43 protein-coding genes (1 of these 43 running past the window's edge) are annotated in these 57671 nt (G+C 69.8%); 21 read left to right on the top strand and 22 right to left on the bottom strand.

Features of this window, described 5'->3' with window-relative positions; translation table 11 throughout:
- Nucleotides 1–258: 258 nt before the first annotated feature.
- On the bottom strand, nucleotides 259–1683 hold the full coding sequence (locus tag ACYVD1_RS14395) for an HNH endonuclease signature motif containing protein (RefSeq protein ID WP_460772283.1): 1425 nt from the start codon (nucleotides 1681–1683) through the stop codon (nucleotides 259–261).
- An 804-nt stretch (nucleotides 1684–2487) separates the two neighbouring features.
- Between ACYVD1_RS14395 and ACYVD1_RS14400 the strand changes: the two genes are divergently transcribed.
- The 5 genes from ACYVD1_RS14400 to ACYVD1_RS14420 all read left to right on the top strand — a co-directional run bounded on the left by ACYVD1_RS14400 (nucleotide 2488) and on the right by ACYVD1_RS14420 (nucleotide 9041).
- A complete protein-coding gene (locus ACYVD1_RS14400; protein ID WP_460772285.1) occupies nucleotides 2488–3147 on the top strand; it encodes a pyridoxine/pyridoxamine 5'-phosphate oxidase in 660 nt (219 codons plus the stop codon).
- 79 nt (nucleotides 3148–3226) lie between these two features.
- A complete protein-coding gene (locus ACYVD1_RS14405; RefSeq protein ID WP_460772287.1) occupies nucleotides 3227–4858 on the top strand; it encodes an acyl-CoA dehydrogenase family protein in 1632 nt (543 codons plus the stop codon).
- Nucleotides 4859–5025: 167 nt separating this feature from the next.
- Nucleotides 5026–7185 (top strand): glycogen debranching protein GlgX, encoded by a 2160-nt coding sequence (glgX, locus tag ACYVD1_RS14410; protein WP_460772290.1) that lies wholly within the window; start codon nucleotides 5026–5028, stop codon nucleotides 7183–7185.
- Nucleotides 7186–7262: 77 nt separating this feature from the next.
- Nucleotides 7263–8111, top strand: coding sequence for a pyrimidine reductase family protein (locus ACYVD1_RS14415; protein WP_460772293.1), 849 nt, complete (start codon nucleotides 7263–7265; stop codon nucleotides 8109–8111).
- A 141-nt stretch (nucleotides 8112–8252) separates the two neighbouring features.
- Nucleotides 8253–9041: a GntR family transcriptional regulator gene (locus ACYVD1_RS14420; RefSeq protein WP_460772296.1), complete on the top strand. Its 789-nt coding sequence runs from the start codon at nucleotides 8253–8255 to the stop codon at nucleotides 9039–9041.
- Nucleotides 9042–9121: 80 nt separating this feature from the next.
- Here ACYVD1_RS14420 and ACYVD1_RS14425 read toward each other — a convergent pair whose 3' ends face one another.
- Nucleotides 9122–9538, bottom strand: a complete 417-nt coding sequence (locus tag ACYVD1_RS14425; RefSeq protein WP_460772453.1) for a hypothetical protein — start codon at nucleotides 9536–9538, stop codon at nucleotides 9122–9124.
- 251 nt (nucleotides 9539–9789) lie between these two features.
- Here ACYVD1_RS14425 and msrB point away from each other — a divergent pair, with 251 nt between their 5' ends.
- From msrB to ACYVD1_RS14440, 3 genes are all read left to right on the top strand, one after another.
- On the top strand, nucleotides 9790–10236 hold the full coding sequence (gene msrB / locus ACYVD1_RS14430; RefSeq protein WP_460772300.1) for a peptide-methionine (R)-S-oxide reductase MsrB: 447 nt from the start codon (nucleotides 9790–9792) through the stop codon (nucleotides 10234–10236).
- A gap of 263 nt (nucleotides 10237–10499) precedes the next feature.
- Nucleotides 10500–11168, top strand: coding sequence for a phosphatidylserine decarboxylase (locus ACYVD1_RS14435; RefSeq protein ID WP_460772302.1), 669 nt, complete (start codon nucleotides 10500–10502; stop codon nucleotides 11166–11168).
- On the top strand, nucleotides 11155–11961 hold the full coding sequence (locus ACYVD1_RS14440) for a CDP-alcohol phosphatidyltransferase family protein (RefSeq protein WP_460772304.1): 807 nt from the start codon (nucleotides 11155–11157) through the stop codon (nucleotides 11959–11961). Before ACYVD1_RS14435 ends, ACYVD1_RS14440 begins: the two co-directional genes overlap by 14 nt.
- 79 nt (nucleotides 11962–12040) lie before the next feature.
- Here ACYVD1_RS14440 and hemQ read toward each other — a convergent pair whose 3' ends face one another.
- Entirely contained in the window at nucleotides 12041–12751 is a 711-nt protein-coding gene (hemQ, locus tag ACYVD1_RS14445) for a hydrogen peroxide-dependent heme synthase (protein ID WP_460772306.1), read from the bottom strand.
- Nucleotides 12748–14217, bottom strand: coding sequence for a protoporphyrinogen oxidase (gene hemG / locus ACYVD1_RS14450; RefSeq protein WP_460772309.1), 1470 nt, complete (start codon nucleotides 14215–14217; stop codon nucleotides 12748–12750). Before hemG ends, hemQ begins: the two co-directional genes overlap by 4 nt.
- A 169-nt stretch (nucleotides 14218–14386) precedes the next feature.
- Here hemG and ACYVD1_RS14455 point away from each other — a divergent pair, with 169 nt between their 5' ends.
- Nucleotides 14387–15352 (top strand): DUF4349 domain-containing protein, encoded by a 966-nt coding sequence (locus ACYVD1_RS14455; protein WP_460772312.1) that lies wholly within the window; start codon nucleotides 14387–14389, stop codon nucleotides 15350–15352.
- Nucleotides 15353–15431: 79 nt separating this feature from the next.
- Here ACYVD1_RS14455 and hemE read toward each other — a convergent pair whose 3' ends face one another.
- On the bottom strand, nucleotides 15432–16400 hold the full coding sequence (hemE, locus tag ACYVD1_RS14460; protein WP_460760796.1) for a uroporphyrinogen decarboxylase: 969 nt from the start codon (nucleotides 16398–16400) through the stop codon (nucleotides 15432–15434).
- Between the two features lie 337 nt (nucleotides 16401–16737).
- Here hemE and ACYVD1_RS14465 point away from each other — a divergent pair, with 337 nt between their 5' ends.
- The 4 genes from ACYVD1_RS14465 to ACYVD1_RS14480 all read left to right on the top strand — a co-directional run bounded on the left by ACYVD1_RS14465 (nucleotide 16738) and on the right by ACYVD1_RS14480 (nucleotide 20555).
- Entirely contained in the window at nucleotides 16738–17313 is a 576-nt protein-coding gene (locus tag ACYVD1_RS14465; protein ID WP_460772315.1) for a DUF3000 domain-containing protein, read from the top strand.
- Nucleotides 17314–17410: 97 nt separating this feature from the next.
- Complete coding sequence (locus ACYVD1_RS14470; RefSeq protein WP_460772318.1) at nucleotides 17411–18670, top strand: ribonuclease D; 1260 nt, start codon at nucleotides 17411–17413, stop codon at nucleotides 18668–18670.
- 205 nt (nucleotides 18671–18875) lie between these two features.
- The gene (locus ACYVD1_RS14475) at nucleotides 18876–19877 is read left to right on the top strand and encodes a tetratricopeptide repeat protein (RefSeq protein WP_460772322.1); all 1002 of its coding nucleotides are present in this window, start codon (nucleotides 18876–18878) and stop codon (nucleotides 19875–19877) included.
- Nucleotides 19878–20048: 171 nt separating this feature from the next.
- Nucleotides 20049–20555, top strand: coding sequence for an FBP domain-containing protein (locus tag ACYVD1_RS14480; RefSeq protein ID WP_460772326.1), 507 nt, complete (start codon nucleotides 20049–20051; stop codon nucleotides 20553–20555).
- Between the two features lie 42 nt (nucleotides 20556–20597).
- Here ACYVD1_RS14480 and ACYVD1_RS14485 read toward each other — a convergent pair whose 3' ends face one another.
- Nucleotides 20598–22448: an ABC transporter ATP-binding protein gene (locus ACYVD1_RS14485; RefSeq protein WP_460772329.1), complete on the bottom strand. Its 1851-nt coding sequence runs from the start codon at nucleotides 22446–22448 to the stop codon at nucleotides 20598–20600.
- 196 nt (nucleotides 22449–22644) lie between these two features.
- Between ACYVD1_RS14485 and ACYVD1_RS14490 the strand changes: the two genes are divergently transcribed.
- Nucleotides 22645–23844: a thiolase family protein gene (locus tag ACYVD1_RS14490; RefSeq protein ID WP_460772332.1), complete on the top strand. Its 1200-nt coding sequence runs from the start codon at nucleotides 22645–22647 to the stop codon at nucleotides 23842–23844.
- 57 nt (nucleotides 23845–23901) lie between these two features.
- Complete coding sequence (locus ACYVD1_RS14495; RefSeq protein WP_460772335.1) at nucleotides 23902–25989, top strand: 3-hydroxyacyl-CoA dehydrogenase NAD-binding domain-containing protein; 2088 nt, start codon at nucleotides 23902–23904, stop codon at nucleotides 25987–25989.
- 132 nt (nucleotides 25990–26121) lie between these two features.
- Here the strand turns inward: ACYVD1_RS14495 and ACYVD1_RS14500 are convergent, their stop codons facing one another.
- Complete coding sequence (locus ACYVD1_RS14500) at nucleotides 26122–27207, bottom strand: zinc-binding dehydrogenase (protein ID WP_460772339.1); 1086 nt, start codon at nucleotides 27205–27207, stop codon at nucleotides 26122–26124.
- 214 nt (nucleotides 27208–27421) lie between these two features.
- Here ACYVD1_RS14500 and ACYVD1_RS14505 point away from each other — a divergent pair, with 214 nt between their 5' ends.
- Both ACYVD1_RS14505 and ACYVD1_RS14510 read left to right on the top strand, forming a co-directional pair.
- Entirely contained in the window at nucleotides 27422–28336 is a 915-nt protein-coding gene (locus tag ACYVD1_RS14505; RefSeq protein ID WP_460772341.1) for a hypothetical protein, read from the top strand.
- Nucleotides 28337–28378: 42 nt separating this feature from the next.
- Entirely contained in the window at nucleotides 28379–28840 is a 462-nt protein-coding gene (locus ACYVD1_RS14510; RefSeq protein WP_460772343.1) for a MarR family winged helix-turn-helix transcriptional regulator, read from the top strand.
- Nucleotide 28841: 1 nt separating this feature from the next.
- Here the strand turns inward: ACYVD1_RS14510 and ACYVD1_RS14515 are convergent, their stop codons facing one another.
- Together ACYVD1_RS14515 and ACYVD1_RS14520 are read right to left on the bottom strand one after the other, a co-directional pair.
- The gene (locus ACYVD1_RS14515; protein WP_460772345.1) at nucleotides 28842–31058 is read right to left on the bottom strand and encodes an MMPL family transporter; all 2217 of its coding nucleotides are present in this window, start codon (nucleotides 31056–31058) and stop codon (nucleotides 28842–28844) included.
- A 187-nt stretch (nucleotides 31059–31245) separates the two neighbouring features.
- Nucleotides 31246–33486: an MMPL family transporter gene (locus ACYVD1_RS14520; RefSeq protein WP_460772348.1), complete on the bottom strand. Its 2241-nt coding sequence runs from the start codon at nucleotides 33484–33486 to the stop codon at nucleotides 31246–31248.
- Between the two features lie 151 nt (nucleotides 33487–33637).
- Between ACYVD1_RS14520 and ACYVD1_RS14525 the strand changes: the two genes are divergently transcribed.
- Nucleotides 33638–34411, top strand: a complete 774-nt coding sequence (locus ACYVD1_RS14525) for a TetR/AcrR family transcriptional regulator (RefSeq protein ID WP_460772350.1) — start codon at nucleotides 33638–33640, stop codon at nucleotides 34409–34411.
- A gap of 543 nt (nucleotides 34412–34954) precedes the next feature.
- Nucleotides 34955–35761 carry a neutral zinc metallopeptidase gene (locus ACYVD1_RS14530; RefSeq protein WP_460772352.1) on the top strand — a complete coding sequence of 269 codons (807 nt, stop codon included), beginning with the start codon at nucleotides 34955–34957 and terminating at the stop codon, nucleotides 35759–35761.
- A gap of 40 nt (nucleotides 35762–35801) precedes the next feature.
- Here ACYVD1_RS14530 and ACYVD1_RS14535 read toward each other — a convergent pair whose 3' ends face one another.
- The 8 genes from ACYVD1_RS14535 to ACYVD1_RS14570 all read right to left on the bottom strand — a co-directional run bounded on the left by ACYVD1_RS14535 (nucleotide 35802) and on the right by ACYVD1_RS14570 (nucleotide 46809).
- Nucleotides 35802–37220: an FAD-dependent oxidoreductase gene (locus ACYVD1_RS14535; RefSeq protein WP_460772354.1), complete on the bottom strand. Its 1419-nt coding sequence runs from the start codon at nucleotides 37218–37220 to the stop codon at nucleotides 35802–35804.
- 94 nt (nucleotides 37221–37314) lie between these two features.
- Nucleotides 37315–39243, bottom strand: a complete 1929-nt coding sequence (gene dxs / locus ACYVD1_RS14540) for a 1-deoxy-D-xylulose-5-phosphate synthase (RefSeq protein WP_460772357.1) — start codon at nucleotides 39241–39243, stop codon at nucleotides 37315–37317.
- A gap of 284 nt (nucleotides 39244–39527) precedes the next feature.
- Nucleotides 39528–40298: a sulfite exporter TauE/SafE family protein gene (locus ACYVD1_RS14545; protein WP_460772361.1), complete on the bottom strand. Its 771-nt coding sequence runs from the start codon at nucleotides 40296–40298 to the stop codon at nucleotides 39528–39530.
- Between the two features lie 39 nt (nucleotides 40299–40337).
- Nucleotides 40338–41603: a styrene monooxygenase/indole monooxygenase family protein gene (locus ACYVD1_RS14550; RefSeq protein WP_460772364.1), complete on the bottom strand. Its 1266-nt coding sequence runs from the start codon at nucleotides 41601–41603 to the stop codon at nucleotides 40338–40340.
- Between the two features lie 486 nt (nucleotides 41604–42089).
- Nucleotides 42090–43373, bottom strand: coding sequence for a sugar ABC transporter permease (locus ACYVD1_RS14555; RefSeq protein ID WP_460772366.1), 1284 nt, complete (start codon nucleotides 43371–43373; stop codon nucleotides 42090–42092).
- On the bottom strand, nucleotides 43370–44170 hold the full coding sequence (locus ACYVD1_RS14560) for an ATP-binding cassette domain-containing protein (RefSeq protein WP_460772369.1): 801 nt from the start codon (nucleotides 44168–44170) through the stop codon (nucleotides 43370–43372). The genes ACYVD1_RS14555 and ACYVD1_RS14560 overlap by 4 nt, the downstream gene beginning before the upstream one ends.
- A 92-nt stretch (nucleotides 44171–44262) precedes the next feature.
- Entirely contained in the window at nucleotides 44263–45405 is a 1143-nt protein-coding gene (locus ACYVD1_RS14565; protein WP_460772373.1) for a substrate-binding domain-containing protein, read from the bottom strand.
- Nucleotides 45406–45627: 222 nt separating this feature from the next.
- Nucleotides 45628–46809 (bottom strand): ROK family transcriptional regulator, encoded by a 1182-nt coding sequence (locus ACYVD1_RS14570; RefSeq protein ID WP_460772375.1) that lies wholly within the window; start codon nucleotides 46807–46809, stop codon nucleotides 45628–45630.
- 122 nt (nucleotides 46810–46931) lie between these two features.
- Between ACYVD1_RS14570 and ACYVD1_RS14575 the strand changes: the two genes are divergently transcribed.
- Nucleotides 46932–47537 carry a uridine kinase family protein gene (locus ACYVD1_RS14575; protein WP_460772377.1) on the top strand — a complete coding sequence of 202 codons (606 nt, stop codon included), beginning with the start codon at nucleotides 46932–46934 and terminating at the stop codon, nucleotides 47535–47537.
- Nucleotides 47538–47683: 146 nt separating this feature from the next.
- On the opposite strand, the gene ACYVD1_RS14580 is transcribed toward ACYVD1_RS14575, so the two are convergent.
- Nucleotides 47684–48556: an alpha/beta hydrolase gene (locus tag ACYVD1_RS14580; protein ID WP_460772381.1), complete on the bottom strand. Its 873-nt coding sequence runs from the start codon at nucleotides 48554–48556 to the stop codon at nucleotides 47684–47686.
- 163 nt (nucleotides 48557–48719) lie between these two features.
- On the opposite strand from ACYVD1_RS14580, the gene ACYVD1_RS14585 reads away from it, so the two are divergent.
- Nucleotides 48720–49391 carry a TetR/AcrR family transcriptional regulator gene (locus ACYVD1_RS14585; protein ID WP_460772384.1) on the top strand — a complete coding sequence of 224 codons (672 nt, stop codon included), beginning with the start codon at nucleotides 48720–48722 and terminating at the stop codon, nucleotides 49389–49391.
- 640 nt (nucleotides 49392–50031) lie between these two features.
- Here the strand turns inward: ACYVD1_RS14585 and ACYVD1_RS14590 are convergent.
- From ACYVD1_RS14590 to acnA, 4 genes are all read right to left on the bottom strand, one after another.
- Complete coding sequence (locus tag ACYVD1_RS14590) at nucleotides 50032–52332, bottom strand: serine/threonine protein kinase (RefSeq protein WP_460772387.1); 2301 nt, start codon at nucleotides 52330–52332, stop codon at nucleotides 50032–50034.
- Between the two features lie 132 nt (nucleotides 52333–52464).
- Nucleotides 52465–53796, bottom strand: a complete 1332-nt coding sequence (locus ACYVD1_RS14595; RefSeq protein WP_460772389.1) for a hypothetical protein — start codon at nucleotides 53794–53796, stop codon at nucleotides 52465–52467.
- The gene (locus ACYVD1_RS14600; protein WP_460772390.1) at nucleotides 53786–55852 is read right to left on the bottom strand and encodes a hypothetical protein; all 2067 of its coding nucleotides are present in this window, start codon (nucleotides 55850–55852) and stop codon (nucleotides 53786–53788) included. The genes ACYVD1_RS14595 and ACYVD1_RS14600 overlap by 11 nt, the downstream gene beginning before the upstream one ends.
- A 166-nt stretch (nucleotides 55853–56018) precedes the next feature.
- A protein-coding gene (gene acnA, locus ACYVD1_RS14605) for an aconitate hydratase AcnA (RefSeq protein ID WP_460772393.1) crosses the window boundary here: on the bottom strand, nucleotides 56019–57671 show its 3' portion. The gene runs 1074 nt beyond the window's last position; the window shows 1653 of its 2727 coding nt (coding positions 1075–2727); its start codon lies off the right edge, out of view; the stop codon is at nucleotides 56019–56021.

A 57671-nucleotide genomic window follows, 5' to 3' on the forward strand; every position in this document is an offset into this window, starting at 1 on the left:
CCCCTCGGCCTGGCGGCCGATGCCTACCCCTACGCCGGAGCGTTGACGCCTGGCGGTGTCGCGGCCGGTCATTCTCTGCTGCGGACCCCGAACCTCGAACCCCGAACAGCACGGCCTGCGGCCGGTGGGCCCCTGCGCCGGAGCGTTGGCGGGTCGGGTGTCGCGGCCGGTCACGGTGTGCGGCGACCCCCGGAAGGGTGCCAGAGCCCCAGGGCATCGGGGCGTGGGGGCGTGGGGCGGTAGGGCCTTGACGGGCGGTCACCGCTCCTCGGATGTGGGGGTGGGAGCGGGGGCTGGGTCGGGGTCTGCGGGCGAGTCCTTACCCCCACCCTGGTCCTTGTTTCCCCGGTTGCGGTGGGAGGGACGACCCTGCCACGTCGAGGCCTCCGGGTTGGTCTCCCGGCGATACTTCAACCGGTTGTGGTCCGAGCACAGCGGCTGAATATTGTCCGCACTCGTGGACCCACCGGCCGAGAAGCTGATCTTGTGGTCGGCCTCCGACCCACTGGCCGGGAAGTTGCACCCCTGGTACCAGGCGCAGGTGGTGTGACCGAACATCCCCGCGTCCCGAAGGGCACCCGTGGCATCGCGCTGGGTGCGGCCCACGTCCAGCACCCGGTCACCCTTGGGGGAGGTGACCATCCGGCGCAGCACACTGTTGGGGGCCAGGGCACGGATCGCGGCCATGGAGACCACCTGCCCGTCCTGCGTCACCGCAGGCCCCGCACCCTCACCCCCGGCCTGGTTCTGGAGGCCCAGGAAGGTAGGCAGGGGCACCATGATGTTGATCATCGCCACCGCAGCACGCTTCCGACCCTTCCCCTTGCCCTTGCCGTCTTCGGCCTGCCCCTCGGCACCCCCGGCACTCTCGGTGGGGTGGGAGGCGGACCGGACCAGGTTCATGAACGCGTCATACATCCGCTCGGAGGACGACACGTGCAGTCTCTCGGGGGCATAGTCCGACTCGTGGGCCTTGAGCACGCACTGGAGCTCCTCGGCGTGCTCACCCGGACCCCAGAGCTCGAACATGAACGTGGCATCAAAGGTGCGCACCAAACGCGCACCACGGGCGTCGAAGGCGGCCTGGTACTGCTCCTCCACCACCGCCGGGTTGTACTGGGCCAGCAGCTCCCGGCCCAGCCGGGCGATGTCGGAGGTCGACATCGCCGGCTCCCTGGCCTTGGAAGCCAAAATCCCGGCCTCCACCATCCGCCGGAAGAGGCCAGCATCCGGGCAGTCCTTAGTGTTGCGTGCCTTGACCGCCTTATCAGCGGCCTTGCACACCGCCACCGCCTCACCGATCGACAACAACCCAGAGTCCAAACCTTCGCGGGTCGCGGGCAACTCCTGAGCAAAGAGCCTGCGGGCCAGCTGGGCGCGCCCGTTGGCCTCAACGGGGGCCATACCCACCGAGTGGATCAGCCAGTTCTGCACCGACCGCTGCCCACCCGCCTCCAACAGGGTCCCGGCCGCCTCCAGCTGCGCCAGCCGCAGCAGCATCGAAAGCTGGGCCCGGTCGAAGTCCTCGAACACCTGAGAAATCACATCCAGGACCTCACCGGCCGCACCCGCCGGGGGCACTTCCGCCATCTCCACGGTGATCTTCTCCCGGGCGGTGCGCGTGGCGGCCACGGCGGGGGTGTCTCCCGCCGCATTCCCGCACTTCCCGAAAGAAGAAGTCATACCACCAGGATATCAAGAAAGGCACATAAAGGACCTATCCCGGGGTGATAAAACACTTACCCGGCTACCCTGGACCGCCTTTTATACTCCCCACGGGAAGCCTTCCAGGGAAGGTCTTCGACCTCCCCTGGCCGCATTTTTGGACAAAGCAGACAAATGTGCACCCGCGTTGGAATGATCTTGCTACCAGAGTCAATATCGGCGCCGAAATTGCTTCTGGTAGCAAGATCATCGGGATTTTCGCCGCGCACAGTGACCGGCCTCGACACCCGACCCGTCGACGCTCCGGCGTAGGGGTAGGCATCGGCCGCCAGGCCGACAGAATCAGTTTTTCGGGCGGAGCCCAAAATGGCTCGGACCTCGACCACGCGTCCCCCTTTCCCGATAGCCGCCAACCCGCCGTCGCAGCGGAGCGGGTCAAGGTGGAGCGCCGTTGACGCGCGAAGCGCTCGATGGCGACGACCTTGAGGCGCGTAGCGGAGACGGCCACAATCACGCGGCGGGAAAGGAGGGAACCCCAAGAACGGGAGCAACCCCCAACCACTAGTGCACCCACACCACCGAGACAGGCACCGAGACAGACACTGCCATAGGCACCTCCGTAGACCCTGCCAAAGACACCGTCGCGAGCGTTGAGACCATTACTTCCTGCCCCTTGCTGTTTCACTCTTGAGTACTGGTGTTTGGATTTTCGGATAGCTCATGGAACTCTAAATGGGGCGATTGGGGGCACGGAAGTGAAGGCTAGTAGCGTCGGCGTGACTCTCGGCATGGCCAGGGAAACGACAATGAGTGGAGACAGCGATGGCTGGGGACGGGATTCGCGGGATGTTGCGGGGGCTGCCGGTGTTCGCGGGGCCGCTGGCCACGTTCGACCCTGGGAAGGCGCCCGACGACCCGGTGGAGCTGTTCGAGGCGTGGCTGGGCGAGGCCATCGCGGCCGGTGTGCCTGAGCCGCACGCGATGACGGTGGCGACGGCGGACGCCGACGGGGCGCCTTCAGCACGGATTCTCATCATGAAGGATCTGACGGAGGACGGCTGGTGGTTCGCCACAACGACCAGTTCGGCGAAGGGCCGCGAGTTGGCTGAGAACCCCAGGGCTGCCCTGCTGTTCTTCTGGGGCAAGCAGGGACGCCAGGTGCGGGTTCAGGGCTCGGTGGAGCTGGCGAGTGCTGAGGAGCGCGCGGCTGACTTCACTGAGCGGCCTTTGGAGGGCCGGGTGGCGGGGCTGCACGGGAGGCAGAGCGAGCCTCTGGAGAGCTTGGCGGACATCCACGTGGTCGCCGAGGAGAGCCGCGCGCGGCTGGAGGCCGACCCCGGACTGGTGCCGAAGGACTGGGGTCTGTACCGGGTGGCGCCGACGGAGATCGAGTTCTGGCAGGCTGACCCCGACCGGCGGCACACGCGCCTTCGGTACCGGCGGGAGGGCTCCGGCTGGCGGCGGGAGCTTCTCTGGCCCTGAAACCGAACCTGGTTCTATTGGGATTGCGGTGCGGGGATAGGATTCCCGCACCCACCCGTCCCTCGACCCAGGAGTCGGTATGCCCGCCACACATGAGGTGTTCAATCAGGCCACTCCGCTCGGTGACTACAGTGCCGCCGACGATCCCGCACTGTTGGAGGGCCTGCGCCGCGAGGGCGCGGGCTGGGCTGAAGCCGACGTGCGCGAGATCGGCAACGCGGCAGGGTCCGAGCGGGTTCGGGCCTGGGGTGAGTCGGCGAACACCTACCCCCCGGTCCTGCGCACCCACGACCGCTACGGCCACCGCGTGGACGAGGTCGACTTCCAGCCCGCCTACCACGTGCTCATGGACCAGGCCGTGGAACACGGCATGCACGCGGCCCCTTGGGCCGACGACCGCGAGGGCGCGCACGTGGCCCGCGCGGCCAAGTTCTTCCTGTGGTCCCAGGCGGAGAGCGGCCACGGGTGCCCCATCTCGATGACCTACGCGGCGGTCCCCGCGCTGCGCAAGTCCCCCCAGTTGGCGGCGCAGTACGAGCCGCTGCTGACCGCGCGCACCTACGACTTCGGGTTGCGGGCCCCGTTGACCAAGCAGGGCCTCATCGCCGGGATGTCGATGACGGAAAAGCAGGGCGGCTCGGACGTGCGGGCCAACACCACGCGCGCGGTTCCCGCGCAGGAGGGCCACTACCTGCTCACCGGGCACAAGTGGTTCACCTCGGCACCGATGAGCGACATCTTCCTCACCCTCGCACAGGCCCCCGAGGGGTTGACGTGCTTCCTGGTTCCGCGTGTGCTGCCGGACGGGAGCCGGAACAACCTCTTCATCCAGCGGCTGAAGGACAAGCTCGGCAACAAGTCCAACGCCTCCGCCGAGCTGGAGTACGACGGCGCCGTCGCGTACCCGGTCGGCGAACCCGGCAAGGGCGTTCCCACCATCATCGAGATGGTCAACAGCACCCGCCTGGACTGCGTGATCGGCTCCTCGTCCGGCATGCGCGCGGCCGTGGTGCACGCGTTCAACCACGCGGAGTCCCGCAGCGCCTTCGGCAAGCCCTTGGTGGACCAGCCGCTCATGCGCAACGTCCTCGCCGATCTCGCTCTGGAGTCGGAGGCCGCCACAGCGCTCATGACGCGTCTGGCGGGGGCCGTGGACCGTTCAGTGCGCGGTGACGAGGGCGAGGCCGCCTTCCGCCGCTTGGGCGTGGCCGTGGGCAAGTTCTGGGTGACCAAGCGCCAGCCGGTGCACGCCGCCGAGGCCTTGGAGTGCCTGGGCGGAAACGGGTACGTCGAGGAGTCCGGGATGCCCCGGCTGTTCCGCGACTCCCCGCTCAACTCCATCTGGGAGGGTTCGGGCAACGTGGCGGCGCTGGACGTGCTGCGGGCGATGTCGCGTTCCCCGGAGTCGGTGGAGGCCTTCCTGGCCGAACTGGACACCGCCGCGGGCTCCGACGACCACTTCGACGAGGCCCTGAAGCGGCTGGGGACGGCCTTGGGTGACCTGGACGAGATCCAGTACCGGGCGCGGTCCGTGGTCGAGCTGATGGCGCTGCTCCTGCAGGCGTCGGTGCTGCTGCGCTACGCGCCGACCCCGGTGGCGGAGGCCTTCACGGCGTCACGGTTGGGCGGCGACTGGGGCAGTGTTTTCGGGACCCTTCCCAAGCGCGTGGACACCGGCCTGATCCTCGACCGGGCCCGACCTCATCGGTAAATCCTCTCCTTCCGTGCAATAAACCCATAAAGACCCCCGGTGGACTGGGCCGATGCATGCTTATCGGCCCAGTTCGGCATACTTCCGCGGCCTTAGCGGAAGGAAGAAGTCGTCACCAAAACTCCAACGCCCGCACGGGGCCCGATACCAAGAGACTGACGACGCCTATGGTGGAAGTCTGGCCAGGTAGTTCCTATCCGCTCGGTGCGACCTACGACGGGTCCGGCACCAACTTCTCCCTCTTCTCGGAGGCGGCCGAACAGGTGGAACTGTGCCTGTTCGACGACAACGGCGAGGAGACCCGCATACCCCTGACCGAATACGACGGTTTCGTATGGCACGGCTACCTGCCCGGGGTCGGTCCAGGCCAGCAGTACGGCTACCGCGTCCACGGTCCCTACCAGCCCGAGCACGGGTTGCGCTGCAACCCGAACAAGCTGCTCACCGACCCCTACGCGAAGGCGCTGAACGGCAACCTCACGTGGCACGAATCGCTGTTCAGCTACCACTTCGCCGATCCGGACCGGAAGAACACCGCCGACAGCGCCAAGTATGTGCCCAAGTGCGTCGTGGTCAGCCCGTTCTTCGACTGGGGCAACGAGTCGCGGCCGCGCACGCCGTACCACCAGACGGTGATCTACGAGACGCACGTGCGCGGTCTGACGATGCGGCACCCGGCCATCCCCGAACACCAGAGGGGCACCTACTCGGGGTTGGCTCACCCCGAGGTGATCGAGTACCTCACCTCGCTCGGGGTGACGGCGGTGGAACTGATGCCCGTCCACCACTTCGTGCCCGAGCACGCGATGGTGGCGCGGGGTCTGACCAACTACTGGGGTTACAACACCTTGGCCTTCCTGGCTCCGCACAGCGGGTACGCCGCGCGCGGCTCCCGCGGCCAGCAGGTGCAGGAGTTCAAGGCGATGGTGAAGTCGCTGCACGAGGCGGGCATCGAGGTGCTCCTCGACGTGGTCTACAACCACACCGCCGAGGGCGACCACATGGGGCCCACCCTCTCCTGGCGGGGTATCGACAATCTCGGCTACTACCGGACCAGCGACGAGGACCATCGCTACTACCTCGACTACACGGGCTGCGGGAACAGCCTGAACGTGCGCCATCCGCACTCGTTGCAGCTCATCATGGACTCGCTTCGGTACTGGGTCCTGGAGATGCACGTGGACGGGTTCCGCTTCGACCTCGCGTCGGCGCTGGCCCGGGAGTTCCACGACGTGGACCGGCTGAGCACGTTCTTCGACATCGTGCAGCAGGATCCGGTGATCTCCCAGGTCAAGCTGATCGCCGAGCCGTGGGACGTGGGACCGGGCGGCTACCAGGTGGGCAACTTCCCGCCCCTGTGGACCGAGTGGAACGGCAAGTACCGGGACACCGTGCGCGACTTCTGGCGCGGTGAGCCGGTCAAGGGGGAGCTGGCCTCGCGCCTGGCGGGATCCAGCGACCTCTACCAGGACGACGGGCGCCGCCCCGTGGCGTCGATCAACTTCATCACCTGCCACGACGGCTTCACCATGGCCGACCTGGTCTCCTACAACCACAAGCACAACGAGGCCAACGGCGAGAACAACCGGGACGGCACCGACGACAACCGCTCCTGGAACCACGGGGTGGAGGGCCCCACTGAGGACCCCGCGATCCTCGTCCTGCGCCGCAGACAGGTCCGCAACTACCTCACCACCCTGTACCTGTCGCAAGGCGTGGTGATGCTGTCGCACGGCGACGAGGTCGGTCGCACCCAGGGCGGCAACAACAACGCCTACTGCCAGGACAACGAAATCGCCTGGATCGACTGGGAGGGCGCCGGGCTCGCCAGCGAATACCCGGAGAACGACCTCTTGGACTACGTCCGCGAACTGGCCCACCTGCGGCGCGAACACCCGGTCTTCCGGCGCCGCCGCTTCTTCCGGGGTAGTCCCGTGGAGGGCGGGCCCGTGGAAGGCGGGAAGGCCGGTTCGGACGGGCTGCCCGACATCACGTGGCTGCGGCGGGACGGGTCGACGATGGAGGGAGACGACTGGAACACCGGCGACCGCGCCCTTGGGGTGTTCCTCAACGGTGACGCCATCACAGAACCGGACCACCGGGGCCGACGGATCCGCGACAGTTCGTTCGTGCTGCTGCTCAACAGCGGACCCGAGTCGGTGGAGTTCAAGCTGCCCGGCACCGAGTACGGCATGGCATGGGAGACCGTCCTGGACACCGCCGAGCCCGACGTGGACGGGCGGCCGTTCGTGTCCGCCGGCGGCCCGGTGCGGGTGATCGACCGCGCCCTGGTGCTGCTGCGGCGTGTCTCGCACCGCCACGGCTGACGCCACCGGGACAGAATTCAGCGGGGCCGGGGTTCCCACGGGGTCCCCGGCCCTCGGTGGACCTAACCTGGGTGACCATGTCGAACACTCACCACACGGGCACCGCTCACCGTACTGGTACCGCCTCGGAGCCGCCCCGGTTCCGCGAACTCCTTCCCGCCCCCGGCCGCACGGACGTGGACCTGGCCGAGGCCTACGCCTACCCGCCGGTCCTGGACCGGCCTTGGGTCCGGGCGAACATGGTGGCCAGTGCGGACGGCGGTGCGGTCGGCCCGTCCGGCCGCAGCCGTGACCTGTCGTCAGCGTCCGACCGCAGGGTGATGGGCGTGCTGCGCGGTCTGTGCGACGTCGTCGTGGTCGGCGCGTCGACCGCCCGGCAGGAGGGGTACCGTCCGGTCCGTCCGCGTGAGGTGTGGGCGGACCTGCGCGCCGGACGCCCGGCGACCCCGCGGATCGCGGTGGTGTCGCGTTCGCTGGAGGTGGACGAGGAGCTGCTCACCACCGCGCCGGAGGACGCGCGCACGATCGTGTTCACCGTCGGGTCCGCTCCGGCCGCGCGTCGGGAGTTCGTGGCCGCGCACGCGGACCTGGTGGTGGTGGACGGTGTATCAGTGGGCCCGGAGCACATCCTCAACGCCCTGTCCGAGAGGGGCCTGTACCGGGTGCTGACCGAGGGAGGGCCGCACCTGCTGGCCGAGTTCGTGGCGGCGGGCCTGTTGGACGAGCTGTGCTTGACAGTGAGTCCGCACCTGCTGGGCTCGGGATCGCCCCGCATCGTCACCGGCGGCCCAGGGACCCCCGGCGCGCCTGAGCACGGCTCAGCCAAGAGCACGCCCGTGCGGATGGCGCACCTCCTGGAAGCCGAAGGCAACCTGTTCACGCGTTACCTCAGGGAAGGCGACACCCCGCGGGAGGGTGCCCCATAACCGGTCGGTTTCGGCCACCCCACAATGACGCATGAACCATCCCGCAACCGGACATACCCGTTGTGTGCCACCCACTGGAAACTCTGCGACTGGACACACCGCATCGACGGGGCTTACCGGTTTGCTCCCCTGGGCGAGAGGATGAACGTAGTGCCGACGTCCGAAAACGGATCCCCTCCGGTCTACCGGGAGATTGCCGAGGAACTACGAGGACAGATCCGCTCCGGACGGTACGCCGACGGCGACCGGCTTCCCGGGGAGAACATCCTCATGGAGCGTCATGGCGTCGCCCGGGCGACGGCCCGACAGGCGCTGTCCGTACTCATCAACGAGGGCCTGGCCGTGGCCGTGCGCGGTTCGGGCATCTACGTGCGACTGTTCCGACCCTTACGAAGACACGGAGCCCGACGCCTGTCCAAGGACCTGTGGGGCAACGGCCGAGCCATCTGGCAGACGGACAGTGACACTCGCGGGTACGAAGTGGAGGGCCTCGTCATCGACGAGGTCGCCCCCGGGGGCCATGTGCTCCGGGCCCTGGGCCTGGACGAGGGTTCCTCGGTGGTGCGCCGTTCCCGCCGCTACCTCGTCGACGGGCGCCCCGTACAGACCGCGACCTCCTACCTGTCCCCGCACCTGTGGGAGGGCCGCACGGACTCCTCCGCCGCCCAGCGGGTCAGGGCGCACGACAGCGGCCCGGGAGGTATCTACGCGCGGCTGGCCGAGCTCGGGCACGCCCCCACGCACTTCACCGAGGAGATCCGCGTCCGTATGCCCACCCCCGAGGAGACCGCGGAGCTGGAGCTGTTTCCGGGAACCCCTGTGCTGGAGGTGGCCCGCACCGCCCTGACCCTCGACCACAGCCCCGTCGAGTTCAACGAGATCACCATGGACGGTTCGGCGTACGTACTGCAGTACGACTTCGACGCCTGACCAGACGCCTGACCAAGGGCCCTGCACATCGAAAGGGGTGCCCCGGCGGGGCACCCCTTCGTCGTGCAGGAACCGTCCGCTTACTCCCGGCTCTCCACACCCTGTTCTCTCGCGTGCAGGCGACCCCTCCGCTTGGAGGCGAAGACCAGGTATGCCAGCGGCAGGAACGCGAGTCCCACCGACAAGGCCCCCGCCGCCGCGAAGATCATGGCGCCGGACGACGTCATCATCCAGTGCGCCATCCCGACCCCCAGGACGGTCGCCACCGCCAGCGCGCCGACGGCGATCACCGCGACGAGCACCAGCAGTCTGCGATCACTCCAGGGCTCGGGTCTCGTGTGGTCGATCCCCGCCACGGTGGAGCGGACGCTGAGCTCAGCGGCCCAGCGCAGCTCCCGACCCACAGTGCCCGCACCGTCACCGACGGCGCGGACCTGGGACCTGGCCCCTGCGGTGGCTTGCTCAAGACACCACAGTCCGTAGCGGATCCTACCCACGCGCAGCGGTCGCCTGCCTACTCCGAGTGCCTGTTGAGCTGTTACAGCCATGCCACCTGCCTCAGTGCACCTCGACCACTGACCCCTGTTGAGCCCGTACCCGCACGTTCGACGACCGAACGTCATCAAGCGTGAAGTTAGGTGTATGTGACCCCTAAGGATGATTTACCTAACTGAGACAGAAATGCCCTTTTCCTGACGGAAGCGCCCCCTGTCAGCACTCGGACACGATTCCGGGTAGCGTCGTCACCATGGCTGACGCAGCGGATGAGGCCCCGGATTCCAACTCCGGGGCACCGAAGGACCTCCCCCAGACCGAACAGGAGTGGCGCGAGCGCCTCAACGCCCAGGAGTACGCCGTGCTCCGCGGGTCGGGCACCGAGCGCCCCTGGTCAGGGGCTTACGTCGACACCAAAACCACGGGCGTCTACCGTTGCCGGGGTTGCGAGACCGAACTGTTCCGTTCCGACGAGAAGTTCGACTCCCACTGCGGGTGGCCGAGCTTCTTCGACCCGGCGGACTCCGACGCCGTCACCCTGCACGAGGACGCATCCCTCGGCATGGTGCGCACCGAAGTGCGATGCGCCACCTGCGAGTCCCACTTGGGTCACGTCTTCTACGGAGAGGGGTACAACAACCCCACCGACGCCCGGTACTGCATCAACTCCGTCGCGCTGGCCCTGGAGCCCAAGCAATAGGTGGCATACCATCCTGGTCCGGGTACCCGTCGTTCCCCTGGAACGGCGGGCGCTCGGATACCGACTGCTTCCCGCCCCCGCGGGATCAGGGATAATCGCACCAGCGCACCAACGTTCGACCCCCTTGTCGACCGGAGGGCGCGCGCGGCGAGGGTGCCCCACCCGGTGACCGCGCACCCGCGAACCCGGTCACGACCGGGTTCACCCCTCACAGCGGTAACCGATGTGCGGGCGAACAGACCGACCCGCGACGAAAGCGCTCGATGACCGACGACTCACCTACCTCTTCCGTCTCTCCGCGTCCCACCGCCAGACCGCGGTTCGGCATGGCCCAGGGCTCGGCCCCGTGGCTGGTACCGGCGCTCGGCGCAGCGGGAGTCGCGGCCCTCGCCGCCCGGGGCTCCCGGATTCGGGCTCTCGCCGCCGTGCCCGTGATCGCCCTCGCGGGAGGGATGACCTGGTTCTTCCGGGACCCCGAGCGGGGCCCCGCGACAGGGCGGGTGCTGTCCGCGGCCGACGGCGTCGTACAGAGCCTCGACCCCCAGCCCGACGGGCGCATCCGGGTCGCGGTGTTCATGAACCCTCTCAACGTGCACGTCAACCGTGCCCCCCTCGCCGGTATCGTGACCGGCGTCGAGCACCGTCCCGGGGGATTCCGGCCCGCATTCGACAAGGACAGCGAGCGTAATGAACGCGTCATCTGGACCCTTGAAACCGAGATCGGTGAGATCACGGTCGTTCAAATCGCCGGCGCGCTGGTCCGGCGTATCGTCCCGTATCTCGCTGCGGCGCAGAAGGTCGAGCAAGGTGAGAGGATCGGGCTCATCCGGTTCGGGTCACGGGTCGACGTCTACCTTCCGGCCGGGGTCACCCCGGCGGTGGAGGTCGGCCAGAAAGTCCGCGCCGGAGAAACCCGTCTTGACGCCGGCTGAGGCCGCCCTATCCCCCGAGCAGGACGGCTCCTCCGCCCCTGAGGAGGCGCCAAGGCTGCGTCTGGGCGTGGCCGACTACCTGACCCTGGGCAACGCCCTGTGCGGCTTCCTCGCGGTGTGGGCGCTGGCCACGGCCCAGGCCGCGCACCTGGCCGGCGGCGCCGACGGCGCGCTGCCCAAGACGGCGATGGCCACGGCCGTGGGCTTGATGATGTTCGCGGCCGCCCTCGACGTGCTCGACGGCCGGGTCGCCCGCAAGCTCGGCGGTAGCGGCATGGGCGCGGAACTGGACAACCTCGCCGACGTGGTCAGCTTCGGTTTCGCCCCGGCGTTCTTCTTCGTCGTCTGGGGCACCATCGCCGGTGGTGCCGGTGTGCTGCCCGTGGCCGCGGGCGGTGCCGTGCTGCTCGCGGTGATCGTCCGCCTGGCCCGGTTCTCCACCCAGGCGCCCGGTTCGAACTACTTCACCGGTCTGCCCTGCCCGTTCGGGGCGATGGCGGTGGTGACGATCGTGCTGCTCGACCCGCCGGTCCTGGCCGGTGTGGCCGCCGTACTGCTGATCGCCTGGCTGATGGTGAGCCGGATGGAGTACCCCAAGCCCCGAGGGAAGAAGGCGTACGTCGTCCTGGGCATGCTCGCCACCGGCGTGGCATTCATCGCCGCGTGGGGCCTGGGCCTGCCCGCCGGAGACGTGCTGATCTACTCGATGAGCGCCCTGGTGCTGCTGACCATCATCGCGCTCCCGTTCTACGTGATCGCGACCGGCAGGACCGCGGCCCGCACCGCCGAGTAACCGCCGGTGAGCGGTTCCATAGACCGGTGAGGCCCCCGCCGTCGGCGGGGGCCTCACCGCGTGTGCACCCTCCGAATAGCTAGGGCAGGGCGTCGACCAGCTCGGCCACGCTCTTGCGCCGCCCGGTGTAGAAGGGCAGCTCCTCGCGGGTGTGCAGACGGGCCTTGGCGCTGCGCAGGTGGCGCATGAGGTCCACGATGCGGTGCAGCTCCTCGGCCTCGAAGGCGAGCAGCCACTCGTAGTCGTTCAGGCCGAACGAGGAAACCGTGTTGGCGCGCACGTCCGGGTAGGGGGCCGCCATACGGCCGTGCTCGGCGAGCATGGTGCGGCGCTCGTCGTCGGGGAGGAGGTACCACTCGTACGAGCGCACGAACGGGTACACGCACAGGTGCTCATGCGGTTCCTCGCCGGCCAGGAACGCGGGCACGTGGCCGCGGTTGAACTCGGCGGGCCGGTGCAGGCCCACGACCGACCACACCGGTGTGCTGGCCCGGCCGACACGGGTGCGTCGGAAGTCGGAGTAGATGTTCTGCACCTGCTCAGGGCTGTCGGCGATCCACCAGAACATCATGTCGGCGTCGGCGCGGAAGCCCTGGACGTCGTAGCTGCCGCGGGTGGTCACTCCCTGCTCGGCGGCCTTGTCGAAGAGGCCCTGGAGCTCCTCCGCCGCCGCGCCGCGGTCCACGCCCTCCAGGCTGTCGGCCTTGAAGACCGACCACATCGTGTACCGGATGAGTTTGTTGAGGTCGGTGCCGTCCTGGGCGATCGCCTCGTTCTGCTGGCCCGTCACGGGTTGACTCCTTGCTGGTTCGTTCCGTCGGCGCTCTCGTCGCCGCGGCTGGCGTGGCTGTGGTCGGTGAGGGTGTCGGCCAAGCGTGCGGCCTCGCGGCCGGCGTCGGCGACGCAGGCGGGGATGCCCACTCCCCCGTAGGCGGCGCCGCACACCGCGAGCCCGGGGTGGTTCCGTATGGACGACCTGATCCGTTCCACCCTGGTGGAGTGGCCGACCCCGTACTGGGGCAGCCCGTCGGCCCACCGGGTGACGCGGGTCTCCACCGGGGCGCCGGCCAGGCCGGTGACCTTGGCGAGGTCGGCCAGGGCCGCGTCGGCCAGTTCCCGGTCGGAGCGGCGCAGGACCCCGTCCTCGCCGGACCTTCCGATGGAGCAGCGCAGGACCACCAGGTCCGCACCGGGATCGACCCTATCCAGCTCCTGGGCAAGCCAGGGCCACTTGTTGCTGGAGAAGGTGGCGGCTTTGATGGTCAGGCCCTGCCCGGCCGGAACCAGGAACCCGGTCCCGGTGAGGGGCTCGGGGAAGACCGACGCGGGCAGGGCGAAGGTCACCAGCGCCATGCTCGCGTAGTCGATCCGCCTCAGCTCCCGCGCGGCTGCGGGCTCCGTGTCGCCAAGGAGCCGGGCGGCCTCGGTCGCGGGGCAGGCGAGCAGGACGGCGTCGCAGTCGATCTGCTCAGCGCCGTCCAGATGCACTCTCCAGCCCTGGGAGCGCTGCTCGAGGGCGCGGACCCGGGACCTGGTGCGCAGATCGCTCTGGCGCTCCGCGAGGGCGTCCACGACCGATGCCACGCCTCCACGCAGGGAGGCGAAGACGGGACCCGCCTCGGTGGGTGCCTCACCGCGCCCCTTGAGACTGGTGTGCACGGCGCTCATCAGGGAACGGTCACGGCGTGCCATGGGCGCTATCTGGGGCACCGTGGAGTCGAGGGAGAGTTCGTCGGCGCGGCCGGCGTAGACACCGCCCAGGAGGGGTTCGACGAGGCGCTCCACCACCTCGCGGCCCATACGGGTTCCGACGTAGGCGCCCACGGGAACGTCCGAGCGCACCGGCGTGCGCGGCCAGACCAGGTCGAGCGCGGCGCGCAGGGTTCCCGCCGGGGAGAGCACACCGCTCCGGGCGAGGGCGCGCAGGTCGCCGGGGACTCCCATGAGCTGCCCCTTGGGCAGGGAACGGATCCGGCCCCGGCTGTAGATCGCGGCGGACCCCGGTCCGGGGTGCACCACTTGGTCGTCCAGGCCGAGTTCACTGAAGAGGTCGAGTGCCTCGGGGCGGCGCGCGAGCACCGCTTCGGCACCGGCGTCGACGGACACGCCCGCCACGGGTGAGGCGCGGAGCTTGCCCCCCGGGGCGTCGGCGGCCTCGACCACCGTGGTGGTGACCCCCCGGCCGTTGAGACGGTACGCGGCGGTGAGTCCGGAGATCCCGCCGCCGACCACGACGACATGCGGTGCTTCAGGCATGTCACCAGCTTCCCAGATGCCGTGCGTCACAGTGATCCGCCTTCCCGGATGGAGGGCTTCGGCCCGGGAGGTTCCGGTCGGGGTGCCCCTCCTCCAGGGGCGACCGGCCCGTTGCGGTGTCGTTATCGGACGGACGCAACGGGGGATTTTCGGATTGCGTCGAAACGGTATGAGCACTTCATCACTCCCCCGGGCGGGCCGCGCCGCCGGGGCCGCGATCTCCACCGGACTGGCCGCTCTGCTGTTCGCCGCCTGCTCGGCGTCCTCCGAAACCGCGGGCAATGCCTCCGACAGCCCTCGTGAGTCCGCCGACCTGGCGGCTCCGGAGGAGGAGGCCGCCCAGGAGGGCGCCGCCGAGGGGGACGGTGATGCCGCAGCCGATGATGCCGTGGGCTCCGATGTGGAGGTCATGGACCGGCAGTTGATCCACACCGCCGATATGAGTGTGCGCGTCGACGACGTAGCCGAGGCCTCCGACCTGGCCAAGGAGCTGACCGTCGAGGTCGACGGCTACGTCGCCCGGGAGAACCTGTCCACTCCCGAGGAAGGCAGCCCCGAGAGCACGCTGACCCTGCGGATCCCCAACGAGGACTACGAGAGCTCGCTGGACGCGCTCGCCGAACTGGGTGACCGATCCACCCTGGAACGCTCGGTCGAGGACGTCACCGAGGAGGTCGCCGACGTCGAGAGCCGGATCGAGTCCTCCGAGGCCGCTTTGGAGACCCTGCGCGGCTACTTGGAGGAGGCCGAGGACGTGGACGACCTCCTCCGGGTGGAGGGCGAGATCCAGGAGCGCCAGCAGTCGCTCGAGTCACTCCAGGCCCGTTTAGAGTCGTTGGAGAACCAGACGTCCTACTCCACGGTCAACCTGACCCTCGCCCCGCCGGCCACCTACTTGGAGGAGCCCGCGGACGACTCCGTCGGTTTCCTGGGCGGCCTGGAGCGCGGTTGGCTGGCACTGGCCGGCCTGGGCCAGGGGCTCTCCGTGGCCGTGGGCTGGCTGCTGCCCTTCGCCGCGTTGGGCGCGCTGATCGCCGCCGGTCCGGTGTGGCTGTGGCGCCGCCGCCGGGCACGGACCGAGGCCACCGCATCCGAGCCCGTGGCCGCGGAGGGGGCCGAGCCCGGCGAGAACTGATCCGGACACACGCCGACGCCCGGCCCCATTACGGGGGCCGGGCGTCGGCGTGTGTCCGGAGACCGCGCTGGAAAAGCGCCTAGGTCGCGCTCTCCTCGTGCACGAAGGCGGTGAGCCGTTCGAGCATGGTCGGGTCGGTGCTGGGAAGCACGCCGTGGCCGAGGTTGAAGATGTGGCCGTCGGCGGCGCGGCCACGCGAGAGGATGTCGCGCGTACGGTCGGCGACGACCTCCCAAGGCGCGAACAGGGTCGCGGGGTCCAGGTTGCCCTGGAGCGCGGTACCCGGCTGGACGCGCTGGGCGGCCTTGTCCAAGGGGACGCGCCAGTCCACGCCCACCACGTCGGCCCCGGCCTCGCTGAGCAGGCTCAGCAGCTCGCCGGTACCCACGCCGAAGTGGATGCGCGGCACCTCGTACTCGGTCAGCTGGCCGAAGATCCACGACGTGTAGGGCATCACCGAGGCGCGGTAGTCCTCAGCACTCAGCGCACCGACCCACGAGTCGAAGAGCTGGACCGCGCTGGCCCCCGCCTCGATCTGGGTGCGCAGGAAGCCGAGCGTGATGTTGGCAAGGCGGCGCATGAGCTCGTCCCACAGCTCGGGCTCGCCGTACATGAGCGCCTTGGTGTGCTCGTGGTTCTTCGACGGCCCACCCTCGATGAGGTAGGAGGCCAACGTGAACGGGGCACCGGCGAACCCGATGAGCGGCTTGTCGCCGAGCTCTCCCACGAGCTGGCCGACCGCCTCGGTCACGTAGGGGACGTCGTCAGGTTCGAGGTCGCGCAGGCGCTTGATCCCGCCGGCGTCCCGGATCGGTTCGTCGACGACGGGGCCGACCCCCGGCTTGATGTCCAGGCCGATCCCGATGGCCTTGAGCGGCACGACGATGTCGCTGAAGAAGATCGCGGCATCGGTGTCGTACCGGCGGACCGGCTGCATCGTGATCTCGGTGATCATGTCGGGGCGCGCGCACGCCTCAAGCATCGGCACGTCGGCGCGGACCCGTCGGTACTCGGGCAGTGAGCGACCGGCCTGGCGCATGAACCACACCGGTGTGTGGGACACCGGGAGGCGCCGGCAGGCGCGAAGGAATGGAGAGTCTTGAAGCGTCACTCTTGAATCGTGCCATGCCCGTCCCGGTGCTCTCACTCGGATCGCCGAAGGAAAGCCGCTCTTCGACGGCCGATCGGGCACGATCCGGGGCCGTGGCCGGACCGGACGGTCCCAAGATCATCACAAAACACCGACACGCCGGGAGAACTGCGACCGCCCGACGGTGACTCGTGCCACGGTCGATTCCGTGCCCACCATCACACCCTCGGCAGGACAGGTCCTGGCGGCCCCGCCGGGACGTGCTCACCACAATATGAAGGCTGACGTTTCCACAATGCCCGATGTCGGTAGCGCCGAGAACGCGCATGAGACGTTCCGGCGAGCGGTAGAGGCCCTGCACTCTCCTCTCATCCGCCCCGAGATCACCGTGCGGGAGATCCCCTCGCCCCAACGGCTGGCTCCCCACTCCGCCGCTGTGTCGGCCGAGGTCTCGGTCCAGGGCGAGGAGATCGCCTGGGGTCGGTTGATCGTCCTGTACGACCCCGAGGGCACCCGAGACTGGCCCGGACCGTTCCGGGTGGTCTGCCAGGCCAACTCCGAGCTCGAGTCGGAGATCGCGTCCGACCCCCTGCTCGGTCCGGTCGCCTGGAGCTGGCTCACAGACGCCTTGGAGGCCAACGAGGCCAACCACCACACGCTGAGCGGTACGGTCACCCGCGCCACCACCGAGGGGTTCGGCACCAAGGCCCACGAGGGTGCCGCGACGGAGGTCGAGATGCGCGCCTCGTGGACCCCGGAGTCGGACGACCTGGCCGGACACGTGAAAGCCTGGTTGGCTCTGCTGGCCTCCGCCTCCGGGCTGCCCCCGATGGACGTCACCGACATCGCCCGACAACGGTCCCGCCCCTGATCGGAGGCTGATTGGGGGTGTCTCGGCACGGGGCCGCCCAGCGGCCCCGAAACGGCCCGTATCTGCGTTCGGTGGCCACAGCGCATACCGTAGTGGTGTGGCGAACGCGTTGAACTCCAAGACAGAAGCCCGCGAACCCGACGACGACGCGGAGAGGGCGCCTCTACTGCGGGAACCGCGCGAGGGCTTGCCCGAGGTCACCTCCGACGCCGACGCTCTGGCCGGTGTCATCGCGGCCCTCGCCGCAGGGTCCGGTCCCGTCGCCGTGGACGCCGAGCGCGCCTCGGGCTACCGGTACGGACAGCGCGCCTACCTGGTGCAGCTCCGCCGGGAAGGGGCCGGTTCAGCGCTGATCGACCCGATCGCCTGCCCAGACCTGACCGAGCTGAGCGCCACCGTCGGTGAGTCCGAGGTGGTGCTCCACGCCGCGCACCAGGACCTTCCGTGCCTGACGGAGGTCAACCTGCGCCCGTCCCGACTGTTCGACACCGAACTGGCCGGGCGGCTGCTCGGATACCAGCGGGTCGGCCTCGGGTTCATGGTGGAGCGGCTGCTGAACGTACGCCTGGCCAAGGAGCACTCGGCGGTGGACTGGTCGCAGCGCCCCCTGCCGGAGGACTGGCTGCGCTACGCGGCGCTGGACGTGGAGATCCTCATCGAGCTCCGGAACTCGCTGGAGACGGAGCTGGCCGAGACCGGGAAGCTGGAGTGGGCCCGGGAGGAGTTCGCCTCCGTGCTGAACGCCCCTCCCAAAGAGCCGCGACCCGACCCCTGGCGGCGCACCTCGGGCATCCACAAGGTCCGCAACCAGCGTTCCCTGGCCGTCGTGCGCGAGCTCTGGTACGAACGGGACCGCATCGCCCAGGAACGGGACATCTCCCCCGGCCGTGTACTGCCGGACGCGGCGATCGTGGAGGCGGCGACGGCGATGCCCCGCACCACCTCCGAGCTCGCCAAGATCCGGCAGTTCGGGATCAAACTGGCCCGGCGCTACGTCAACACGTGGATCAAGTCGGTGAACCGGGCCCGTGACATGGCCCAGTCCGAGCTGCCGCGTCCCAACGCGGCCGGCGACGGCCCTCCCCCGGTGAACCGCTGGGCCGACCGCGCCCCGGAAGCCGCGCGCCGCCTGGAGTCCGCTCGGGCCACTGTGTCCGGGATCGCAGAGGACGTGGTGATGCCCACCGAGAACCTTTTGCTGCCGGACACCGTCAGAAGGTTGGCGTGGGCACCCCCGCAAGCCGTGGACCCGGATTCGGTGGGTGAGTTCCTGCGCACGCGCGGTGCCCGGCACTGGCAGGTCGGGTTGACCGCGGAACCGCTGGCGACAGCCCTTCGGGACGCGGCAGAGGCGTAGCTTTTCCCCCTTCAGCCACATTGAACCCAAAAGTGACTGAACTCACCGCCCTTCAGGGGCGGTTCACGCCTGTTCCGTAGCCCGTTGTCCGATTAAGTTATAGAAACGTGCCCTGATACCTCAGGGCACTTGACCTAACGGGTGTGTACCGGACCGAGGGCCCACAAGGCCCCGGCGCGTGATCAGGGAAATGTGGTGAGTCTTCTTGTCGTTCTGGCGTGCGCTGCTGCGCGAGACGGGGTTGACGCGTTCTGCCAAGGTCGAGTCGACCAAGGCCGCCATGCCGGCTCCTGAGGAGAATCACGAGGAACGCACCGCCGATCGCCCCGAGCAGGTGCCGACCCCCGCTGGCGGGGTGCCCACCACCGCGCCACGCGAGTCCCTGCCCCAGCAGGCCCCGTCCTCCGGTTCCGCCGCGGGCACCGGGCCCAAGGCCGGGATGCGCGCGGCCTCCCTGGAGCAGGCCCTGCGGTCGCTGGTGGAGCGGCACGGAACCGAGCACCCGGACACCATCACCGCCCGCAACAACCTGGCGACCAAGTACGCGCAGATGGGTCGGCGTCAGGCTGCCGTGCAGCAGTTCGAGCTCGCCCTGGGCGAGGCGGTCACGGTCTACGGTGACGACCACCCCCGCACGGAGATCATCCGGGAGAACCTCGCCTGGGCCTTCGAGGATGCGGGGCGTCCGGCCGACGCCGCAGGGCAGTGGGAGACGCTGCTCAGCCAGCGCGAGAGCCAGTTCGGTCCGGCCGACGAGGACACGGTGGAGGCGCGCATGCGCCTGGCCGTGTGCTATCGGCGCAGCGGCCGCGTGGACGCCGCGGTGGCCCACTACGCGCGGGCGATCGAGGACGTCGCCTCCACCGAACGCCGTGAAGAGCTGCGCCTGGGCCTGAGCGCCGCGCAGAACATGGCCGGGCGGTACGAGGAGGCCATCTCCCAGCTGCGGATGGTGCTTGCCGGTCGCCGCCGCCGTCTGGGCAAGGGCCACCTGGACACCCTCGTGGTGCACCACCGGCTGGGTCGCTCCTACACGCAGGCGGGGCGCGCGGACGAGGCCGTGGAGGTGCTGCGCGAGGCCTACCGGGTAGCGCTGAGCTCCTCCGGTGACCCGGAGGTCCGTCGGCTCACCATGCGGATGCGCCGGGACCTGGCCGGTGCCTACAACGCCGCCGGCCGCCACCGCGAGGCCAACGCGCTGCTCTGACAACCGCGCTCCGCACTCCCGGGCCGGGGCCCCGTACCGGGTTCCCGGCCCGGGATGTGTTCGGCGCGTGGGCGCCCGATGCTTCGGGCGCCCACGCGCGAAAACCATTCGCGCTCGGCGCCGGGGCTTGGCAGGATCCCCGGTGACACCGTCGATCGTCCGGAGGCACCCGTGAGAGAACTGAGCACCGAGGAGATCCGGGGATCGTTCGTCAACTGCCCTAAGGGGGAGGCGAAGCGCATGCACTTTCCCACGGACTTCCCCCTTCTGCCCTGGGAGGACCTGGAGTTCGCCGGCTGGCGCGACCCCAAGGCACCCAACCGCGCCTACGTGGTGACGGATACCGGTGAACGGGTGGTCGGTATCGCCATGCGGCTGCCGACCGGCAACCGCAGGACCAACTTCCTCAAGTCGGTGGCGTGCTCGTTCTGCCTGACCGTCCACCCGTCCGGGGGCGTCCGCCTGTTCAGCGCCCCCAAACCGGGCAAGGCAGGCAAGCAGGGTGGGACCGTCGGCCTGTACGTGTGCGACGACCTCGCCTGTCCCCTCTACGCGCGCGGCAAGCGGGAGTCCGCGCTGATCCAGCCCGCGGAGACCATCACCCGGGAGGAGCGCGTCGAGCGCCTGCGCACCAACGTCGACCGCTTCGTGACCGGCTTTCTCGCGCACTCGGACTAGGGGCCCAGCTGGCGGGCTGGCTGGCCAACGGGCTGAACGCGGTCACACCGTTTCGTGAGCGGTGTCCTCCCGGTGCCCGGCGGGGTCGTCCCGGTCACCGCCGGAGGCTTGCGGGTTCTCAGCCGCCCCGGGGGTCAGGAGCTGTCCGGCGGCGAGGTCCCGGTAGAGGCCGTCCCGTTCGACCAGCTCGCTGTGGGTGCCCACCGCGCGGACCGTCCCGGTCTCCATGACCACGATGCGGTCGGCGCTGGTGACCGTCGACAAGCGGTGCGCCACCACGATCACGTTGGTGGTGCGGGCCGCATCCAACATGACGGCCTTCAGTGCCCCCTCGTTGGCCGAGTCCAGCTGGGAGGTGGCCTCGTCCATAAGGAGCAGGCGGGGTCGGCGCAGCAGGGCACGGGCGATGGCCACGCGCTGGCGCTCGCCACCGGAGATGGTGACGCCCCGGTGTCCGATCGCGTTCTCCACACCCTCGGGCAGACGGTCGACCAGCTCCGTGAGCCGGGCCGTGCGGATGACCTCCTGGAGTTCGGCCTCGGTGGCGCGGGGTGCGGCCATGGTGAGATTGGCGCGCAGGGTGCCGTCTAGGACCGGGGCGTCCTGCTCGACATAGCCGATCTGAGAGCGCAACACCTCCAGGGGCCAGTCGCGAACCTCGGTGCCGTCCAAGCGCACACTGCCGCTGGTGGGGTCGTAGAAGCGCTCGATCAGGGAGAAGACTGTGGTCTTACCCGAACCCGAGGGGCCGACCAGGGCGGTCAGTCCCGATCCCGAGGCCTCGAAGCTCACGCCGTGGTGCACCAGGGGCAGGTCCGGGTGGTAGCGGAAGGTCACGTCGGTGAGGGTGACTTCAGCCGGGCGTACGGGAGCCGTTTCGGCGCGGGTGCCTTCCGGGCTCTCCTGGTCCAGGTCTGCCACCTCATCGATGCGTCGGACCGCGGCCAGGCCGCTCTGGAGTTCGGTGGCCGACTGCACGAGGGTGCCGATGGGGTCCATGAGGTAGAAGAGCAGCAGCAGGAAGGCGATGAGCGTGGAGACGCTCATCGTCCCCGCGGCCACCATGCCGCCGCCCACACCCAGCACCACGAGGAAAGAGGTGTTGACCGTGAGCATCGCCAGAGTGCTGGACAGCGCGCTCCACCCCGCCACGGAGACGCCTTTGCGCCAGGCCTCCACGGCGGCGATGTCGAGGCGTTCGATCTCGGCCCGTTCCGCGGAGGAGGCCTTGACCGTGCGGAAGGCGCCGAAGATCCGCTCCAGGAGGGAACCCATCTCGCCGAGCGAGGCCTGGGCCACCTCGGTGGCGCGGCCGATCCGCGGCAGGATCACCCCCATGAACACACCGACCGCGAGGATCATGCCCAGGGTGATCAGGAGTAGCGTCGGGCTCAGGACCGCCATGATGCCGATGCCGCCGACCAGCAGGATGGTGCTGGTGAAGAGGTTGGTGATGCCGCTGGTGGCGACCGTGCGCAGCAGAGTGGTATCGGCCGTAAGCCGGGAGACCAGGTCACCCGGCTTGAGCCGGTCGAGTTCGCGCACGCGCAGCCGGACGAGGCGGCCGACCAGGTTGCGGCGCACCCCGAGCACGACGGTCTGGCCGGTGCGCTCGAGGACGAAGGCGCCCAGGGCGCCGACTACGGCGCCGACGAGCACCACGCCCAGCAGGGCCAGGATTGGACCGGAGATGGCGGCGCCCTCGTCCAGGGCATCGATGACGTACCTGGCCATGAGTGGCTGGACCAGGCCGGTCAGACCACCGAGGAAGGTGAGCGCACCGCCGAGGACGAGCGTGCGCCAGTGCGGTCGCGCGTACCCCCAGAGGCGGCCCAGCGGCGCCTTGGGAGCCTCCTTCAGCATGCTCGTGTGCTCCCGGTCCACCTCTGCCATACAACGCCTCCTTACATCATTTTTTGTCTTGAATCACCCATCACACAACCGCTTTGGCGGGTAGGGCCACAAGCATCGAAAGTAGGGTGCGCCCTCTTCTTTCGGCGGGACCGGTCCCGTCGCTCGCACTATTTGTTACTGGCGAGTAGCATGGGCGCATACAGTCCATCCACCGCTTGGAGAAGGAGGGGCCATCATGTCGCGAACTGCCCGCGATGTCGTGTTTGTCGATGGGGTCCGCACCCCGTTCGGCAAGTCAGGCAAGGGCCTCTACGCCGAGACGCGCGCCGACGACCTGATCGTCCGCGTCATCCGCGAACTGATGCGCCGCAACCCGGACCTGCCCCCGGAGCGCGTCGACGAGGTCGCCATCGCCGCCACCACCCAGATCGGTGACCAGGGCCTGACCCTCGGGCGCACCGCCGCGATCCTCGCCGGGCTGCCGCGCAGCGTCCCCGGCTACTCCATCGACCGCATGTGCGCCGGCGCGCTCACCGCCGCGACCACCGCGGGCGCGGGCATCTCCTTCGGTGCCTACGACGTCGTGATCGCCGGAGGCGTCGAGCACATGGGCCGCCACCCCATGGGCGAGGGCGTCGACCCCAACCCCCGGATCATCTCCGAGAAGCTGGTCGACCCGTCCGCGCTGGTCATGGGCAACACCGCCGAGAACCTGCACGACCGGTTCCCGACCATCACCAAGGAGCGCGCCGACGCCTACTCGGTGCGCAGCCAGGAGAAGGTCGCCAAGGCCTACGCCGACGGCAAGGTCCAGCCCGACCTGGTCGAGACCCTGGTCCGCTCCGCGGAGAAGGGCTTCGGCCTGGCCACGGAGGACGAGCCGCCGCGCCCCGGCACCAGCATGGAGTCGCTCGCCAGCCTGAAGACCCCGTTCCGCGCGCACGGCAACGTGACGCCCGGTAACGCCGCCGGCCTCAACGACGGCGCCACCGGCACCCTGCTGATGGCCGAGGAGGTCGCCGAGGAGCTGGGGCTGGACGCCAAGATGCGCCTGGTCGACTTCTCCTTCACCGGCGTCGAGCCCGAGGTCATGGGAGTCGGCCCGGTCCCGGCCACCGAGAAGCTGTTCGCCCGCCAGGGCATCTCGATCGACGACATCGGTCTCATCGAGATCAACGAAGCCTTCGCCGTCCAGGTGCTCGCCTTCCTGGAGCACTTCGGAGTCGCCGACGACGACGCGCGCGTCAACCCGTGGGGCGGCGCGATCGCCGTCGGCCACCCGCTGGCCTCCTCGGGCGGCCGCCTGATGATGCAGCTCGCTCGCCAGTTCGCCGAGCGCCCCGACGTCCGTTACGGCATCACCACCATGTGCGTGGGCCTGGGCATGGGCGGGACGATCCTGTGGGAGAACACGAACTACGAGGGGGGCAAGTGAGCACCGCGATCGAAGAGTCCCGCCCGTCGCCCGCCACCACCCTCAAAGGAGTCCGCGTTGCGTCCCAGTGATATCTCTGAGCTGTTCAAGGACGAGGTCGTCACCAACGCGATCTCCCGTGACGTCGAGCTCCCCTACGGTGCGGGCACCGCCGTCCTGATCACCCTGGACAACGGGCACGATCACACCAAGCCGAACACCTTCGGCCCCGCCGGGCTCCTGAGCCTGGACGCCGAGATCGAGGCCGCCAAGGCGCGGACCGACATCGTGGCCGTGGCCGTCACCGGCAAGCCGTTCATCTTCGCCGTCGGCGCGGACCTGACCGGCGTCCCGGCGATCCAGAACCGCGAGCAGGCCGAGGCGATCGGCAAGCTGGGACACGACGTGTTCCGCAAGCTCGGTGAGCTGGACGTCCCGACCTTCGCGCTGATCAACGGCGCGGCCATGGGCGGCGGCGTCGAGGTGGCGCTGCACTGCACCTACCGCACCGTCTCCGCCGGCGTCCCGGCGTTCGCGCTCCCCGAGGCCTTCCTCGGCCTCGTGCCCGGCTGGGGCGGCACCTACCTGCTGCCGAACCTCATCGGCGCCGAGAAGGCCCTGAAACTCATCGTCGACAACCCGCTCGCCCAGAACAAGATGATCAAGGGCAAGCAGGTCCACGAGATGGGCATCGCCGACGCGATCTTCGAGCCCGCCGACTTCGTCGAGGAGTCCCTGCGCTGGACCGCCAAGGTCCTCAAGGGCGACGTCCAGGTCGAGCGCCCCGAGGTCGACAAGGGCGAGGCCTGGGACAACGCGGTCAACATGGCCCGGTTCACCGTCGAGGGCAAGCTGCACGGCGCCGCCCCGGCCCCGGCCCGCGCCATCGAGCTCGTGGGGGCGGCCAAGACCGCCACCCGTGACGAGGGCTTCGACGCCGAGGACCAGGCCCTGGCCGACCTGATCATGAGCGACGAGCTCAAGGCGGGCCTGTACGCCTTCGACCTGGTACAGAAGCGCGCCAAGCGTCCCGCCGGCGCACCGGACAAGTCGCTGGCCCGCAAGGTCACCAAGGTCGGTGTCGTCGGCGCCGGTCTGATGGCCGGTCAGCTGGCCCTGCTGTTCGCGCGCCGCCTGGACGTGCCGGTCGTCATGACCGACCTGGACCAGGACCGCCTGGACAAGGGTGTCGAGTACGTCCACGGCGAGGTCGACAAGCTCCTGAACAAGGGGCGCGTCAACCAGGACAAGGCCAACCACCTCAAGGCCCTGGTCACCGGTTCGCTGACCAAGGACGCCTTCTCCGACGCCGACTTCGTCATCGAGGCCGTCTTCGAGAAGATGGAGGTCAAGCAGCAGGTCTTCGCCGAGGTGGAGGCCGTGGTCTCCCCCGAGGCGATCCTGGCCACCAACACCTCTTCGCTCTCGATCACCGAGATGGCGTCGAAGCTCAAGCACCCCGAGCGGGTCGTGGGCTTCCACTTCTTCAACCCGGTCGCCGTCCTCCCGCTTCTGGAGATCGTCCGCGGCGAGAAGACCGACGACGCTTCGCTGGCCACCGCGTTCGCCACGGCCAAGACGCTGAAGAAGACCTCGGTGCTGTGCAAGGACGCTCCGGCGTTCGTCGTCAACCGCCTGCTCACCCTGTTCATGGGTGAGGTCCTGGGCGCCGTGGCCGAGGGCACCGAACCCGAGGTCGCCGACCGCGCGGTCGCGCCGCTGGGTCTGCCGATGTCACCGCTCATGCTGCTGCAGCTGGTCGGCCCGGCGGTCGGTCTGCACGTCGCCGAGACGCTGCACGAGGCCTACCCGGAGCGTTTCGCCGTCTCGCCGCAGCTGGCCGATGTCGTCAAGGCGGGCAAGACGGAGATCTTCGCACCGGACTTCACCATCGACCCCGAGGTGAAGGAGCTCCTCGCGGGCGGGGACAACCCGTCCGAGGAGAGCGCGATCCTGGACCGCGCCCTGCGCGCCCTGGCCAAGGAGATCCAGCTGATGCTGGACGAGGGTATCGTGGCCGAGGCCGCCGACATCGACCTGTGCCTGATCACGGGCGCCGGTTGGCCGTTCCACACCGGCGGCATCACCCCGTACCTGGACAAGGTCGGCGTGTCCACCGCGGTGAACGGCAAGCCCTTCCACGAGGGCGCCCCGCAGGCCGTCTAGGCCTGAGCCCCTGGGGCGGGCCCGGTCTCCCGGCGGGGGGCCGGGCCCGCTTCGTGTCGTTCGGCCGCGGGCCGGTGAGTCAGGGCGTTCAGCCGGTGACCCGTCGGCCGGGTCCGGTCAGGCAGTGAACCCTCAACCGGGGATGAGGGCGGTTCTCGGCGGCCGTTCTTCGAGGGCGTGCTTGACGGCGTCGTCGATCCGCTCAAGTGGGAAGGACGCGCCCACCAGCGCCGCGAAGGGCTCCAGGTCGTCGAGCGCGGAAAGGAACGCGACCGCGTCGACCAGGTCCCGGACGGTGTAGTTGTGGGTGCTGGTGACGGTGATCAAGCGGCGCACGAGGTCGTCGGGGCGTACCGGGACCGGGTCGACGGGGAAGACCGAACCGGCCAGCACCAGGGTGCCGCCGATGCCGAGCAGGCCCAGGGAGGCCGTTACCGCTGCGTTGCTTCCGGACAGCTCGACGACGATGTCGGCGCCCTCTCCCCCGCTCGCCTCGCGCACGGCCTCAGCCGCACCATCGGGCGCCACCGCCGCCGTGGCCCCGAAGCGTGCGGCCAGCGCTCTGCGCGCGGGGTCGGTCTCACCGGCGATGACGGCGGGAACCCCGAGGTGGCGCAGGTAGGCGATAGCGGTCAGGCCCAGCATCCCGCAGCCCTGTACCACGACCACGCGGGCCGACCGGACTCCGGTACCGCGCAGCGCGTTCACCACGGTGGCGGTGGCGCAGTTGGCCGGCGCCAGCACGGCGTCGGGCAGGTGCCCGGGGACGGGGACGATCCCGGTCCCGGCGAGCAGGTGGCAGTGGCTGGCGTAGCCTCCGTTGAGCGCCCACCGGTCAGAGATGGCCTCGTGGCCGTATTTTCGCAGCCGTGCGCACTTCTGCGGGATGCCGCGCAGACAGCGGGGGCAGTCACCGCAGGAGGTCCCGATGGTCCACGTGACACGGGTGCCCGGCGCCAGGGGCCTACCGTCATGGGTGGTGGTCCCCGGACCGGCCGCGAGCACGGTCCCGACGGCCTCGTGCCCCAGGACGGTCGGGACCGGGGTAGGCCGGTCACCGCGCACCGTGTGCAGATCGCTGCCGCACACGGTGGCCGCCCCGGTCCGCACCACGGCCTCCCCCGGGCCGGGCTCGGGGAGGCCGAAACTCGCGAGGCGGAACCCTCGCTGGGGGCCGTCCCAGACCGCGGCGGTCGCCTGTTCCGTGGAAAGTCCCAATGTCACGTCCTCGGGTGGGTGGTGTGCAAGGCGCTGGCGAGGCAACACGGGTCGGGGAACGGGAGGGCGACGCCCGGGCGAACTCCGCACCGCGAACGACCGTACTTTTCCGTGTCCGGCACCGCCACCCACTCTTTTCCACGGAAAGACGACTTATGCCTGCATTTCGATTACAGGAACATACTTAACAGTAACCCTATGTAATGTTTGGCTCGTGGCAGTCTCCCCTGAACACCAGATCTACGCGGAGTTGTTCTCCGACGCCCCCGACATGGCGGTGGGCTTCCTACGAGACCTCGGAGTGGAGGTACCGAAGTACGATCGCAGCGAGCTGACCTCCTGCGACCTCGGACACGTCGACCCGGTCGAACGGCGTTCCGACGTGGCGATCATGCTGCGCGGCAAAGTCGACGAGGACCTTTTCGGCAAGCTGATGGGCATCGTCGTCGAGGTCCAACGGGACGAGAAGGAGCGCAAACGCTTCACCTGGCCCGAGTACGTAGCCTCACTGCGTTCCAAGAACGAGTGCCCGGTGTCACTGCTGGTCATCTGCCCCAGGCAGCACGTCGCTGACTGGTACAACCGACCCATCCAGCTCGGCCACCCGGGGTTCGTCCTGAACCCCATCGTGCTGGGACCCGAACACATCCCGGTGGTCACCGACCCGGAGCAGGTCGGCCGTTACCCGACCCTGGGCGTGCTGTCCGCGGCAGCCCACGGGCCGGCCGACCCGGATGTGATCAAGGCCCTGCATAGCGGCTTGGATTCGATCGACCTGGAAATGGCAACGAAGTCTGTTGGATACGCGCTTCACCTGCTCACCGACAGCAACGGCCAGCGGGCCTTGGAGGAACTCATGATGGCTGACACCTACGAGTACACGAGTGCCTGGACCGAAAGCCTGAAGGCCGAAGGCGAGGCTAGGGGCGAGGCCAAGGGCCGCGTCGAAGAGAAGCGCACAGATCTCCTTTACGTTCTCCGGAAGCGTCGGACCTCGGTCGACAAGGACAGTCACGCCCACACTTCTGAACTGCCGCGACCTGGATCAGCTCAGCATCTGGTTCGACAGGGCGTTCGACATCACGCACATCGACGAGCTCTTCGAGGCCTGATTCCTACGTCCGGCTGACCGTCCCCCATACCGATGGTCGGCCGGACGTAGGATGAGTGCATGAGCGAGGCGAGCGAGCGGGACTCCCCCCTGTGGCACCTGACCGGGTTCCGGCTGATCAAGCTGGGTGAGCTGGTGCAGGCGACCACGGCCTCGGTGTTCGAGCCCATGGACGTCAACGCGCGGCAGTTCCACGTGTTGGCCACCGCCGCCACGATGGCCGAGCCCTCGCAGCGGGAGCTCAGTCGCACGCTCGGGATCGACCCCAACGTCATGGTGGGGGTCGTGGACGAGCTGGAGCGGTTGGGGCTGGTGGAGCGGGTGCGCAATCCCCACGACCGGCGGCGGTACATCGTCACCCCCACCGCGCGGGCCAGGGAGGCGCTGGCCGAGGCCTGCACGGCGGTGGAACGGACGGAGCGGGAGTTCTTCGCGGGCATCTCCGAGGACGAGCGCAACACCCTGCACGAGCTGTCCGGTCGGCTGCTCGGCCAGCACCCCCGGGTCACGAAGACCGAGTAGGTCAGTGGGCGAGCCCGAGCCGCTCGTGCAGGCGACGCAGCGGGCGGGGCGCCCACCAGTTGGCTCCTCCCGCCAAGCGCATGAACACCGGCACCAGCACCCCCCGGATCAGCGTGGCGTCGACCAGGATCACCGCTGCCATGCCCACGGCCAGCATGATCAGGTAGAACACGCTCGAGGTCGCGTAGACAGCGAAGGAGGCGGCCAGTACCACGGCGGCCGCGGTCACCAGGGGGCCGCTGCGCTGGAGCCCCGCGGCCACCGCCGAGGTGGTGTCGCCGGTGAGGTCGTACTCCTCCTTGATCCGGGACAGCATGAACACCTCGTAGTCCATGGACAGGCCGAAGGCGACGCAGAACATCAGGATCGGGAAGGTCACCTCCAAGGTCCCGTCGGCGGTGATGCCCAGGAGGCCGGACAGGTTGCCCTCTTGGAAGATCCACACGATCACCCCGAACATCACAGCCAGGCTGAGGACGTTGAGCACGACCGCCTTGAGCGGCAGCAGCAGGCTCCCGGTCATCAGGAACAGCAGGAGGAACGTGACCAGCAGGATCATGCCGAACACCAGCGGGACCCGGTCCAGCAGCGCGTCGCTGAAGTCGGTGAGGTCGGCCGGGTAACCGCCGATCTCGGTGGGCGCGGGCGCGGGGACGTCCCGGACGCGGTCGATGAGCCCGGAGGCGTCGTCCAGGGCCTCGACGGAGGGCACCACCGACAGCCAGGCCGCCTCGTCGGAGGTGAAGCGCTCCTCGGCTGAGGCGCCGGGCTCAATGGTGCGCTGCCCGTCCTGGTAGGTCCCGATGAGCGCGTCGACCTGGCTCACCCCGTCCACCTGGGAGAGAGCGCTCGCGTACGGGTCGATCCGCGCGGTCTCGGCGGCGGGAAGGTCCACCAGTACGTGGACGGCGTCCATCTCCTCCTGGGAGAAGCCCGCCTCGATCTGTTCCTGGACATCGCGACTGGAGTTTCCCTCGGGCAGAACGCGGGCGTCGGGGAGTCCGAAGTTGAGCCCGAGCGCGGGCGAGGCGAGCACCAGGACCAGGCCGAGGGCGGGCAGGCCGTAAAGCAGGGGGCGGCGCATCATCCGTAGCGAGGTGGCGTGCCACCAGCCACGGTCGGCGCGGGGTTCGCGGCGGGGCTGGATCCGGTGCCCCACCTTGGCCAGCGCCGCCGGCAGGATCACCAGGGCGGCGATCATGGCCGTCAGGACCACGCCCACCCCCGCGTAGGCGAAGGACCGCAGGAAGGGAAAGGGGAAGAGCACCAGGCAGGAGAGGGAGACGGCCACGGTGAGCCCGCTGAAGAGGACCGTGCGCCCCGCCCGCACCACCGAGAGCTGCACGGCCTCGGGCACCGTGTGCCCCCGGGCCAGTTCCTCGCGGAAGCGGTTGATGACGAACAGACTGTAGTCGACCCCCAGCCCGATACCCATGACCAGGGTCAGGTTGGCGGCGAAGGTGGACACCTCGGTCAGTGCGGCGGCACCGCGCAGGAGAGCGAGAGTCGTGATCACCGAGAACACACCCATGGCCAGGGTGAGTCCGGCGATCGAGGCCCTGCGGTAGAGCAGCAGGAGCAGGGCGAAGACCAGCGGCAGGATGATGATCTCAGCACGCACGAAGTCGCTCTGGGCCTGCGAGGCGGCTTGGCGGAAGATCTCGTCGCCGCCGCCGACCTCCACCCTGATCAGATCGTCCGAACGCGTGAACTCCGGTGAGATATCGGCGAGTGCGGCGCGGGCCTCGGTGACGTCGCCCGCCATCCGCACGGTGACGAGGGCTTGGGTGGCATCGTCGGATCGCAGGGACGGTGAACCGTCGCGTGACCAGTAGGAGGCGGTCTCGACGACGCCCTCCCGGGCGGCCATCTCCTGTTCCAGGTCTGTGGCGGCCGCCACCACCTCGGGGTCGTCCACGGTGCCCTGTTCGGCGGTGACCAGCAGTAGGAAGTGGTGCTTTCCGGTACCGAACTGCTCCTGGAGGGCTTGCTCGACCTCGATGGACTCCGAACCGGGGCTTTCGAAACGGCTGAGCATGAGTCGGTCGAGGGTGCCGGAGGCCAGGACGAGCGCCGCCAAGCAGACGATGACGGCGGTGAGGAGGACGCGGCCGGGGCGCCGTGCCACCCCTCGGCCCAGCCGGGCGAGGAGCGGCGGCCGGGGTGGTTCCGGGGTTTCGGGGCTCGTCGGCGAAGTCGTGGTGGGTGCGGCGGACATGGGGTCTCCTGGGTGCGTGTGGCGCCGGGGCAGGTGCACCGTTCTCTGACCTGTAGTTCTGAAATATAGTATGCCCCACATACGATCAATCAAGTTGATCATCAATGGCGCATATCACATACGAAGGCCCCGACCGGCGTCATGCCGGGCGGGGCCCTGGGAAGCGGGGGTCCGCGAGCGGGGGCGGTCAGACGCCCGCGGGCACCTTCTCCTGTCCCTTCCCCTTCTCGTTCTCATCCCGGGCGGCGGGGAGCGAGTCGACCTCCTCGTCGCCGCCCTCGGAGATACCGATCCGGTCGTGCAGCCAGCGCAGCGGGCGCGGCAGCCACCAGTTCCAGTCACCGAGCAGGCGCATGGAGGCGGGCACCATGATCGCCCGGACCAAAGTGGCGTCCACGAGCACCGCGAGCGCGAGGCCGACCCCGATGACCTTCAGGAAGAGCAGGCCCGAGGTGCCCATCGCCAGGAGCACCACGCCCAGCAGCAGGGCGGCGCTGGTGATGATCTGTCCCGTGCGCTGCAACCCCAGGGCCACCGAGCGGGCGTTGTCGCCGCTGCGCAGGTATTCCTCCCGAACCCGGCTGAGCAGGAACAGCTCGTAGTCCATCGCCAGGCCGAAGGACACGATCATGATGAGGACCAGGTAGGTGGGGTCGATGGTGCCGACCGCCTCGAAACCGAGCAGTCCCGCGAAGTAGCCCTCCTGGAACCCCCAGACCACCACACCCAGCGAGGCCCCCAGTGAGAGCGCGCCCATCAGGACCGCCTTGATCGGCAGGACGACGGAGCCGAAGGCGAGGAAGAGGAGCAGCAGCGTGGAGGCGATGATGAAGGCGACCGTCTTGGGCGATTCCGCGATCAGGGCGTCCAGGTTGTCCAGCTGCATGGCAGCCACACCGCCCACCAAGACCTCCTCGGAGCCCTCCGGTCCGGGGTCGGCGCGGACGTCGTGCACCAGGTCGGAGACCTCCGGGTCGTCGGTGGCGCCCTGGTAGGCGACCTCGACGTGGGTGATTCCCTCCCCTGCGCGGTGGAGCGTGGTCCGGAGCGCGCCGGGCAGCGTGTCGAGGCGTTCGACGTACTCGTCGAGCTCGTCCTCCGAGCTGTCGCCCACCACCGCCACGTGGAGGCGCCCCACCTCGCCGGCCGGGAAGTCGTCACCCATGGCCTCGGTGCCGATCCGGCTGTCGGCTTCGGCGCGCAGGTAGCGCTGATCAGTGGCGCCGAGTTCGGTCGAGGCGAGGCCGGAGGTGAAGGCGGCCAGGACGCACCCCACCGCGACCAGCGACACGGCTGGCCCGCGCATCACCGTCCGGGCCAGGCGGGCCCAAGCACCCGCGTTCTCGTCGATCACCCCGGTGACGGTCCGCCGGGGCAGCGGCAGCTTGAGCTTGTCGATCCGGTGGCCGACCACGGACATCAGTGCGGGCAGGAAGACCAGTGCGGCGAGGAGGTCGAAGGCCACAACTGCGATGCCGCCCCAACCGATGGACTGCAGGATGGGCTGGGGGAAGAACAGCAGACCCGCGAAGGCGATACCCACGATGACGCCGGAAAAGGCGACGGTGCGCCCGGCGGTGTCGACCGTGCGACGGACCGCGTCCGGTACCGAGCGGCCCTTGTTGAGCTCCTCACGGAAGCGGCTGACCATGAACAGCCCGTAGTCGATCGCCAGACCGAGGCCGAGGAGGGTCGCCACGTTGATGGCGAACACCGACACCTCGGTCACGTAGGTGAGGGCGCGCAGCACGGTAAGGGAGCCGAGGATCGCCAGTGCGCCCACCGCGAGAGGGACGAGGCCGGCGATCAGGCCACCGAAGATCACGACGAGGAGGAGCAGGAGGAGCGGCAGGGTGATGAGTTCGGCCCGGATGATGTCGGTCTCCGCGGTCTCGGAGAGCTCGTGCTCCACCGCGATCGGTCCGCCCAGGTGGCTCTCCAGGGGGCCGGACTCCAGCGCCTCGGAGGCAGCCTCGAACTGGTGCAGGCGCTCCTCGTGCGACTGTCCGGTGAGGGTGACCGGCATGTAGGTGGCCTGCATGTCCTCGGAGACGAGCATGCCCCGCTCGATGTCGTCGAGCTCCTCGTCGAGGTAGAGGTCGTACCCGGCGATGACGTCCTCGGGCAGGTCGTCGGCCATCCGCTGCATCGCCGCCGCGAAGGTCGGGTTGTCCACCTGCATCTCGTCGCTGCGGTAGACGGCGACGATGTCGATGTCGTCGTGGCCGAGCTCGTCTTGGAGGACGTCCATGGCCTGGGACGACTCGGAGCCGGGGTCCTCGAAGCCGCTCTCGCTGACGTCGTTGAAGACCCCGAGGCCCCACACCACGGAGAAGGCGGTGAAGAGCCCGGTCAGTGCCAGGACCCACCACCTGCCCCGGTGGGCGCCGAGCCCCAGTCGGCCGAAGATCCCCGTGTGTGTCGGCATGGGCCGCCCTTTCGCGCGAACAGTCGTCATGAACGTGAACAGCGTTTGCTAACGGTGTTCACTAAAGCGTGCGGGCATTACGATGTCAATATCGCCGAAGAGAACCACAGCGCCGCGACCCTGGCGCGCGAGACGGGGTGTACCGCAACAGATGACGAAACCGCCGGTCACAAGCGACCACCGGACCGGGGGCACCCTGAGCCGCCGCGAACGTGTGCGTGAAGCCACACTCGCCGAGATAAAGGAAATCGCCCGCAAGCACCTCGTGGAGTTCGGGGTCGCCGGGGTCTCCCTTCGCGCGATCGCCCGGGAGATGGGCATGACCGCCCCGGGCCTCTACCGGTACGTGCCGGGGATCGACGCGCTGCTGGTGGCGATCACGGCGGACATGTACGAGGAGCTGGCCGACGCGGTGGCCGCGGCCGACGCCAGCATGCCCGCCGAGGACACCGACGGGCGCATCCTCACCTCGTTGCGCGCCTTCCGGACCTGGGCCATCACCCACCAGACCGAGTTCTCGGTGATGTTCGGCCCGCGCACCCGGATCGACCCCGACACCGACATCACCGTCGCCTTGGAGGCCGGGCGCAAGTTCGGCTCCACGTTCTTCACGCTCTTCGACCGCCTGGTGTCCGAGGAGCGCTTCAGCGTGCCCGCCGACGAGGACCTCGCACCCGAACTGCGCACGGAGCTGCGCTCCTTCGCCGACACCGTGGGCTTCTCCTCACCCGACATCCCCGAAGGCGCCGCGATGGTGCTCACCACGTGCTGGGTGCGGCTGTACGGGGTGGTGTGCATGGAGGTGTTCCAACACCTGAACTTCGTGGTGCGCGACATGGAACCACTCTTCGAGTCCGAGCTTCAGAACATGGCAAGGGACCTCGGGGTGCGGTACTTCCCTCCGCACGGGGCGCGGGCCTCATAACGCGGGGACAGCCTCGCAGCAGAATGACCTTTTAAGCCCCATACTGGAGGTCTGCGGCACTTGCCCGTTTCGTAGTGACGAACCGGATATGCCCTGCCCGTGTTGGCGCGACGACGAGGACGACCCGTGGAGAACCGAACCGGCGCTGAAGAGCCCGGGGAGAACACTCCCCCACCGCCCGGGCGCGGACCGGCCCAACCGGGCCAGGGTCAAGGCCAGCACTGGCCGAACCCCGGGCCGCCCTCGCAAACACAGCCCCAGCAAGCCCAGCAGACGCAGGTCCGACCTCTGCCGCCACATGCTCCGCCCGCACACGCCCGGCCTCAGCCTCCCCAGTCCGGGTTCCAGAACTGGCAGTGGGGGGCGCAGCAGTGGCCGCACCAGGGGGCACAGCACCAACAGTGGCAGCAACAGCGGAGTCCGCACCCGTGGGCCCCGTACCAGCACTGGGGGCCCTCCCATGGCCGACCGCCCACGCGCCCCCGGCGCGACCGCGGTCCGGCCGTCATCGCTTGGGCGTTCGCCGCCGCCTCGGTGGCCCTGGTGGCGCTGATCGCCAGCGTGGCCATCGTGGCCACCACTCCGCAGGAGGAACCCGAGACCGGGGGCACGGACGTGTCCGTCTACTACGACAGCGAGCTGTACGTCCAACCCGACCCCGTGGACGTGGATCTGGTCGATCACCCCGTGTACGACGCCGCCGTGCCGGAACCGGTCGAGTGCGACCTACCCGCACTCGACATGACCTCGGACGAGTCGTGGAAGGGGTTCGCCGGCGAGGCGGGCGACTGCCTGGACGAACTCTGGGCCCCGGTCATGGCCGAGCTCGGCCTGGTCCCCGACCTGCCCGACATCACCGTCACCGATGATTCCCTCGACACCGACACCGAGGAGGCCTTCACCCTGGCCTACTACGAAAGCGACCGGAGCCAGATCACCGTGGTGCTCCCGAACGTGCGCGAGGTCGGGGCCCAGGTTCCGGGGGGCCACCAGGAGCACGTGTGGCTCGCACTGATGGGCCACGAGTACGCACACCACGTGCAGTACGCGACGGGGATCCTGAGCGTCTCCCACGACCTGCGCCGGACCGCGGGCACCGAGGCCGACGAACTGGACACGCTGCGCCGGACCGAACTCCAGGCCGAATGCATGGCCGGTGTCGGCCTGCGCGGCCTGACCGACCCCGACGGCGACGCCCTGGACGTGGTCAACCAGCACTTCAACGGCGACGGTGACCTGGAGACGCACGGCAGCGCGGCCAACCGCGCACTCTGGCTGGAATCGGGGTGGTCGAGCGAGACCGTGGGCGACTGCAACACCTATGCGGCCGACGAACCCGACGTGGCCTGACCCCGTATCCGCGGGCGTACACAGCCGATGGTCCGGCCGGTCACCGCTCCCCTAGGACCCTGCGGTAGGCGCCCCACCCGTGCAGCTTGACCCGCTCGCCCCGGTCCAGCTCGGCAGCGTGGCCGGCCTCGGCGTTGTCGATGCGCAGCCAGTCGTCGTAGTCGCTGTAGGCGAGTCCCCGCCTGTCCAGGACCTCCGCCAGGTCAACCGGTTCCGGAACCGAGCCGCGCAGGTCCTCGGCGTCCTCGAGCAAGGAGCGGACGGTACCGGCGGCGTCGGACTTGTTCGTGCCGATCACCCCCGTGGCACCCCGTTTGATCCACCCGGCCACGTAGTCGCCGCGCACGACACGGCCGTCGGTGTCCAGAACACGGCCCAGGTCGTGCGGCACCGTGCGCCCGGCATCGTCGAAGGGCACTCCCGTGAGGGGCACACCGGCGTAGCCTACCGACCGCAGCACCATCCCGGCGTCCAGGACGCTGTGCTCACCGGTGCCCACCAAGCGCTCCTCATCGTCCAGGCGCGTGTGCTCGACGCGCAGGCCGTCCACCCGCTCAGTGCCGAGGATCTCCGCCGGGCGGGTCCAGAAGTGGATCTCCAGACGTCGGGGACGGCCTTGGGGAGGTCGACCGGCCTGCTCGCGCAGGAGCTTGAGGTTGGTGCGTGCGGCCCGGGCGACCCGGCGCAGTTCGGGTTGGTCGGTGCCGACCTCGGTGGGGTCGATGTCCACCTGCTCCGGGCGCACCACCACGTCCACCCCGGGCAGCGCCAGGAGGTCGCGCAGCTCGGGTGCGGTGAACTTGGCCTGGAGGGGGCCGCGGCGGGCCAGGACGTGCACGGTGCGCACCCTGCTGGCGGCGAGCACCTCCAGGGCGGCCTGGGGGATGTCGGTGTGGCGGAGCTCGTCGGCGGTCTTGACCAGGATCCGGGCGACGTCGATGGCGACGTTGCCCGCCCCCACCACCACGACCTCCTCCGTGTCCAGCACGAACCGTTCCATCTCGCTGTCGGGATGGCCGCAGTACCAGTTCACGAAGTCGGTGGCGGCGACACTGCCCGGGAGGTCCTCACCGGGCACGCCCATCCGCCGGTCGACGCTGGCACCCGTGGCGTAGACGACGGCGTGGTGGGAACGGGCCAGGTCGGCGCGGGTGAGGTCGGTGCCGAACTCGACCCCGCCGACGAAACGCACGTCCGGGTGTTCCAGGACCCCGCGCAGCGCCCGAGCCACACCCTTGATCTTGGTGTGGTCCGGTGCGACGCCGTAGCGGACCAGGCCGTAGGGCGTGGGCAGGCGGTCGAGGACGTCCACACGGACCGGCACGCGCCGCTGCCTGGTCAACGCGTCCGCGGCGTAGACCCCGGCGGGACCGGATCCGATCACCGCTACTCGAAGCGGGTCCCCGTCGTCCGGGCGGGGCTGCTCGGGGCTCTGGTGGTCGGCTGCGGGAGTGGCCATGACCCCATTCTGGCAGCACCGGAGGAGCTTCCGATGCTGCCAGGGGGACCTGTGGACCGTGCGTTCCGGCCTCGGCCGGGCCTCAACAGGGCCTTCAGGCCTTCTCCTCGGCCAGCTCGGACGCGGTCCTTGCGCCCTCACCCCGGCGGGACACGGTCTCGGTGAGCTTGCGGGACAGCTCCTGCGGAGTCAGTCCCTGTTCCTGGAGGATCTGGTCGCGCTTGGCGTGGTCCAGGAACTCCTGCTCAATACCGAAGGTGCGCACGGGCACGTCCACGTCGCGGTCGCGCAGCAGGCGGGCCACGGCGTCGCCGACGGCACCGGTACGGCCGTTGTCCTCCACCACCGCGACCACCGAGTACTCGGCGGCCTCGGCCACCAGTGCCTCGTCCAGGGGCTTGACCCAGCGGGGGTCGACGACCGAGACACCGATGCCCTGGTCCGCCATGCGGTCGGCGACCTCGCAGGCGACCTGGGCCATGGTGCCCACACCCACGATGAGCAGGTCCTTGCCGTGACCGCCGTCGGCGGCGCGGCGCAGCAGGTCCATGGAGCCGACCTTGCCGATCTCGGGCAGCTCTTCGGCGACCGCGCCCTTGGGGTAGCGCACGACGGTGGGCGCGTCGTCGACGGCCACGGCCTCGCGCAGAAGGGCGCGCAGGCGCGCGGCGTCGCGCGGGGCGGCCAGGCTAAGGCCGGGGACCACCTGGAGGATGGACATGTCCCACATGCCGTTGTGACTGGCACCGTCGTTTCCGGTGATTCCGGCGCGGTCCAGGCAGAAGGTGACGCCCTGGCGGTGCAGGGCGGCGTCCATGAGCAACTGGTCGAAACAGCGGTTGAGGAAGGTCGCGTAGACCGCGATCACCGGGTGCAGGCCGTTCATCGCCATGCCGGTGGCGGCCGTGGCGGCGTGCTGCTCCGCGATGCCGACGTCGAAGGTCCGGTCCGGGTAGGCGTCGGCGAACTTGTTCAGGCCGGTGGGGTGGAGCATCGCGGCGGTGATCCCGACGATGTCCGAGCGCTCCCCGCCGAGCTCGACCATGGTGTCGGCGAAGACCGAGGTCCACTTCTCGACCTTGGGTCCGGCCTTGGCCTTGCCGGTGTCGACGTCGAAGGGGCCGGGGGCGTGGAACTGGTCCTCGTCGTGGTTCTCCGCCGGGGCGTAGCCCTTGCCCTTCTGCGTGATGACGTGGACGATTGCCGGTCCGCCGAAGTCCCGTGCACGGCGCAGCGCCGTCTCCACGGCGGCCTCGTCGTGCCCGTCGATGGGACCGAGGTACTTCAGGCCGAGGTCCTCGAACATCATCTGCGGCTGGATGGCGTCCTTCACGCCCTTCTTGAGGCCGTGCAATGCCTCGTAGAGGGGCTGTCCGACCACGGGGGTGCGGTTGAGGGTGGTCTTGGCCAGGTCGAGGGCCTGCTCATAGCCGGGGTTCATGCGCAGCGAGGCCAGGTGGTCGGCCAGACCGCCCCTGGTGGGCGAGTAGGAGCGGCCGTTGTCGTTGACCACGATGACCAGGCGCCGGTTCTTCTTCTCGGCGATGTTGTTGAGGGCCTCCCAGGACATGCCGCCGGTGAGGGCCCCGTCGCCGATGACGGCGACGACGGTCCGGTCGGTGCGGCCCCGGACCTCGTTGGCCTTGGCCATGCCGTCGGCGTAGGACAGCGAAGTGGAGGCGTGGGAGTTCTCGATGAAGTCGTGCTCGGACTCGGACCTGGAGGGGTAACCGGACAGGCCGCCCTCGGACTTGAGGTTGGTGAAGTCGTGGCGGCCGGTGAGCACCTTGTGGGCGTAGGCCTGGTGACCGGTGTCGAAGAGGATGGGGTCCTTGGGTGAGTCGAAGACGCGGTGCAGCGCGATGCTCAACTCGACGACGCCGAGACTGGGGCCGAGATGCCCACCGGTCTGGGAGCAGGAGTCGATCAGGAAGTCCCTGATCTCCTGGGCCAGCGCAGGGAGCTGGTCGGCCGGGAGCTTCTTGAGCGCTTCCGGATTGTGTATCGACTCGAACAGTGCCACTGTCTCGTCAGTCCCCTCGTCCAGCGTGTCCGCTTACGTTTGCCGTGTCCGGCCCCTGACGTGGGCCGGTATTGGTTACCGGCAGGTATACCCAACCGAGTTTATGGGCGTTCGCCCACGGGTCATACCCAGCAGTCCCCGAGATTACGGATTCGACGCCGTCTCGGGTGTTGACGTGTGTGCCCCATCGGGACGGTACCGGGCACGGCACCTCCCCAAACGGTTTTCGGCGTAGGTTACTCGCTTTTGGCAGCGCGGTTACCGCTGGCTGCCCGGCTGCGACGCTATCCGAACACGGCCTGCGCGAGAAGGCCGATCGCGGAGACGGTCACCACGCCCAGCAGACCGACGCGCAGTTTGCCGGGGTCGACCCAGCGGCGGAGCCGGCTGCCGAGGAGGAATCCGATGCCGACGAAGGGGATGGCGGCGATGCCGGCGGCTGCCGTTCGGCCGTCGATCTGCCCCCCGGCCCCGAGGGCGATTAGGGAGATCGCGCCGCCGAACAGGAAGAACGCGGCCAGGGTGGCGCGTACGCGCTCCGGACGTTCGTACTGGTAGAGCAGGGCCATGGGCGGCCCGCCCACCGATGTGGCGGTACCCCCGAAGCCGGACAGGATACCCGCCGTGACCAGGGAGAGCGGGGTGATGCGGACCCGGAAGGCCCACACCGTCAGGATGACGGCCACGAGCACCATGACCCCGACCACCGCGGCCAGGGCGCGGGGTTCGAGCACGGCCACGACCCACACCCCCGCAAGGGTGCCGGGCACGCGCGCGGGCAGCCCCCAGGCCATGCCGTACCAGTCCACGTGCCGCCACTCTTGGAGGAGCGTGAGCACCGGGAGGATGATCACGGTGATGAGTAGCGACCCGGGCATGAGTGTGGGGTCGAGGAAGGAGATGACCGGGGCGGCGACCAGCCCCAGGCCGAGGCCGACCATGCTCTGGACGGCGGCCCCGGCGAGTACCGCGGCCGCCGCCGCGAGGAGGAAGACCCAGGCGTCGATCTCGCCGAACAGGCCGTGGGCAGTGGGTGTGAGGAGGTCAGCGAACATGAGGGGACCGACGCTATATCCCCTGCTGTCCGATCGGGATTAGGAGATAGGGACATGGGATGAGCGTGCGGGTTCTGCGCTGCGCACCGAGTCCACGTAAGCCATCGCGCGCTCCGGGTGGAGGAACCATTCGATCAGCCCTGCGGGCTCGCTGAAGGAGTTGGCGAACCGGTCCGCGGTGGGCTGGTGCCGGTCGGCCAGCCGGTACAGCTCCCACACGTGGTGCGGACCGGACAGCATGACCCTGCTCCACGCGGTCACCTGACGGGCGCGGCGCCAGTAGTCGCTGAAGGCCGCGCGCATGAACGGCTCGTCGAAGGGGCGTGTGCCGTGGTCGACGATCGCGCGGCGGTAGACCTCCGCGCACAGGGAGGCCATGTTGGCGCCCTGTGCGGTGATCGGGTCGTTGCTGACCACGGAATCAGCCATACCGAGCACGGGGGTTCCGTCCGCGAGGCGGGCTACCGGCTCGCGGACCGCGGGCGTGTAGCCGCCGCGCAGGGCGGCCATCGGGTCGGCCAGGCGTGCGCGGGTGAAGCGCTCGTGCTCCCAGGGGGCGTGGCTCCGCAGGACGTCGAGCAGCGCCGCCAAGGTGTCCTCCCCCGTGGCCCTCTCGCCCAGCGGGCGGTCGAGGGGGCCGCCGGGCACGGCCTCGACCATGACGGCCTCGCAGACACCCGCGAGGGAGAGGGTGGGCAGGGTGAAGAGCTCACCGGCCCCCGGCACCGCCGTACGGCTCAGAACCCCGCCTCGGGGGTGCGGTTCGGCCCCGGTGACGTACGCCAACGACAGGGCGCGCTGTGGCTCTTTGAAGGGGGATCTGTTGGCGTCGCGGGGGAAGAGCTCGGCCAGCTCCCCCCGGCCCGCGGCCACGACGGCGAGGTCGTGCTCGTCGGCGAACCGCCCCAGGTCCTCAGGGCCGACCCTCTGACGGACGACCCGGCCGCCGCCCTGGGCGAACAGCTCCATCCAGGCGGCGAGCTTCAGGCGCTGGTCCACCGACTGGGCGGGCTCCTCCAGCCGACCGACCCAGTCCGCCTCCGGGACGCCTCCCCCGGACCGGTCAGCGACCCTCACTCCCACCCCGGTGACCTCGGGGGCGCGCTCGTCCCAGAAGGCCAACCCGTGGCGGCGTTCGCGGCGGAGCGCCGGCCCGAACAGGCACTGGGTGGACTGAACCCGTCCGGCTCGGACCTCCTCAGGCCCCTGCGGGTTGACCAGGGTGACGTCGTAGTCCTCCGAGAGCAGGCCGAGGGCGAGCTGGAGCCCGGACTGCCCGGCACCGACGACGAGGATCTTGCGCATGGCTCTCCTGTGTGCACACCCGTGAGCCGCGGCGCCACGGGTGCTGGGTGGCTTGACGCGGCGAAACTAGCAGCGCTCAGACAAGCGCCGGATCCGCCCCTGACCTCGGGACTTTCGCCTCCAACGGCACGGGACCAAGGGATCTGGGGAACACGGGTGGGACAGGTCACAGCGACCGACCGTCCCTCAGACAACCGTGCCGCAGTCCGCGGCAGCGTCCGGCCAGCTCAGACCGGGAAGCACGGGTTCGGGCACGGTGCCGGCGCGGCGGCTGGGCCGCATGCGGCCCGGAACGGGGTTTCGGGGCGGGTTCGGTGCGGGCGCACAGCCACCCCGGGGTGGCCAGATGTGGGGCGGATCACACGGAGGCGCCGGTGCACGAAGGAGCCCGGGCCGGTGGGAGTGGTGACCGGCCCGGGCTCTACGGCGATACGATGCGCCGTTCTCCTCCGGGGTTGGATCGGGGGTGCCGGGAGCCTAGAGGCCCTATGCGCCGCCTCTCGCGTGGGTCTTGCGGCCCCGCCGGGAGATCGCGTCGAGGATGACGGCGATCAGCAGGACCGCGGCGGTGATCATGAAGCGCACCGAGGTGTCCACGTTGGGCAGCAGCAGGAGCCCGGAGGTGATGGCGCCCAGTACCAGCCCGCCGAGCAGGGCGGAGTAGGCGTTGCCCCGGCCGCCGAACAGGCTGGTGCCGCCGATCACCGCCGCGGCGATGGCCAACATGAGTTCCTGGCCGCCACCGGTGGTCGTGCTCGCAGCGATGTTGCGGGAGACCAGCATGATCCCGCCGAGGGCGGCGAGTGTGGAGGCGATCCCGAAGACCGACACACGGATCAGGACGACGTTGATACCGGCCCTGCGCGCGGCCTCGGCGTTGCCGCCCACCGCGTAGACCATGCGCCCGTAGCGGGTCTTGCGCAGCACGAGGTCCAGGATGACCACCGCGCCCACGAAGATCAGGAAGGCCAGGGAGACACCGTTGTGCTGGTTGACGATCCACACACCCGCCACCAAGGGCAGGGCCAGCAGCCCGGTGCGCAGCAGCACCTCGGGGAGCGGTTTGTAGGACAGTTGCGTCAGGCGGCGCCGACGCTCCACCGTGAGGCCCGAGACCAGGTAGAGGACGAGCGTGAGGACCACGATCGTCCAGCCGATCCACGGCACGAAGTAGGTCTGGGTCAGCGCAACGATGAGCCCGTCGGACCGGGTGTTGATGGTGCCGTCGGGCGCCATCAGGAACAGGTGCAGTCCTTGCCATCCCAGGAGTCCGGCGAGTGTCACCACGAAGGCCGGCACGCCGATCTTGGCGAAGATGACGCCGTGGACGAGGCCGACGAGGAGGCCCACGGCCAGGGTGGCGAGGATGCCCGCCCACTCCGGCCAGCCGTGCCGCATCACCACCACGGCCAGGAACCCTGCGGCCAGACCCGCAACCGAGCCGATGGACAGGTCGATCTCGCCGAGCAGCAGGACCATGATGACGCCGGTGGTCATCAGACCGATGGCGGCGATCTGCACGGTGAGGTTGGACAGGTTCTGCGGGGACAGGAAGCGGTCGTTGAGCGACTGGAAGACGATCGCGATGAGGATCAGTCCGATGACGACGGGTGCCGCACCGAGCTCCCCCGCGCGCACGTTGCGCTTGATGGCGGCCCACCAGCCGCTGGGGGTAGCGGCCACCGAGAGCAGCCTCGGGTCGCGGCGGGCTCCGTCCGGCGCCCCGGCGCCCTGGCCCGGTTCGTCTGTGACCGGGGTCTGTTGGCTCATCGCTTGTCCTCCGAAGCAAGGGGCTCCTCGCCGCCACGGGTGGAGCGGCGGGTGACGGGGTTGTCCGAGGCCCCGGTGATGGCGGCCACGATCTCCTCGTAACTGGTGTTGGCCACGTCGAATTCACCCGCGTTCCGGCCCAGGCGCAGAACCGAGACCCGGTCGGCGACCGCGCGCACATCGGCCATGTTGTGGCTGATGAGCACCACCCCCAGGCCTTGGTCGCGCAGGCGTTCGATGAGGTCGAGGACCTGCGCGGTCTGGGCCACCCCTAGAGCGGCGGTGGGCTCGTCGAGCAGCACGACGCGCGGTTCGCCCAGCAGGGCGCGGGCGATCGCCACGATCTGGCGCTGCCCACCGGAGAGGGAGGCCACGGGCACCCGGAGGTCGGGGATGCTGACCGACAGGGAGTCCAGGAGCTCCCAGGAGCGGCGCTCCATCTCGACCTCGTCGAGCGTCCCGGGAAAGTGCAGCCGTTCAGTGCCGAGGAAGAGGTTGCCGACGATGTCCAGGTTGTCGCAGAGGGCGAGGTCCTGGTAGATCGTGGCGATTCCCAACCTCTGGGCGTCGGAGGGGGCGTTGATAGTGACGGTCTGGTCACCCCAGTGGATGGCTCCGCCGCTGTCGGCGGCGTGCGCCCCGGCGATGACCTTCACCAGGGTGGACTTACCGGCGCCGTTGTCGCCGAGCAGGGCGACGACCTCGCCCGCGTCGACATGGAAGTCGACCTCGTCGAGGGCCCGCACGGCCCCGAAGGTCTTGGAGATCCCGGACAGTTCCAGGACGGGTGTACTCATGTGCTGCGGTCTTCCCTCTCCTCGCGTCCGCCGCGGGGCGGGCGGCCTCCCTCCGGATGGGGGAGCCCCGCCCCGCGTGCGAATCGGAGTGCCTACGCGTCCTCGCAGAAGTCGGTGTCTGCGTAGTCGTCCGTGCAGATCTCCTCGATGGTGTAGAAGCCGTCCGAGACGACCGTGTCACCGATGTTCTCCTCGGTGACCGCGACCGGCTCGAGGAGGTGCGCCTCGACGGTCTCGCCGGCGCCGTCCTCCATCTCGGTCACGGTGTGTTCACCGGCCTCCACTTCCTCGCCGGTGGCCAGCGCGATCGCCATGGCTGCGGCCAGCTCTGCCTGGGGCTGGATCTCCTTGTACACGGTCATGTACTGCTCACCGGAGATGATGCGCTGAATCCCGGCCAGCTCCGCGTCCTGGCCGGTGACCGGGGGCAGGTCGTCGACGCTGACACCGGCGCTGCGCAGGGCGGCGATGACACCCGAGGCCATGCCGTCGTTGGCGGCGTAGACGCCGGAGATCTCGTCCACCCCCATGGCGGTGATGGCGGCCTCCATCTGGGTGGTGGCCTCCTCCGGCGACCAGTCCGGGGTGTCGTACTCCTGGCCGACGTCGATCTGGCCGTCGAGGATCTCGTGCGCACCGGCCTTGAAGTCGGCGGCGTTGGGGTCGGTGGGGGAACCGTTGACCATGACGATCTCCCCGTCACCCGCTTCACCGTTGATCTCCAGCGCCTCCAGCAGGGACTCGGCCTGGACCTGTCCCACACGGTGGTTGTCGAAGGAGATGTAGGAGTCGACGCCGCCTTCGGCCAGGCGGTCGTAGGCGATCACGGGCACGCCCTGGTTCGTGGCCTCGTTCACGGTGCCCGAGGAGGCAGCCGCGTCGACGGCGTCCAGGACGAGGATGTCGACCTCGTCGGTGAGCATCGCCTGCGCCTGGGTCTGCTGTTCGTCGACTTCACCGTCGGCGTTGGCGTAGGACAGCTCGCAGTTGGGGCACTGCTCCTCGAGCGCCGCCTCGAAGAACGGGTAGTCGAAGGCTTCGTACCGGGCGGTGTACAGGTCGGGCAGGAGCAGTCCGACGTGGAAGCCTTCCTCCAGGGTGTGGGTCTCACCTCCGGCGTCGTCGCCGCCGGAGGTGATGGCGTCGCAGCCAGTGGCGGCAAGGGCCAGTGCCGCTGTCACCGCAGCGATACCGCCGGTGACTGAGCGTCGTGTGGCTGAGCGTTTCGTGTTCAACGCCGGTGCCTCTCTCGTAACGGGGTGGGGAGGTGGGCGGGGGATCCCGCGGATGGTGCTGTGCAGTCAAGCGCCGCCCCGGGCTTGACGTCAACTACTGAACACATAACCGAAACATTACAGAAATTGACTTCAGATCTTGAAATCATGATTCGGGCTGCTCAGTAGGCCGCTCCCCACCTCAGCACACGCCCTTCCCGATCCACGCGGCCAGGGCCCAGGTCACGCGGCCCGGTGAACCGCCGTCGCCAGCGCCCCGTAGAGGGCGGCGTCAGCGCCCAGCGCGCTCGGCACCAGCTTCAGCCGACCCAGCGCACTACCCAGCGTTCCCAGCTCCATGGCCCGGTACATCGGTTCCAGCAGCAGGTCCCCGGCCTCGGCGAGCTCGCCCCCGACCACGACCCGGTCGGGGTTGAACAGGTTGCACATGATGGCGGTGCCCTGGCCCAGTGCGGTGCCCGCCTCGGCGATGATCCGACGGCTTCCGGGGGCACCCTCCCGCGCCGAGTCGACCAGGTCGGCCAGACCGACCGGCTCGGTCCCCTGGGCCAGGTCGACGTGCCGGGGCAGCATGTTCAGCAAGTAAGACGTACCGACGAAGGTCTCCAGGCAGCCGCGGTTGCCGCAACGGCACACCTGGCCGCGCGGGTCGAGCCCGATGTGCCCGACCTCCCCCGCGGTACCGCCCGCGCCTTGGAAGAGCCGTCCGGACAACACGATGCCCGCACCGACCCCCTCGCCCAGGACCAGATGGATGACGTGCTCGGCGCCTTGGGCAGCACCCCGGTCGCGTTCGGCCAGCACCGCCAGGTTGGCGTCGTTCTCGGCGTGCACGGGCAGCCCGAGCCGCTGGCTGAGTACCTCCGCCGGACGGAAACCGGACCAGCGGGGAACACAGGAGATCCCGCCGACCGCACCGGTGTCCGGGTCGATCGGTCCGGGGGTCGAGGCCACGACCATGGACACCGTTCCCAGGTCGGTCCGGCCAGCCAGAAGCAGGGTCTCGACCAGCCAGGCGGCCCGGCGCACCGCCCGCGGGGCGTCAGCGGCGACGTCGTAGGGGATGCCCTCGCGGGCGACCATGTTCCCGTCACTGTCGCCGACCGCCACCCGGATGTGGTCGGCGGTGAAGTCGACGGCCACGACGGCGCCCGGCGGCCGCAGCAGGCTGACCGCCCGGGCCCGGCGCCCGTTGGAGGAGGTGTTGCGGACCGCGACGGTACCCGCGGCCCGCAGCCCTCGGACGATGTTGGAGACGCTGGCGGCGGACAACCCGGTGGCGCGCACCAACTCTGCTTGGGTCCGGGTGCCCTCGTGCCGCAGGACGTCGACGACGCGCCGTTCGTTGGCCTGTCGCAGCGCTGACTGCGACCCCGGGGTCGTGTCGGTGTCGGCCTCGGTCACCGCTTACCCCTCTGTGGTCGGTCGCTACAACGCTCGGATGTTGTTCCGATGAATATTACAAGCATTGAACACGGCTGAAAACCGTGCGCGCACGGGCTTGTGGAGCCTCTAAGCTCCGAAGCATGCCAGGAGAGGGAACCGACCGGCCCGGTTGGGCGGAGCGGATGGCCGGGACCGTGCTGGACACGCCGCGGCGCGGACCACTGACGCGGATCGTCTCGGTGGAGGGTCGTTCGGGTTCCGGAAAGAGCACGGTGGCCGAACGGGTGCGCCGGGCGCTGGCCGACCGGGGCGAGCCGGTTGCCGTCCTGACGATGGAGGACCTGTACCCGGGGTGGGACGGGCTGGCCGAGGCGCCCGGGCTGCTGCGGGAGTGGGTTCTGGAACCGATCAGGCGCGGCCGAACGGCCGCGTGGCGACGGTACGACTGGGAACGCGGCGCCTTCGGCACGGAGTGGGTGGGCCTGCCCCCGGAAGTGGCCGGGGGCGAAGGGACGCTGCTCGTGGAGGGGTGCGGCTCCGGTGTCGCCTCCGTGGGCGACCTCCTCGACCTGCTGGTGTGGGTGGAGGCCCCCGCGCACACGCGGTCCCGACGGCTGGACCGCCGGGACGACGCCGAGGTGTACGCCCCGTACCGCGCACTGTGGGCACGGCAGGAGGACGACCTCTACGCCCGCGTGCACCCCCGCGAGCGCGCGGACCTGCGGTTGGCCAACCCGGGCCGTTGACCGCCCCGCGCCGGTGGGCGAGAGGCGGCCCGTCCGATCCGGCCGAGGGGGTGACGGACGAGATGGCCCCTCCGCCACCGCGCACGGTGTTCAGTCCCCACTGACCCATGCGGTGGCGGAGGGGCCGGTATGAGCGCCTCGGCGCCTCACCCCCTCTCGGTCCGCGCGGGAACGGAAGAGCCCTGGAGGAACTCGATGACCAGGTCGAGGGAGCCCGCGTCGGAGATCACGTGGCTGTGGCCCAGCCCTTCGGTCGTCACCAGCCGCGCCCGGTTCCCGAGCGCGGCCGTGGTGATCCGGGACTGACCGACCGGCACAAAGGCGTCCTCCTCGTCGTGCAGGAGGAGCACCGGCGAGGTGAGCGCCTCCGGGTCGTGCGCGGCCGAGAAGCGCTCCCACACGGTCGGGTCCCCGTCGAAGTAGTGGTTTTCGATGGCTGTGCGCAGCGCCGTGACCGCCCGCGGGCTCAGCCCGAGAACACCGGCGAAATGGTCGACGAAGAAGCCGAAGTCCGACACCCCCGAGACCAGGGCCAGCCGGTCGGCGCGCAGCCCATGCCGCAGGGCGTACATGGAGAAGGGCGCACCCAGGGAGTGGCCCACCACCATGGCGAAGTCGCCGTGCTCCTCTTGGAGCAGGCCCATAATCCTCTGGGCGTCCAGGATCGTGCCGAGCGGCCCGCCCGTCGAACCGTGGCCGGGTGCGTCCCAGGAGACAGGGCTGTAGCCGAGGTCGAGGAGCAGCCGGATCAGCGGGGCGAAGCGGATGGCCCGTGAGCGCCAGCCGTGCACGAGGAGGACGGGGCGGGCCCCGTCGCCCCAGGCGTAGGTGACCACGCTCCACTGTCCTACCTCGAGAGTCCCCGTGCGGGCGCTCTGGTGGAGTTCGCGGTCCTCGGCACGGATCTGCCGCGGTTTTCCCGGTCGGGCCCACAGTGGGCGCAGCAGAGTTCCGGCCAGGCCGGGCGCGGGCAGGGCCAGCGTGTTGAGGGCCGCGCCCAGCAGGCGGATTCGGTTCATGGCGCACTCTCTTTCCGGGTGGTGAACGCATCAAATAAACTATACGAACGATCGTACTTTTTTCTTACGATAGTGCCACTGTCAAAAGGTATGTATCCTGGGAACCCATCTGACCGATCGTTCATAATTCGCGTCCGGCTATGCCGCCCGACCAAGGAGGAGCATGAAGAGCCCGAGCGACGGCCGCATGCGGCGAGGCGCCCAGACCCGCAGGGCGGTCCTGGACCGAGCCATGGACATCGCTTCGATGGAGGGCTTGGAAGGGCTCTCGCTCGGAAGGCTCGCCAAGGAGCTCCAAGTCAGCAAGAGCGGGGTGTTCGCGCACTTCGGCTCGAAGGAGGACCTGCAGCTCGCCGCCATCGAGGCGGGGCGCGGGGTGTTCATCCATCACGTGGTGCACGGCGCTCTGCGGACCCCGCCCGGAGCGGGGCGGCTGTGGCAGCTGTGCGAGAGCTGGATCGCTTACTCGCACGGCCGCGTCTTCGCGGGCGGATGCTTCTTCTACACCGTCACCGCCGAGTTCGAGTCCCGTCCGGGCAAGGTCCGGGACACCCTGGTGACGATCCAACGAGAGTGGCGCGACCTCCTCACCCGCACGGCCGAGGACGCCCGCCAACTCGGCCACTTCGAGGCGCGGACCGATCCCGCGCTGCTTGCCTTCGAGCTGCGCGCCTTGATGGAAACCGCCAACGGGACCTCAGTGCTGGAGGACGACCTGGACACCCCCTACGCGATGGCGCACGCGGCCATGGGCGCGCGCCTGGACGCCCTGGCCACACCGGAGACACCCCGACCCTGGTCCGGGAGCGCCCCCGCGTCGTCCGCCTCATGCTGAGGGAGACGGGGGCTTGATCTTCCCGGTCCTGCGGAGATCGTCCTCCAACGTCCGAAGTCCGTGCACCAAGGCCCGCCCCCGCTCGGGGATGGCGTAAAGACTGTGTTCGCGCGCGATTCGCGTCGAGACGCCTCCTAACGGGACTGGTCCCGAACGGCCGTACCGCACCAGCCGACAAGCGACCCGGAGGGTTCCCAGTGGACGGCCACACCCGCCCGTTCGGCCGTCTCGATGTCGCGGGCCAGCATGCGGAGCCGCGGGCCGTCCCCGGCCTGCTGCGCCGCCGTCTTCCGGCGGCAGCTCCGGCCGGACCAGCGGCATCAGTCCGTTGGCCTCGTGGCCGCCGGTGACGAGGGGCCGGGGAGCACGGAACACCTGGCCCAGGCCTTCGACGGACAGCTCGCGGCGCCGGAAACGGGGTGGAAGCTCCGGACAGACCTGGACGACGAACGAGGCGGCCGCCATCGCAGCGGTGAAGCGCCGTCGGGGGCGCCCCGGACCCACGGGGAACCCCCACCAGCGCGGATCCTCCAGAGCACAGGTGTGGACCCCATCGAAGCAACGTCGTGTCCCTGCTCGCGTTCCCGCTCCGCCTTCCGTCCCACCGCCGTCCCCTGGCGCTGCCCCGCGCCCCGCAGGATCAGCCGACGGTGATCTCGCGCGCCCGGTCCATGTCGGTGCGGATGCGTTGCACCCCGGAGGTGAGCTGGGGCAGCTGGTGGCTGGAGTTGCGCAGTTCCATGATCCGCTGGGCGCGGCGCTTGGCATCGCCGTTCATCACCACGTTCGTGACGGCGCTGCCGATCGCACCGAGCACGGAGAAGAGACCCACGTACATGAGCAAGCCGCCGATGATGGCGACGACCACCGCGGTGTTACCCGCCTGGGCGGCCGCGTCCATGACGAACCCGACCGGAATTCCGATGATGCCGTACTTGCACCACCGGGTCGCCGTGGACAGCCGTTCCTGGAACTGCACCTTCTCCTGGAGCGCCCCGTGTGTCCCGGAAACCTGGGAGTAGCGCTCCTCCCAGTAGCGGCGCTGCTGTGCCAGGGCCTGGACGGTGCTCATGGCACCGTAGACCGCCGCGGCGTATCCGGCACTGTCCGGGTGGGGGGCGTTGGTGACACGCTGCCAGAGGATGTCCACCCACTCGGCCATCCCGGCGTCACCTCGGGTCCCGGGCGGAGTCACGCGTTCGGGGTTGAGGAGGAAGGCGAGCACCAGGGCGGGGTTGACGTTGGGGCGGGTCGAGCGCCAGCCGACGAGTTCGCGGGACAGGGTCTCGTGCAGGGCGGTCCCGGCGTGCTCGGCCCGGTCGAGCTGGTCGGCGAGGTGCTGGTGCGCTCCGGGTTCGGGGCTCTCGTGGGCGTTCATGATCCGCAGGAGGCCGGGGCGGGCCAGGAGCACCATCTCGTTGGCCATCGGGGCTCCGGTCAGGAGCGGCTGCGGGTCGGCGAACAGCTCCCGGAGCTCGGGCACGGACACGCCGCGACCGCGGAAGACCGGTGGCAGGTCGGGGCGGGTCTGGGCGATGAAGGAGGCGACCGCCAGGTTGGCGTCGTCGACCTCGCGGCGGAACAGGCTGCGGTCGACCGTGGTGTCGCCGAGGTCCTCCATGAGCCAGGCGCCGAGGGCGGCGCGCTCGGTGGGGTCGTTGAAGACCTGGACGGCGGCGTTCCAGTTGCGCTGCATCTCCGCGGCCAGGGAGCCGGGGTCGAGGACGCGCACGCCCACGAAGTGGTACGGGGGAACGGCGCCGCTGTGTCCGGGTCCCGAGTTCCGCAAGCCCGAGCTCTGCGCCCCCGAGTCCTGGGAGAACGGGGGCGGGGGCGGTGCGGACGCGTGCTCGGCCCGCGGGGGCGCGTGCGGCGCCGAGGGTGCGGACGCGTCCGGGGCCAGGCGCGTGTAGGGGCGGGTGGGGCCGACCTTGGCTTGCGGGGCGACCCGGGTGGGGTCGATCGGGTCCACACCGGTGGGCGGGTGCTGCGCGACCTTGGTGCGGTCGACCCCCACCTTGGTGCGGGCGTCCGGTGAGGGCGCCACCTCGGTGTGTTCGGCGTCGGGTGAGGGGCTGACCGTGGTCTGGTCGGTATCCCCCACCGGTCCAGGTCCGCCGGTCGGGCCGCCGCTCGTGGGCGACGCGATCAGCCACCGCATGAGGGTCTCGGCGTCGGGCCGCTCCTCGGGGCTCTTGTCCAGGCAGGCGCGGAGTGTGTCGGCGAACGCGCCCTCCAGTCCGGCCATGTCGGGCTGGCCGCCCAGGACCTTGGCGATGCGCGCGGCCTGGGTGGGCGCGTGGAAGGCCTCCTTGCCGGTGGCGGCGAACACCATCACCGAGGCCCACGAGAAGACGTCGATGGCCGAGGTCAGCCGGGCGCCCTCCAGCTGTTCGGGGGCCATGTAGCCGATGGTGCCGACCACCCCGCTGGCGGTCACGGAGGTGGCTTCCACGGCGCGGGCGATACCGAAGTCGATCACCCGGGGACCGTCCGGAGCCAGCATGATGTTGTCCGGCTTCAGGTCCCGGTGCACCACACCCGCCGCGTGGATGGCGGCCAGCGCGGTGGCGGTGCCGATCGCCAGGCGCTGGAGCTGCACCCCGGCCCGGGGGCCCTCCTTCTCGACGGAGGCCTGGAGGGTGGGTCCGTCGATGAACTCCGTGGCGATCCACGGCTGCTCCGCGGTCGGGTCCGCCCCCAGAATGGCGGCGACACAGAAACCGCTCACTCTCTTGGCCTGATCGACCTCGGCCGCGAAGCGCCGCCGCATGTCCGCGTCGCCCGCCCAGTTGGCGTGCAACAGTTTCACCGCGGCCAGCGTCCCGTCGTCGGCCTCACCGAGGAACACCTCACCGAAACCACCGCGTCCCAGGGATTTCAACAACCGGTAGCCGCCGACCACTCGGTCCTGCCCGACCTGGTTCTGGGCGTCGTCCACTGCCCGCCCCGTCTCTTCGTTCGTCGCCGTATGCCGCGTCCCGGGCGGGGCGCGCCATGTCAGGGTGCCACAGAGTACTGATGCCCAGTGCCGGGGCCCTGTTCGGGCGGTCCGGCAACCGATGCCCGGCCGTTACCGGGTTTCGCGCGCGTGGTCGCCGCGCAGGACGCGCTCGACCATGTCCTCGCGCAGCGTCCCGTAGCCGGTGGCCGCCCACACGCTCTCGGCCGCGGGCACCTCGTAGTAGGGCACGTCACGTCCCTCATACCGCGCGGAGAGCACCGTCGGTCGGCTCCGGTCCCGCACCGCCTTGGCGCAGACCGCGCACAGCGGCACCCGGACGTCCTCGCGCCCGCCGAACGCGCGCCAGCGCGTGACCTTGGTGTCTGTCCCGTGGAGCGGATTCGCGTAGCAGTGCGAGCGCCCGGGAAGGGAGCGCATCTGTTGGGCCGGCCGGGTGGCGCGGGCCATCTGGGACTCAGCTGTGTCCAGCAGCACGAGGACCCCGACGATGTCGTCCATGGCACCCTCCTCGGGGAGCGCGTCGTGGACCCGGCGGGCCGCGGCGTGCGCGTCGAGCGCCCGGTGGAGTGCCTCGGTCGCGGCGGGATCGTCGGCGACCGGTACGGCGTCGCTCAACCGTTCACCGACTTCCACCAGTTCCCGCTCCGCTCGCTCGGCCAGTTCGTCCCTGCGGGCCCGGCTCGCGTTGGCGAAGGCCGCGTGCTGGGGAAGGGCCGGCGCCGCCCGGGGTCGGCGCCAGCGGTACAGGCCGAAGCCCAAGGCGAACAGAGCGAGCCCGGCCAGGACCCAGGGCAGTACCACCACGGCGGTGTACAGGCCCGGTCCGAGCGAGTACATCCAGTCGAACGGCCCGCTCTCCCGGTCATCGGCGGCGGTCCGGTGGATCGCCTCCGGGTCGTCGGACAGCGCGATGTCCACCGCCCGCTCCACCTTGTCGGGGGCCGGTGCGTCGAAGGCCATCTCGTAGAAGACCCCGTGCTGGGCGTGGCTGGCCCGGTCCACCTGCCCGTCGGCCGAGTCGACGAAGTCGTGCCCGGTCAGCCGCTGGCCGTCCAACACCAGGTAGTGGGCCTCACCGTCGACGCGGTCGTGCACCGCGGCGGCCATGACGTCGGCCTCGCCGGACCAGTCGCCGCCCTCGATCAGCGGGATGATCACGACCCGGAGCGGAATCCCGGACTCGGTGATCTGCCGTTCCAGCTCCTCGGCGCTCTCTTCGGGGAAGGCCCCCGTGTAGGAGGGGTCGACGTAGACCGGCGACTCCTCCAGCGCGGCGGCCATCCTTTCGGTCGCACCGGCCTCCTCCTGGCCGTCCTCCTGCGCGGTGTCGGCCATCCCGGCAACGGGAGCCGCGAGCACGAAGAGGCCGGTCAGGAGTGCGGCCGTACTCAGGCTGGCGCAACTCAGGCTGGCGCTCACCGGTCGGTGGTCAGTGGGCATCGGACTCCTTCAGCAGGTCTTCCAGGTCGAGTCCGCCCTTGGCGCCGTAACCGGTGGTGGTCCACCGGCGTTCCAGTTCCAGGTGCGGGAGGCGGCCCCCGCCGAGAGCGGCGACCTTGAGGGTGCGGCGCTCGCGTTCCCGGTCCGACGACGCGCAGCAGGAAGCGCACAGCGGCTGTTCGCGGTCGTCTCCGTGCAGTACCGACGGCCCGTGCAGGGGGTTGACCCTGCAGACCGGGGCGTCGGCCAGGGCAGAGGTCCCGGTGTCGGGGTCGAGTCTGCGGGCCGCCCGGTCCGCGAGCACCACGACCCCGACCAGATCGAGCTCGTCTGGTTGGCCGGCCAGGACCGCCAGGGCGGCGTCGGTCTCGCGCAGGGCCTCGGCGCGGCCGGGATGGATTTCGGGGGCGGTTAGCAGGGCTTTGGAAGCGCGCCGGACGGCCCGGTCGGCCTCGGGCCGTAGAGAGCGGCCGGGAACGGCCCGCATACGGGTGGCGGCCCTGGCCGCCGCCCACATCAGGGCGAGGATCGGCAGGGCGGCGACGGGACCCGCGATGAACAGCGCCGGCAGGAAGCCGCCCGAGGTGAACTCGGACAGCGGCGAGGTCTCCGGGGCCGGCTCCGCCCTGGAAGCCGCCAAGCTGGGCTCTGGCGCCACCTCCCCCGGTGCGGCCGACACGTCCGCCAGCACGTCCACCAACGCGTCCAGAGCCTCGCCTGTCGTGAGGTCGGGCAGGTGGCCGGTCACCTCCCGCAGTGCCCGTCCCTGCTCCCATTCGTTCTCCTCACCCTCGACAGCGGCCCCGAACAGGGCGGCCTCCATCCGGAGCGAGCCGGCTGGAGCGCCGTCCACGACGACGAAGACCCCGTCCTCGTCCATGACGTGGTGCAGGGCGTGCGCGAAGGTCTCAGGGTCTCCGCCGACCTCGTCGAACCGGCTCAGGGGGACGACCGCCGTGTAGACGGGCAGGTCCAGGTCGTCAGCGCGTTCGGCGGCTCGTTCGGCGGCCGCCTCCAGTTCTTGGACGCTCTGTTCCGCAAGGGGGTCCACGTACAGGGGGTCGGCCCGCAGCTCCTCGGAGACCTGTTCGGTCCGGGGCGTGGCAGCCGCGTAGGGCGGGGTCGCCGGTGGGAGGGGCCCCACTTGTTGTTCGTCCCGCGGCAGGGTCGCGTTGTTGACGTGGATCAGTGCGCCCGCCATGATCGCGAGGCCGACGGCGGGGACCAGGACCTGTCCACCGAAGAGGGCGCGTTCCCCGGGCAGCTTCCCGGTGTACCCGGCTTCGGCGGACCGTTTGCGGCGCCCGTAGCGGACCCCGCCGAAGACCAGGCCCAGCGTCACGGTCAGCCCGACCGCGAAGGCGGCGGTCGCACCGAGTCTGGCCGGACCGTCGGCGGTGTTCAGGCGCAGCGCGTTGACGTGGTTCTCCGCCCACCAGGCGACCGGACCGAGCACGTACCACCCCGACCCGGCCCTGGATGCGTACCGCTCTTCGAGCCCGGGGTCCCGCAGCATGTCCACGAAGGCGTCGGCCTTCGTGTCCACCGGGGTGTAGGTGGTGACCACCCCCTCCCTCGTGAGCATGGTGGCCGCCTCTTCCGCGGGCGCGTCCACGTCCCTGGCCACCGAGTACACGGAGGTCCCCTGCGGCCGCAGGTAGACGTACAGTCCCGGCTGGTCGACGCGGTCCTGGAGCGCGGCGAGGAAGTCGCGGGCCGGGGTCCTGACGCTCGGGAAGTCACTGGCGATGACGTAGTACGGCGTGTCCAGCTGGCCGAACGCCCCGTGCAGGCTCTGTTCCAAGTCCGCCAGATCGTAGTCGCCGGCGAGGGACTCGTCGACGACGACCGCCTCGCCCTCGGGCTCACTCGTCAGCAGGCCCGCGTAGTGCTCGGCAGCACCCACACCTTCTTCGGGACCGGGGTCGGTGTCGGCGGATTCGGCGTGGGCCGGCGCGGCGCAGAGCAGCGCGAACAGGGTCGCGGCACACAGCGCCAGGACGCGCCGGGCCGGGCTCGTCACACGCACGAAAGGGGCTGCGGGGGATGGAGGCATGAGCTGATCATAACGGGGCTTTTCGGCCCCACCGATTCTCGGGACCGGTTCCAGCGACCACACCCGCCCAGGTCACACGGCAAAGGGCCGCCACCGTCGGTCTGACGATGGCGGCCCCGGTGAACCGCGCGGCGGGCCTGGTGGGCCCGGGCGGCAGCTCTGGGTACTACTGCTTGGCGAGCAGCTGGCGCAGGACGAACTGCAGGATGCCGCCGTTGCGGTAGTAGTCGGCCTCACCCGGGGTGTCGATCCGCACCACGGCGTCGAACTCGACGCCGGTGTCGGTGGTGACCTTCACCGTCTCGGGCACGCGGCCCTCGTTGAGCTCGGTGATACCGGTGACGGAGAAGGTCTCCTCACCGTCAAGGCCGAGCGACTCGGCGGACTCGCCCTCCGGGAACTGCAGCGGGAGGACGCCCATGCCGATCAGGTTGGAGCGGTGGATGCGCTCGTAGGACTGGGTGATGACCGCGCGGACGCCCAGCAGCCTGGTGCCCTTGGCGGCCCAGTCGCGCGAGGAGCCGGAACCGTACTCCTTGCCGCCCAGGACGACCAGCGGGGTGCCCTGCTTGGCGTAGTTCTGCGCGGCGTCGTAGATGAACGAGACCGGCGCGTCGGGCTGGCTGAAGTCGCGGGTGTAGCCGCCCTCGGTGCCCGGCGCGATCTGGTTGCGCAGGCGGATGTTGGCGAACGTACCGCGGATCATCACCTCGTGGTTACCGCGACGGGAACCGTAGGAGTTGAAGTCGCGGCGCTCCACCCCGTTAGCCTTGAGGTAGTCCGCGGCCGGGGTGCCCGGCTTGATGGCGCTTGCCGGGGAGATGTGGTCGGTGGTGACCGAGTCGCCCAGCTTGGCCAGGACGCGGGCACCGGAGATGTCGGTGACCGGGTCCGGGCTCTGGCCCATGCCGTCGAAGTAGGGGGGCTTGCGGACGTAGGTCGACTCGTCCTCCCACTCGAAGATGTTGCCGGTCGGCGTGGGCAGCTCGCGCCAGCGGTCGTCACCGGCGAACACGTCCGAGTACGCGTCCGTGTACATGTCGGAGGCGATCGCGGAGTCCATGACCTCCTGGATCTCCTCGGCGGTCGGCCAAATGTCGGCCAGGTAGACGGGCTTGCCGTCGCTGCCGTTGCCCAGGGACTCGGTGGTGATGTCGATGTCCATCGACCCGGCCAGCGCGTAGGCGACCACCAGCGGCGGCGAGGCCAGGTAGTTCATCTTCACGTCCGGGTTGATCCGGCCCTCGAAGTTGCGGTTGCCGGACAGGACCGCGGAGACCGCCAGGTCGTTGTCCTGGACCGCCTGCGAGATCTCCTCGGGCAGCGGGCCCGAGTTGCCGATGCAGGTGGTGCAGCCGTACCCGACCAGGTTGAAGCCCAGCTTGTCCAGGTACGGGGTCAGGCCGGAGCGCTCGTAGTAGTCGGTGACGACCTTGGAGCCCGGGGCCATGGAGGTCTTGACCCACGGCTTGCGGGACAGGCCCTTGTCGACCGCCTTCTTGGCCAGCAGGGCGGCGCCCAGCATGACCGAGGGGTTCGAGGTGTTGGTGCACGAGGTGATCGCGGCGATCACGACGGCGCCGTGGTCGACCTCGGTCTGGGTACCGTCGGCCAGAGTGACCGGGACCGCCTTGTGCGGGCGTTCGCCGTTGGCGGCCTGGGCCGGGGCGTCGGAGGCCGGGAAGGACTCGGCGCCAGCCTCGTCCGCGTCCTCGGAGACGTAGTCACTGATGTCGTGGCGCCAGGTCGACTTGGCCTCGGACAGCGCGATGCGGTCCTGCGGGCGCTTCGGACCGGCGATGGACGGAACGACCTCGGC

The organism is Nocardiopsis nanhaiensis (genome assembly GCF_054778635.1).

Coding starts and splice junctions, on each gene's coding strand:
- msrB (WP_460772300.1), top strand. CDS start 9,790: ATGGCTGACGCAGCGGATGAGGCCCCGGATTCCAACTCCGGGGCACCG.
- ACYVD1_RS14435 (WP_460772302.1), top strand. CDS start 10,500: ATGACCGACGACTCACCTACCTCTTCCGTCTCTCCGCGTCCCACCGCC.
- ACYVD1_RS14420 (WP_460772296.1), top strand. CDS start 8,253: ATGAACGTAGTGCCGACGTCCGAAAACGGATCCCCTCCGGTCTACCGG.
- ACYVD1_RS14520 (WP_460772348.1), bottom strand. CDS start 33,486: ATGCCGACACACACGGGGATCTTCGGCCGACTGGGGCTCGGCGCCCAC.
- ACYVD1_RS14560 (WP_460772369.1), bottom strand. CDS start 44,170: ATGAGTACACCCGTCCTGGAACTGTCCGGGATCTCCAAGACCTTCGGG.
- ACYVD1_RS14510 (WP_460772343.1), top strand. CDS start 28,379: ATGAGCGAGGCGAGCGAGCGGGACTCCCCCCTGTGGCACCTGACCGGG.
- ACYVD1_RS14395 (WP_460772283.1), bottom strand. CDS start 1,683: ATGACTTCTTCTTTCGGGAAGTGCGGGAATGCGGCGGGAGACACCCCC.
- glgX (WP_460772290.1), top strand. CDS start 5,026: ATGGTGGAAGTCTGGCCAGGTAGTTCCTATCCGCTCGGTGCGACCTAC.
- ACYVD1_RS14400 (WP_460772285.1), top strand. CDS start 2,488: ATGGCTGGGGACGGGATTCGCGGGATGTTGCGGGGGCTGCCGGTGTTC.
- ACYVD1_RS14525 (WP_460772350.1), top strand. CDS start 33,638: ATGACGAAACCGCCGGTCACAAGCGACCACCGGACCGGGGGCACCCTG.
- ACYVD1_RS14415 (WP_460772293.1), top strand. CDS start 7,263: ATGTCGAACACTCACCACACGGGCACCGCTCACCGTACTGGTACCGCC.
- ACYVD1_RS14465 (WP_460772315.1), top strand. CDS start 16,738: ATGCCCGATGTCGGTAGCGCCGAGAACGCGCATGAGACGTTCCGGCGA.
- ACYVD1_RS14485 (WP_460772329.1), bottom strand. CDS start 22,448: ATGGCAGAGGTGGACCGGGAGCACACGAGCATGCTGAAGGAGGCTCCC.
- ACYVD1_RS14405 (WP_460772287.1), top strand. CDS start 3,227: ATGCCCGCCACACATGAGGTGTTCAATCAGGCCACTCCGCTCGGTGAC.
- ACYVD1_RS14455 (WP_460772312.1), top strand. CDS start 14,387: ATGAGCACTTCATCACTCCCCCGGGCGGGCCGCGCCGCCGGGGCCGCG.
- ACYVD1_RS14535 (WP_460772354.1), bottom strand. CDS start 37,220: ATGGCCACTCCCGCAGCCGACCACCAGAGCCCCGAGCAGCCCCGCCCG.
- ACYVD1_RS14600 (WP_460772390.1), bottom strand. CDS start 55,852: ATGCCTCCATCCCCCGCAGCCCCTTTCGTGCGTGTGACGAGCCCGGCC.
- hemG (WP_460772309.1), bottom strand. CDS start 14,217: ATGCCTGAAGCACCGCATGTCGTCGTGGTCGGCGGCGGGATCTCCGGA.
- ACYVD1_RS14550 (WP_460772364.1), bottom strand. CDS start 41,603: ATGCGCAAGATCCTCGTCGTCGGTGCCGGGCAGTCCGGGCTCCAGCTC.
- ACYVD1_RS14515 (WP_460772345.1), bottom strand. CDS start 31,058: ATGTCCGCCGCACCCACCACGACTTCGCCGACGAGCCCCGAAACCCCG.
- ACYVD1_RS14585 (WP_460772384.1), top strand. CDS start 48,720: ATGAAGAGCCCGAGCGACGGCCGCATGCGGCGAGGCGCCCAGACCCGC.
- ACYVD1_RS14555 (WP_460772366.1), bottom strand. CDS start 43,373: ATGAGCCAACAGACCCCGGTCACAGACGAACCGGGCCAGGGCGCCGGG.
- ACYVD1_RS14575 (WP_460772377.1), top strand. CDS start 46,932: ATGCCAGGAGAGGGAACCGACCGGCCCGGTTGGGCGGAGCGGATGGCC.
- ACYVD1_RS14490 (WP_460772332.1), top strand. CDS start 22,645: ATGTCGCGAACTGCCCGCGATGTCGTGTTTGTCGATGGGGTCCGCACC.
- ACYVD1_RS14580 (WP_460772381.1), bottom strand. CDS start 48,556: ATGAACCGAATCCGCCTGCTGGGCGCGGCCCTCAACACGCTGGCCCTG.
- ACYVD1_RS14595 (WP_460772389.1), bottom strand. CDS start 53,796: ATGCCCACTGACCACCGACCGGTGAGCGCCAGCCTGAGTTGCGCCAGC.
- ACYVD1_RS14545 (WP_460772361.1), bottom strand. CDS start 40,298: ATGTTCGCTGACCTCCTCACACCCACTGCCCACGGCCTGTTCGGCGAG.